This is a genomic window from Staphylococcus caeli, from assembly GCF_900097965.1.
Classification (GTDB): domain Bacteria; phylum Bacillota; class Bacilli; order Staphylococcales; family Staphylococcaceae; genus Staphylococcus; species Staphylococcus caeli.
Window position 1 is genome coordinate 1 of sequence record NZ_FMPG01000007.1, and the last position, 57,671, is coordinate 57,671.

Here is a 57,671-nt window from a genome sequence, read left to right on the forward strand (position 1 = left end):
GATAAATTAGAAGCAACCTATCGAATTGGCCATCAAATTTTAAATGCATTAAGAATGAACGATATAAAGAATTTTGAAGAAGCTTTAAGTAAAGCAGAAAATGAAGAACTCTTTGAAGGACTTAAACGTATTATAAAAACTTTCAAAGACTATTTACCTTTTATAGAAAACACTATGCAGCATCCAAAATTAACTAACGGTCCAATTGAAGGAATCATTAATAAAATCAAATTAATAAAGAGAAATGCCTACGGCTATCGCAATTTTATTAATTTTAGAAATAGAATACTTATAATTTCTAGATTATTTGTCTCTGAACATAAAAAACACATCAAGCAACATTCAAAAGTTGCTTGATGCATCAAATATATTCATTTTTTATAGACCAACCGTTATTGACAAAGAGCCTAAAAGAATTATATAAACTAAAATAACACTATTTTATGACAGTTATATACACTCAAAAAAAGCCAACGAAAACAATTGCTTTCGTTGGCTTTTGCATTAAACATTTTCACCTTTTATTTATGTTAAGGTTTTTCCGATTAATCCTTAATTTCTAAATCAACATCATTAATATCAATACCTAGTGCTTTAGCTACACCTTTACCATATTCGCTATCCGCTTTATAGCAATGACGAATATGACGATGTTGTACTTCTAATGTCGTTCCTTGCATTTCATTAGCTGTATTTTGGAAAATACGTTCTTGTTGCTCTTTAGATTGTAATCTAAATAAACGTCCCGGTTGTTCAAAGTAGTTGTCATCATCTTGGCGATAGTCATATTCATAAGCTTCACCTTCTACTTTTAACCCAGGTTTTTTAAATTCTGGTTGATCTTCAAACGCACCTTCACTATTTGGATAATAATGTGGTCCACCGCCTTGATTATTATCAAGAATTCTCATTTGACCGTCCCTACTAAACGGACAAATATTTTCAACACCTACACCTTTAGGTTGATTTACTGGAATTTGCCAATGGTTAACACCTAATCTATAACGTTGTGCATCTCCATATGAAAAGATACGACCTTGTAACATTTTATCTGGAGAGAAATCAATACCAGGTACAATGTTTGTTGGAGCAAACGCTGCTTGTTCTACATCTTGGAAGTAGTTGTCAGGGTTACGATTAAGTTCCCATTCACCAACTTCGATTAATGGATAATCCCCTTTATACCAAACTTTAGTTAAGTCAAATGGATTGTCTTTGTGATTTCTTGCTTGTTCTTCTGTCATAACTTGAATGTACATTTTCCATTTTGGATAGTCTTTATTTTCAATTGCTTCGAACAAATCACGTTGCGATGATTCTCTATCTTCCGCAATAACTTTTGCTGCTTCATCAGGCTGTAAATTTTCAATACCTTGTTGTGTTCTGTGATGGAATTTAACCCAAACACGTTCACCTTTATCATTATACATTGAATAAGTATGTGATCCAAAACCATGCATGTTTCTGAAACCTTTCGGTATACCACGATCTGACATCAAGATAGTAACTTGGTGCAATGCTTCTGGTAACGATGTCCAAAAGTCCCAATTATTTTGTGCACTACGCATGTTTGTTCTTGGGTCACGTTTAACTGCGTGATTTAAACTTGCGAATAATTTAGGATCTCTAAAGAAGAACACAGGGGTATTATTACCCACTAAATCCCAGTTTCCTTCATCAGTATAAAATTTTAATGCGAAACCACGAATATCACGTTCTGCATCTGCTGCACCACGTTCACCAGCTACTGTTGAAAAACGTGCAAACATTTCTGTTTGTTTACCAACTTCAGAAAATATACTTGCTGATGTATATTGTGTAATATCATTAGTTACTGTGAAAGTTCCAAACGCACCTGAACCTTTAGCATGCATACGGCGTTCTGGAATAACCTCTCTATCAAAATGAGCCATTTGCTCTAAAAAGTACCAATCTTGCATTAATAACGGACCTCTAGGACCTGCTGTCATACTATTTTCTCTATCTGAGACAGGAGCACCAAATAGGCTTGTTAATTTTTTGTTATTAGTCATTATATTTCCCCCTAACGTAGTCTAAATAATAATTATTATTATCTAACATTTATTTTAATGTATAATTATTGTAAAAGCAACTTATGCCCCATTAATTTTATAGACAATTTTCGAAATATTTAAACATTTTATGACAATTGCCTAATAAAAGCATTGATTGTCCTATATAAAAGCATTAGAATGGAGTGTATATAAATTTTTAATCAATTACAGGAGACTTTTTTATGGCACAAAATAATATGAATCGTGGTCTTAACTCTCGTCATATTTCAATGATTGCAATTGGTGGCGCAATTGGTACAGGCCTATTTGTTGCAACAGGAAATGTGATTTCACAAGCAGGACCTGGGGGTGCTATACTCGCCTATTTAATAATCGGATTAATGTTATATTTCTTAATGTCATCCATTGGCGAATTAGCTACATTCTATCCAGTTTCAGGTTCTTTTAGTTCTTATTCTACACGTTTTGTAGATAAATCTTTAGGTTTTACAATGGGATGGTTATATTGGGCAATTTGGTTACTTGTAACAAGTGTTGATATCATCATCGCTTCAAGCGTACTTTACTATTGGGATGCTTTTCAATTTTTCAGCCCAGTAACATGGAGTATTATCTTTTTAGTGATACTATTCTTGCTAAACATTTTTTCCGTCAAAGCGTTTGGTGAAACTGAATTTTGGTTATCGCTAATCAAAGTTATCACTATTATCGCTTTCATTGTTATAGGTATATTGACTATTGCTGGTATTCTCGGTGGAAAAACATATGGTTTAACAAACTATACAACAGGTGAAGCTCCTTTTGTAGGCGGTATTTCTGGATTCCTAGCTGTATTACTTGTAGCCGGTTTCTCAGTTGGTGGCACAGAAGTAGTTGCGGTTACAGCAGGCGAATCATCAAATCCTGATAAATCGATGCCAAAAGCAATTAAACAAGTTTTTTGGAGAATACTGCTATTCTACGTGCTATCTATAGCCGTTATTTCAGCTATTATTCCGTATACAGATCCAATGTTATTGAACAAGGACGAATCTGTTTCACAAAGTCCTTTTACAATCGTATTTGACCGTGTAGGTATTGCTTTCGCGGCTTCAGTTATCAATGCAGTTATATTAACTTCATTGTTATCTGCCGCAAATTCCGGTATTTATACAACAAGTCGCATGTTATTTTCAATGGCAGAAGATAAGCAAGCACCCAAATTCTTAGCAAAGTTGAACAAGGCAACTAGATTACCAATCGTTGCACTTATAGCAACTTTTGTAATCGTCTTAAGTATCATTGTATTAGCACAATTTAAATCAGATATCGTGTTTACATTACTTAACATTATCGGATCACTCATTATTGTGATTTGGGGAGCAAGTATATTAGCTCAAATAAGACTTCGCTCAGCAATCAAAAAGCAAAATAAAGATCCAAATCTTGTATTACCATACAAAGCACCATTTTATCCACTAGGTCCAATTATTGTTATTGTAGCCCTATTATTCTTATTTGTCGGTAATTCACTAGGATCGATTATGTCTGGTGATTTTGCAGCATTATTTAGAAACTTAGCGCCTATGTTTATCTTATTAATTATTTATTTAACACATAAATGGATAAAGAAAACTAAAATTGTTAAACTTGAAAAAATAGATTTAAAACGACATGATTATAATTAGTAATTAGCATTGAAGCAGTGTACTTTTAACAACTGCTTCAATGCTTTTTTCTTAACGTAAAACCAACATCAAAATTAAAAATGATTATTTTTTGCCTTATAGTTTTAGAATTGTATATAAGTTCAATCACTAATATTTTCAGGCCGACAGAAATATAGTATAATACATATAAATAATGAACTTACCTAGAGGTGGAAATTATGATTGGACAAACGAATTTATTCGATGACATATTAGAAACAGAAGAACGTTTCGTTATAGTTGTACAATCACTTGAAGATCGTAACCAACGCTTAATTAAACGTACTTTAAGGGAATATAGTAGTTTAGATCATGCTCAAATGGAGCGCTTATTTGATCATCTCAAGGATTTATTTTTAAAAGAAGCTTTTGAAGAGAATCAATCTGCCTTTTCAATCACAGTTTATACAAATCTAGATTATGCTGCCGACAATGTTTATGCACACGTAAAAAGACATCGTGGTAAAAACGAGTGGACACACACAGCTAAATAACTTGTATGCAAAAATGAGCCTGGGACATAATGATATGCTCCCTTCAAAGTAGACATTTAAAAAATGAAAACTTTGAAGGGAGCATATCAGTTTTCTCATGAGGCTGCTTTTTTAATTTATAGTAATAATCAATAATGTGGTTATCATAATGTCGCTGACCCCGAATGATATTCATTACAACCCAAAACAATAGCTTTCGAGCATTTTTATTTCCTCGTTTGTTAATTGTATCTCTATACTGTGTACTTCCTGATTGATATCGTTTGATATCAATTCCTACATAAGCATTTAATTGTTTATTTGATTTAAATTGAGTGATATCTCCTATTTCTCCAATGATCAAAGCTGTTGTAAGAGCACCAATTCCGGGGATAGCATAAATTGCTTCAAAACAATCAAGTTGTTTAGCTAATTGAATCATCTCTTCATCTAATTGCTTCATTTGTAATATAGAACGCTTCAGTTGTTGGATTAATATTCTCACCTTTTTTACTAGAAACGAATGTATATCTACATATGGATTACTTTCATTTTCGAGTGTTATTAATTTTTTCGCATATTTTTCTGCTTTTTCTATAGATAAACCTTTGTCAGTGGAATTAAAAACACTCTCAATAAGAGCTTCTAAATCTTGTTTTTCACAATTTCAGGATGTGGGAATTGTTCAGCTATATTAAGCGCAATGATTGAATAACGATTCTTAAATAGCTTTTCTAGTCCAGGAAAAGTTTGGTGTAATGCTTCAACAATTTCTACTTTTAATCGTGTTTGTTCGCTTTGCATTTCTAGATGAAACCGAGCACGTTCTCTTAATTCAAAATAAATATCGTCAGATATATTTGAAGATCGATGATTCTCAATATTTGTAGCTAACATTGCAAGTTTATGTGCATCTGATTTATCTGTTTTCCATGATTGTAATGAACTTGTTTTAAACTTAGCTTCTAATGGGTTAATTTCAACGAAATTAACCTTGTTTGTCTGACAAAATCTAACCATACTTCTTGAATAAATACCGGTCTACTCAAATATCAGGAACCTATTCGATAATGTATTCAAATATTTAAGTAAATAATTAAACCCATTTTGGTGATTTTGTATTATAAATTCATTTACAAAATCACCGTCACAATAATGTGCAATGACACTTTCCTTTTTACTAAAATCAACACCTAAATGATTGATATAAATAACCTCCTAAAATAATAAGTTGAGAAGTTTTGAAAACTTTACTTAACCTTTCTCATTTCACTTTCCTATACACGGTTTCAAGAACACAACATACTACAATCGAATTTCAAAAGGTGAGAGTAAAGCTGATCAGTTTTTTATACGGATTTATAATCCAAGGGATCGCACGATCTACTTTTCTCTATAACTATAAAAAATAGCTATGAAAAAATCTATCGTCATAGATTTCTTCATAGCTAATCTTACGTATGTTTTTAGTTTTGTTATAATATTTGTTTTAACATATATGGAATGCCATTATCACCGTTACTTAATGTAACTTCATCTGCAACAGCTTTCACTTTATCATTAGCATTCCCCATTGCGACTGCATAGCCAACTACACTTAACATTGAAATGTCATTGGAGCTGTCACCAAATGCAATAACTTCTGACAATTTAATATCAAGTTCTTCACATAATGCTGTAACCGCATTTCCTTTTGAAACACCTTTTGCCATAAATTCTAGGAAAAAGGGTTTACTTGTTGTCACATCAACCGTTTCATTGAACTGCCCATCTAATTCTGTTTGTAATTTGGATATGGTTGCGACATAATCAACACCCATAACTTTTGGTACATCATTTTGAATATATGCTTTAATATCGTCTACACGTTTCATCGGTAATCCAGTTAGTTCAGACTCAATATTCATATATTCATGATCGCCCTCAAATATAATTTGACCTTCATGATATGTTAATACAAATAATTGATGCTCTCTACAAAAATCTACGATTGCATCAAAATCTGCTTTACTAATGCCGCGGCTTTTTTCCACCATCTCTGTTGCAACATTGACTGTTTTTCCACCATTGTAGCTAATTACATAACTTTGAAAACCGTCTAAATTTAATAATTTAGCAGTTGGTAACATACCTTCTGTAGGCCGACCCGATGCTAGCACAACTCTATATCCTTTTTCTTGAACTTCTAATAAATAGGATTCTGTTTCTGGACTCATTTGATTTTCTTCATTCATCAATGTATCGTCCATATCCATTACAATCATTTTATACTTACTCATGCAGTCCTTCTCCCTTCAACATCTTCACTTTATATTACAACAAATTAAAGAGATTCGTACAACACTTTGGCCGAAACACCACTTTCATTAATTGTTACTAGTTCAGAACGACATTGCTCAAATTCTGTTTTTAGTTTGCGCACTAATTCTCCACTTCGTTCAGGAGCAATCATTGTAAGTACGGATGGACCTGCTCCACTAATCACCGTTGCGTAAGCTGCATAATCTTTTGCAATATGCTTAATTTTCTTAAATTCTGGAATTAAATGTTGTCGGTAAGGCTCATGAAACCCGTCTTGTTCCATCATTTTACCTGCTAGTTTATAATTATGTTGAATTAAAGCACTAATCATCGTATTACTTATCGCACTATTTTGAACAGCTTGTGTATGTGAAAATGTATCAGGTAACGCTTGTCTCGAATCACTCGTCTTTAATTTATAAGGCGGCACTGTAATAATAATATCTACTTTTGGTGTATCAATATATGAAATATCTGTTACTTTCGTCTCTGAATTATAATAACCTAATACTAAGCCACCATAAATGGTCGGAGCAACATTGTCAGGGTGGCCTTCAAATTCTGTCGCAAGTTGCAATAATTCATATTTTGATAATTCAATATCACCAAAATAATTGGCGATATACAATGCACCAACTAAAGCAGATGCAGAAGATCCTAAACCGCGTGCTAAGGGTATTTCACTTCGCATTTCTATTTTTAAGTTTGGCAAAACAATATTATGTTTTCTGGCTACTTTTTGTGCTATTTGAAAAATATAGTGACTTTCATCTGCTGGTAATCCATCAACATTGGGTCCGATATGGTGAAATAACCACTTATTTTCTTCACTTATAGTAACAGTTAAATATAAAAATTTGTTTAAAGCCATACCAATTGAATCAAAACCGACACCTAAATTTGCAGTAGATGCCGGTATTTTTAAGTATAAACCTTCTTTCATGCTATAGAGCCCCTTTAATATAATCCAAAATACTTTGTCTATCATTTGGTAATGGTTTAATTGGATTGTCTAGTAGTGAAATTGCTGTATCAGGGTCTTTAAGTCCATTTCCTGTTAATACGGAGACTACTTTTTTGCCCTGAGGTAATTTACCAGCACGATGTAACTTAATGAGCCCTGCTATAGAAGCATTACTTGCTGGCTCACTAAAGATACCTTCTTTTCGTGCCATCAATTGATAAGCTTCTAAAATTTCATCATCTGTCACACTATCGATATATCCATTTGATTCTTCAAGAGCACGTGTAGCTTTATCCCAACTTGCAGGATTCCCAATTCTAATTGCTGTCGCTACTGTTTCAGGTTGTTCTACAACTTTGTTTTGAACGATAGGCGATGCGCCTTCAGCTTGAAAACCATACATATTTGGCAACTGTGTATTATTTTTTTCATGAAATTCTTTAAAACCTTTCCAATATGCAGAGATATTACCAGCATTTCCTACTGGAATAGATAAAATATCTGGCGCAGTGCCTCCTAATTGCTCGATAACTTCGAAGGCTCCTGTTTTTTGTCCTTCAATACGATAAGGATTTACAGAGTTAACCAATGCAATTTCGCCATTTTTTGCCACTTCTTGAACAATTTCCAAAGCTTCATCAAAGTTCCCTTCAATGGATACAATTTCTGCACCATACATTACAGCTTGAGATAATTTACCTAAAGCTATTTTCCCTTCTGGAATAACAACTATAGCTTTCAAACCAGCACGTGCAGCATATGCAGCAGCAGACGCTGAAGTGTTACCTGTTGAAGCACAAATAACTATTTTCTTTCCTTCTTCTTTTGCTTTTGCCATCGCCATAACCATGCCTCTATCTTTAAATGAACCTGTAGGATTAGCACCTTCATATTTAACATGCAATTCAATACCGAGCATTTTAGACATTGCTTCACAGTATATTAGAGGTGTATGTCCCTCATTCAGTGATAAAAGTGGTGTTGCTTCATTTACCGGTAAATATGACTTAAATTCTTCAACTAAACCTTGCCAATTTTTCATAATAATTAAACCCCTTCAACTGGATAAATTTTCTTAACAATATATCCTGATTCTGTGATTGCTGGTTCAGGATCTTCATCAATACCAATAATAACAACGCCAGCAGTATGTGCATCACGTTCTGTAATATTTAATGATTTATGGAATGGTAAATGACCTTTTATTACAGTTTCAACTTTGTTAGCATCTTCTCCATCCGTTTGAACAACTAAGTAGTAACTTGCTTTATCTTTCAATGAAACTGTATCCGCATCTTCCATGATGGCTTTGGTTTTCTCTGTTTTTAATTCAAAATGCGGTGGCAATGTGTGTAAGTTAGATTCGAAATGTAAAGTTACGTTTAATAAGTCACTAACAACAGCACTTCCCGTTGCTAAGCTTCCCGCACCTTTACCGTAAAACATCGTTTCGCCAACTGCATCACCGATTACATAAATTGCGTTAAATTCATCTTCTACTGCAGCAAGTTGGTGTGATTTATTTATTAATGTAGGTGCAACCGACGCTTGGACTTGCCCATTTTCATAAGTACCTTTACCAATTAATTTAATCTTATAGCCTAATTTATCTGCAACCTGTATATCTGATGGTTCTACATCACTTATACCATGTCTATCTACATCATTTAAATTAATCACTTGGTTAAATGATAAATATGAAGTAATCACAACTTTTCTCGCAGCATCGATACCTTCTACATCATCTGTAGGGTCTGCTTCTGCAAAACCTAATGCTTTAGCTTCGTCTAATGCATCTTCAAAAGATGATGATTCTCTCGTCATTTTACTGAGGATAAAGTTTGATGTTCCATTTAGAATTCCCATAAATTTACTTATATTATTTGCATTTAAACCATTATTAATTGCGTTAACAATAGGAATCCCACCAGCAACACTTGCTTCGTATTTTAGCGCTACATCATTTTTTTGTGCTAAATCTTCTAATACGTTAAGATGCACTGCCAACAAGTCTTTATTTGCTGTTACAACATGTTTCTTTTGACTCAATGCACGTTTCAACCAATCTACTGTTGGTTCAATACCGCCCATTACTTCAATGATGATATCAATGCTCTCGTCATTTAAAATCTCATCGATATCTTCAGTCAAATGATAATTCGACACATTTATTGAGCGTTTTCTTGATTTGTCTCTGACTAAAATGTGTCGAATATTAATATCTTTATTCATTGTTTCTTTAATCTGTGCTCGATTTTCTTCTATAATTTTGACTACACCAGACCCTACAGTTCCTAAGCCAAGTAATGCGACATTTAATTCTTTCATGTTTTCATTCCTCCGATTGTTCTTCTTAAAAATACAATTGTACAGTTGAAAAATACTTGAATATGGTATAGTATAAGTTCATTCATTCTTTTTGTAAAGTTCGAAACTACTAATCTTATATCTATCCTATCACTCCAGTGATAAAAACTAAACAAAATTTTCTGATTTTTTAGAAAGGTTGGTATCTACTATGAAAGTTGCCAAATTTGGAGGAAGTTCTGTATCAAATGCAGAACAAATAAAAAAAGTTCTCAATATTGTAAATTCGGACGACAACAGAAAGATCATTATCGTATCTGCACCAGGAAAAAGGCATGCTGAAGATATCAAAACAACAGATTTACTTATAAGGTTATATGAAAAAGTAATTCAAAACTTAGACTATTTGTCTAAAAAACAAGAAATCGTTCAGAGATATGCCGACATTATTGATGCGTTACATATGCATGATGGTTTACTATCAAAGATTGATCAAACATTAGACTATTACATTTTTACTTTAAAGGACAAACCCAATCGTTTATTAGATGCATTATTATCATGTGGTGAAAATTTTAATGCCCAATTAATTGCTGAATATAATAACAGTCAAGGCGTGCCTACTCGATACATTTCTCCAGGAGAAGCAGGTATCCAAGTTACAGATTTACCTCAAAACGCACAAATCTTAGATCAATCCTATGAAGCATTATATAAATTAAGAAACTACAAAGAGAAGTTGATTATCCCAGGTTTCTTTGGTGTTTCCAGACAGAATCATATCGTTACATTTCCTCGTGGAGGATCAGATATTACTGGTGCCATCGTTGCACGCGGTGTAAGAGCTGATTTATATGAAAATTTTACTGATGTATCCGGCATTTTTAGGGCAAACCCAACTATTGTTAAAAATCCCGAAGTGATTGATGAAATTACTTATAGAGAAATGCGTGAATTATCGTACGCAGGATTTGGTGTCTTTCACGACGAAGCACTACAACCACTTCATAAGGATAGAATTCCTGTCGTCATTAAAAATACAAATAAACCAGATGATATCGGTACATTTATACGTCATGATAGAGAAATCAATTCTAATAATGTTATTAGCGGAATTAGTTGCGATAAGGGCTTTACAGTATTAAACATCAAAAAATATCTAATGAACCGACAAGTTGGTTTTACTAGAAAAATTCTTGCTATCTTAGAGGATTACAATATTTCTTTTGATCATATGCCTTCTGGAATTGATAACATCAGTATTATCATGCGGTCAAAAGAAATACAAAATAAAGAAGAAAGAGTTTTAAATGACATACGTGAAAAATGTGATGTAGATGAATTGAGCGTTGAGCACGATTTAGCAATTTTGATGATTGTAGGCGAAGGTATGCATCGCATCATTGGTACTGCTAATACAATCACGCATGCTTTAGCTGAGTCTAAGATAAATTTAAAAATGATGAACCAAGGTGCATCTGAAATATCTATCATGTTTGGTATAGATGTTGCAGATGCTGATAAAGCAGTTAAATCAACTTATGAGTATTGTTATAATGGTAAGTGCCTAAAGATTTAAATAGAATTCTATTCAACGTAATATATTTCCTTAAACAAAAAGAAAAATCCTTCAAATACATTGTTTCTGTTTATACAAACATTTCAATGATTTGAAGGATTTTAAATTGCTTTTTTCTCTGAAATAAGTGCTTGATTAATTCTTTCATCACCCACAACTAATCTCAAAATAACAAATTGATAGTAACTTAACGAATCAATAACACTTCTATAATTAGGTAATTGATGATAATCAATCGGATCTAAAAGTTCATACATTAATACAATTTCTGGTTTAATATAATCAACATCCCATTTTATCGAATGAAAATAAATATTCTTTTCTGGTAATCTGATATTATGATTCCATCTAAACATCCATTCTTCATTTTCGACATCATATACAATGATTGTCATAATCAATTTTTCATCATCAAAAATTTCGGCATGTGTTACCTTAGAAAAATCTAACTCTTCGTATTGGGATGAAGCACGCTCAGTATCATGTAAAATGATTCGATGTATGTTAGGAATGTGTTTTAATACTTCACCTAAGAATTTTCTTTCAACGCTTATATCGACTTTACCATTTAAATTGAATTCATCTTTTAAAAATAATTGTTTGGCAACTTCACCATTAAATTTAATTAAGTTAGGTACTTGTTCATTTAATGTCTTTACAATATTTTTCACATTATCAATACTTTTGTTATTCAAATAAGCACCCCCTAAATAAAGTAAGCGTTTCCAATAATTCATATTATATAATTTGTAGGTGCTTTTTTCAATGCATTAATTACAAAAATGTGAAACAAAACACAAAACACGTTAAAAACAACCAATTTCACTATAATTATGTTGTAAATCTAATGATATTATTTCTGGCCTATTCATTAAAAGTATCTGTTCAGCGCGTTCATTTAATGCACTCTGTATATGAGCAATCGTCATATTATCTTGATATAATTTTTCCTCATTCATATGTGTTGCAGTAACAAAATAATATCGAATTTGATATTTAGCAAACGTTTGTTTCACATCTTCACCAATAATATGGTGGTTTGCACTGTTAACTATACCGTTAGGAATAATAATATTAAAATCAGTATATTTTGATACATACCTAATAATATCTGTCGAATAACTAATAACGGATATTTTGATATTCTTTTTATATAAGTCGTCTATAACTCTATATGCAAATGGGTGATTATCAAATGCAATAATGTCATCCCATTGAATTGTATTAATAATTTCTTTAAAGTAAGATTTTATAGCACTCAAAATGTATTACCACCTTCTCGTATCTTTTATATAACATATAAATATTATATCCATATCTCGCACTAAGTTAAACCAATAAAAAGTTAGACACTCAATATATGTACATCTACATTTTTTCTAAGTGTAAAATCACATAATTTTAACAATCATTTTATAGTACATATAATCATATTTCTTAAAGAATTCCGAATTATATAATTTGTACAATGTTAAATAAAGTCGTAGAATAAGATATGTATAAAATTTTAATAAGACTAGGATGATAACCAATGTTTTTCCCACTTATATTAATAATCATAATAATTCTTTTAGTAGTTGTAATGATTATCAATCATCGCGTGATGCAACATAAATTGGAAACTGAAACATACGCTAAAGATCAATTAGTTACAAAAATCAGTACAATCACGCGTGAGAATACGTATTTAAAAAACCAGATGTTAGATAAACATTCGAGCAATGACACACATCATCATGGTTTAAGAAAGGCTAAACATGACCTAAATAGTATCTTAACTCAATATAAAAATGAGGGTCATATACAAAATTTCGAAATCATTGCTACAGGTAATCTTGCAGTGAAGCATCCACTTTTTGAATATGCTAGAACTTTTGATTATATAGCTATCACTGATAAAGGTATTTTTAATATCAATGTTAAAAATTGGAAACAAAAAACTTTTTATCACTTTACTGCTAACGATGCTGAAACCGAAAGTCATATTAATAGTGATTCACTCAATCAAACGATTGGGCGCTACATCGTCAATCAATTTCATAGCCAATTTCAATCTACACGTTCAACGACTTATACGTTTATTGAACGGATTAAGAATAATTCAGTAATATACGATTTTTATAATCATGATCCATTTGAACAATCATCAATTAATACTCAAGCATTAGAAGCAAAAATTCACGAAAAATTAAACCAACATATTAAGAATGTAGGGCTTGTTTACTTTACTGATGGTAGTGTAAATATTATTGATGGACCAGCGACAAGAAGTAAATACGTTGAAACTGTATCTTCAAAATCATCATTGCAACAAATTATTGGTGAAACGATTGCAGCGACAAATCAAACTTTAACTAAAGCACAATATGATCAGCTCATAGATCGTTTTAATTAAAAACTAAACATCATATGTAAAACAGTATAAAAAAGGAATCCGCTAACGTAACGGATTCCTTTTTTTATTCACAACTTAACTCCAAATATTAAGTTTATTATTTTTTGCATTTTGTTCTGCTTTCTTAAATACTTCTCTGTATTTTCCATTTGGAGAAAAATACTTCTCTCTAGCTAAACCATTTTTTACTAATTGTTCGTTAAACATCGTCTTATCATCAAGCCACACATAGGCTAATGTCCTACCATATCTATCTTCTTTTTCTTTATCATATTCTAAATATACATCTCTATTGGAAAGATGTTTTTTAGAGTAATCAGAAGCTTCTTTTCCATATGGTTGTACAGGTGTGTTTGGTTTCACCGTTTCAGGTGTATCTACACCTATAAGCCTTACTTTAAGTTGTTCATTCTGCTCATTTTTAGCAACCAATGTATCACCATCTACAACACGCTCGACATGTACTTTTTCTGCATCTTCTGGACCAGATGAAGTATCTGAAGTGCTATTTTGAAAAGGACCACTATGATTGATAAATTGAAAAGCTAATACGCCTAATACAACAACGATGACGACAATACTAGTCATTGTTTTCTTTGATTGCACAGTTGCACCTACTTCTTTATATTGTCCAAATCATCATATAGAAGATTAAAGTTACCGTCAAGACAACATTATACACATTACTTTGCAATATCTTAAAAGCCTTCTCTTTGAATCTATTTATTTAAAGAATTAAGTCATGATATAATATGAAATGAATAGGAGTGAACAATTTGAGTACTTTTAAAGAAAACATGGTTACAATTATTGCAGTTATCATTGCGATTATCATAGGTCTTACACTACAATATCAATTCGATTTACCACTCATAGTCTCTGCCGTGGTAGCAATTTTCTTAGGACTTTTCATTGGATTCATCGTTTTTATTATCCAAACAATAATCACTAAAAATAAACGTAAATAATATGTTTAATCAAAAAACTTCTCACCGTTATACTTGCGAGAAGTTTTTTATTTATGCTTTAGCTTCTTCGTATTCACAACACGAAGTACAAGTATATCTACAACCATCCTTTATGTTCAGCAATATTCCATGCTTCAAAGCGATTTTCAGCTTCAAGTTTATCAATAATATTGGATGTATAATTTCTAATCGTTCCATCAGATAAGAACAGATTTTTTGCAATTTCTTTACTTGTAAGCCCTTTTCCAATTTCTCTTAACACGAGTTGCTCTTTAGGTGTTAGCGGATTTTTCTCTGTAAATAATGAAGTCATCAATGATTTGCTGTATTCTTTCTCATTATTGAGAACTTTTTCTATAGTGCCTACCAATTCATCGATTGAACGCTCTTTTAATACGTATGCATCAACATCATTAGCTACAGCAGATTCAAAGTATCCAGGTCGCTTAAATGTTGTCACAATAATCACTTTGACATTGAATTGACCTTCCCTAACCTCACGTAATATTTCTAAACCAGTCATTCCAGGCATTTCAATATCTAATATAGCTACTTGAGGCTGCTCTGATTTAATCAAAGCCAATGCTTCTTTACCATCACCCGTACTTGCTACAACGTCCAAATTTTCATTTAAATTAAGTAGCTGTACCATAGCTTCTCTTAACATCGTTTGGTCTTCTGCTAAAGCAATTGTTATCATTGCGTTTCACCTCTTGGAATTTTTACTGTAAGACATAAGCCGTTGACTGATTTCACATCTAATGAGCCATGCATTAATGCCACTCGTGTTTTAATACTTTTTAAATCATCTGTCTGGAGATTGTCGATACCCACACCATTATCCTCAATGACGAGTATAATATCTTCTGGTGATTCTGTTAAATAACCTTCCACAGATGTCGCTTGCGCATGTTTTAATATATTGTTGATTGCTTCTCTTAAGAGCATTGCTAACAAGGACTGTTTAGAAGGATTTATGCCATTCGCAAGTTCAACATTATGAAATTTAAAATTTAAATTTGCATTGTTTAATAAGGCGTGCATAGATTTCACTTCGTCTTCGAAAGATTGTATTTTTAAATCATTCACAATTGCACGCACTTTATTTAATGCTTCTTTTGACATGGTATTAACTTCTAACATTTGCGCTTTTGCTTTTCCAGGATCATTCTCGAGCAATTTGATAGCAAGTTCAGACTTTAAACTCATACTTGCAAACACATGACCAAGCGTATCATGTAAATCTTGGCCAATTCGATTACGTTCTTGTTCTGCAATCAATACATTAATACGTTTATTTTTTTCTTCTAAAGCTTGTCTAATTTTTATATTTTCTCGCTGTTTAAAATTACCAATCGTAATTAATAGTATCGCTAGGTACATGATAGCTAAGTAACCTAAGCTCATTGGATCGACCAAATACGTTATCAATAAATTCACTAATAACACGGTAAGGAACATGACAAATGCTACAGATTTCATTGTTACTTTCAATATAAATGGCAATAAAAATGAACTGAAAAATAAATATAAACTTGTAGCTGGACCTATTGAATAAATAAAATACATAATGCCTAGATAATGGATAACTAGACATAAATAAATTATTTTCATTGAAAGATATTTTGAAAATAATGCTAAAGAAACATAGGAAATTGTGAATATTATAAATACAGCTACGTATCCCCAATAGCTCCCTTTGATATCAAATGTAAATAAAGGAATTACTATAAAAATTAAATATACTAAACTTGATACATCTATTACATTTAAGTTTAGTTTTTTTATCATATATCCACATCTCTTCTTTTTTGAATAATTAGTGCAGCAATTAAAAACAGTATACTATAAATCAGCAAGACAAACAGTGAGACGCAGTTCAATACGTCACCTTTCCCTATATCATATGCAATTTGTTTTAAATGATATGTTGGTGTGATATACGCAATTTTACGCATCCATTCTGGAAATTGACTCACAGGGAACCACAAGCCACCTAAAATAGCTAATCCTAAATACAAAATATTGCCAATACTACTCGCCTTTTGAATTTCATTAAGTTGAGATAATAGGACTCCGACTGTTAAAAATGTACTTGCCCCTATCCACAAAACAAATCCTGAAAGTATCCAATCATACGTTGACATTGTAACACCTTTCATTACATGCGCTACTATAAAAATAAGTACAATTGCTAAGATAAATTGAAACATCATTTTAAATATTTTCACCATATAATATTGATATGCTTGTAACGGTGTACGCATCAGATTCTTATACCACCCTGTTGTTTTATCATTAATCAAATCTATAGGGAATTGCATTAAGCAAAAACTTGTTAAACTAAATGCTGTCATACTATACATATATTCTTTATAAAATGGCTTTTTAGCTGCTTCAGGTAAATCAAGTATGGAAGTAAATAGTAAATAAAATGCAAGCGGTAATAATATAGAAAGTACCAAATACACTTTTTTTCGAAATAATAGTTTAATTTCTGTTTTTAAATAATAATTCATCAAACTACTTCATCCCTTCCGTATTGTTATTAGTAAAAATTGTTTCTAACAGACTTGCCTTAGTTATTTCAATTTCGTTTAAATCTATTTGCTGTGCTATAAATCTTTCTATCACTGCATGGACATTATCTGTTGATATACGCAATTTATTATTTTCACGTGTATATGCTAACGTTTCTACTGAATCAACTACCGACTGATACTTTGAAGGTAAGTATATAATTGAGGTTTGTTGACGATCTTTGATTGATTCAGGTTTATCATTTAATATCACTTTTCCTTTTTCTAATACAATCACATGATCAGCCATGCGTTCTACTTCTTCAATGTAATGCGAAGTATAAAATAGCGTAACACCTTCATTTTTAAGTTCTGTAACAATATTCCAAAAGTGTGTTCTCATCTGAACATCCATTGCGCTTGTTGGTTCATCTAAGAAGACACATTTCGGTTTGCCAATTAGAGATAATGCAAAATCTAGTATACGTTTTTGACCTCCTGATAATTTATTGGCATATTGATTTAATTGATTGTCATCGAATCGCGTAATCATACAAAATCTTTCTATTGAAATCGTATCTTTATATAAATTTGCAAATAGATAATACAGCTCTTTTACTTTTATCAAATCCGGAAAATTTGTTTTTTGAAACATAATTCCTAAATTTTGTGATTGCAACAATCCTTGTTCGTCATCAATATTGCCAGAAGATGGATGGCGATCTCCTATAATCATATCGATGAGCGTTGACTTCCCTGCTCCATTAGGTCCAATTAATGCGGTACATTTTCCTTCTAAAATACTAAACGTTGCATTATCAACAACTCGCTTACTGTTATACGTTTTAGTTAAATGATTGATTTTAATCATATAATCACTCCCTTAATAGCTTAATTTCATTATGACTGTACTGTATTCATTGATGTAGTGCTTTATGTCATAGATTACTTATGACAAATGTCATTATTTTAAGAGATATGTATTATTTAACTTTACATAATAAAACTATGGTTTTGTAGAATGCAAAAAAAATACCGTGAAGCAAAATGCCTCACAGTATACTTAAATCAATTGGTTATACTTCTTTTATAAATGTTAGGAATGCATGGAATTCTTGCTCATTTGCTGAAAACGTTCGTTCTTCAACTTCACGTACTGTTGAATTTAACAGCTTATAATTTGATACTTCATCATTCTTCAAATAGTCGTTAATACTTGCTTCTAATTCATTTAATGATTCAGCTTTTAATGTTTTTATTTTTACTTCTTGCATCATTCTATCCCCTTATAAAGATTATTTTATTAGCGTTATTATACTATGTGTTTATGTTGTAGACAAATAATTTTGCTATTTATTATTGTAATATTCATATTAAATCGAAAACATAGGTCTGAGTTGAATTTCAGATAATAATATTTTACTATTAATATTCACTCTAAAATAGTGAGGTGATTATCTTCTTAAAGTCAAAAGAATTGCGTGCGTTTATTATTTACTTTTTAGTTAGCATTACATTAATAGTCTTATATTTAATACCATTTTCGCACGCAATATTCGGATAAATCATTCCGACAACAATTAGATAGTAATCGTTTAGAGATTGGAACGTATCGATGTTCTAATCTCTTTCTTTATCCTTTTGGTTATTTGAATATTTGTTCTCTTTTACAAGGTATTTGAACTCATGCAATATTTTAAAAGTTTCTGCACCAAATTTTTCTCCAAAAGATATTTATAAATAAATGTTGCTACAAAAAACAACCCGAATCATTACATTAGAATGACTCGGATTGCTTATATACCTAGTGTTTAACCCCTTTGTTCAGCACCTAGTATTGTTTAATATATTGTTCTCTTTCCCATTCAGAAACTTGTGTTCTGTAGTAATCCCACTCAATGGATTTTGAGTTTATAAATTGATTATAAATGTGATTACCTAAGGCTTTCTTGATTGGTTCATTATCTTTCATTGCTTTGATTGCAGTATATAATGTTGAAGGAAGATCTTCGATACCTACCGCTTCACGTTCTTCACGATTCATTTCATAGATATTTTGGTTAACTGGCTCAGGAACTTCTAATTTGTTCTTAATACCATCTAATCCAGCTTGTAAAATAGCCGCTAAAGCTAAGTAAGGATTAGCTGCTGGGTCAACTGAACGTACTTCAACACGTGTAGATAATCCACGAGAAGATGGTACACGGATTAATGGAGAACGGTTTTTACCACTCCACGCGATATAACATGGTGCTTCATAACCAGGAACTAAACGTTTATAAGAGTTTACAAGTGGGTTACATACGCCTGTGAATCCACGTGCATTTTTCAAGACACCTGCGATAAAGTGATAAGCATCTTTAGTCATTTGCATATCGCCATCTGGATCAAAGAATGCATTTTCTTTACCTTTGAAAAGCGACATATTAAAGTGCATTCCGCTACCATTTACTCCGAATAGTGGTTTTGGCATAAACGTTGCATGTAAATTATGTTGACGTGCAATTGTTTTAACAACTAGCTTGAATGTTTGAATATTGTCACAAGCAGTAATTGCATCTGCATATTTGAAATCAATTTCATGTTGACCAGGTGCTACTTCGTGGTGACTTGCTTCAATGTCGAAGCCCATATCCTCTAATTCTAATACGATGTCACGACGACAATTTTCACCTAAATCTGTTGGTGCAAGGTCAAAGTAACCACCATCATCATTTAATTCTAGTGTAGGTTCGCCTTTTTCGTCTAATTTGAATAAGAAGAATTCTGGCTCAGGCCCTAAATTTAAATCAGAAAATCCAAGTTCTTGCATGTCATTTAAAACACGTTTTAAGTTTGCACGTGGGTCACCTTCGAATGGTGTACCATCTGTTTTATAAATATCACAAATCAAACGTGCAACTTTACCTTGTCCAGCTGTCCATGGGAATATTACCCATGTATCTAAATCAGGATATAGATACATATCAGATTCTTCAATACGTACGAAACCTTCGATAGATGATCCATCGAACATCATTTCGTTGTCTAATACTTTTTCTAGTTGGCTTACTGGTACTTCAACGTTTTTAATAACACCTAATATATCTGTAAATTGTAATCTTAAATATCTAACATTTTCTTCTTTAGCAAACTTATGAATATCTTCTTTTGTAAATGAACGTTTTGGCATAATATAGGTCCCCCGTATTTTTATTTAATAAATCGTGATAAATCGCCACGGTTTATTGGTATTGCTTCTCGTTGTGGTTTCTGAGTAGCTTCAACTATCATTTGTTTTCTAGTTTCTTGTTCATCATCAGTAAGGTGATCTTGTTCATTTCTAATAATTTGTTTAATACCTTTAATATTAAAGCCCTTCTCAATTAATTTCTTAATTTCAAGCAAGCGTTCCAAATCATTTAATGAAAATAATCGTTTATTACCTTCTGACCGTTGTGGTTTAATGAGTTCATGTGTTTCATAATAACGAATCTGTCTTGCAGTTAATTCGCTTAATTTAGTGACAACACTCATAGGGAAAACGGGCATACTTCGTCGTAATGTATCATTTGACTGCACTCCGATCACCTCTACTTTTGAACTTGATATAAATTTAGCATAAACTTTGATGAATTACAAAAATATGTCAGGTTTTCTAACATGGAACCTGAACACATTGATATCACTGGGATTAATTGACTTGCAAAGTTTCTAAGTTTTAATTTTCTGAAATTTCTTTCAAAAAAATCTAAAAACTTTCGCGACATACTCATATGCAGCGAAAGTTTTGAGAGATCTTTCATATTATTAATTAAAATAAAGATTATGCAAATTATATTTGTAAACGTTGTGCTGCTCTCGTCACAGCTAACTTAATATGTTCATAAGTTAAACCGCCTTGAACATAAGCTTCAAATGGTGGACGAATTGGCCCATCCGCAGTTAACTCTATCGAAGATCCTTGTACAAACGTACCAGCAGCCATAATAACATCGTCTTCATATCCAGGCATATATGCTGGTTCCGGACTAAAATGTGCATTAATTGGAGACGCTTGCTGAATACTTTGACAGAATTGTATCATTTGTTCTTTAGTGTCAAAAGCAACTGTTTGAATTAAGTCTGTTCTAGGTTCATCATAACGTGGAAATGTACGCATGTTCATTTTCTCTAACAGTAAACTCGTAAATAATGCACCTTTTAAACTTTGGCTCACTACATGAGGTGCTAAAAAGAACCCTTGATACATTTCTTGTAGCGAATTTAACGATGCTCCAGCTTCTTTACCGATACCTGGAGCTGTCAAACGGTAACCGCAACGGGCTATTAGATCAGCTTTGCCTGCAATATAACCACCTATTTTTGCTAAACCTCCGCCTGGATTCTTAATTAATGAACCTGCTATTAAATCCGCACCACATTCAATGGGTTCTCGACTTTCCACAAATTCACCATAACAATTATCGACAAATACAATAATATTTGGATGTTTTTCTTTAATTTGCTGAATTGCTTTTTCAATTAAATTTAAGTCGAGTGATGGACGTTGATCGTACCCTTTAGACCGTTGAATGGCGATGACCTTTGTTTGCGGATTGATTTGGCACATTACTTCTTCAATATCAATATCACCATCTTTTAAATCCACTTTATTATAACTCACACCATGCTCTTTAAGACTTTCAATGCCATTCCCATTAATACCAATGACTTCAAGCAAAGTGTCGTAAGGGTCTCCAGTAATATAGAGTAACTCATCACCATATTTCAATGTGCTTTGTAAAGCTAACGTGATTGCATGTGTACCAGAAATAATTTGTGGCCTTACGATTGCATCTTCTGCTTTAAATGTATGCGCATAGACTGACTCTAAATGATCTCTTCCAAAATCATCATACCCATATCCAGTAGTTCCCTGCAAATCACTTTCAGATACTTTTACTGCATGAAACGCATCCAATACCTTTTCCTGATTGATATATGCAATTTCTTCTATTTTCTTAAAAAATGGTGCTAATGTCGCTTCTGTTTCTGCAACACGTTGTTTCATCGTTTCCATATTTCATTACTTCCTTTAATCTTTTTTATAACCTTTAACTTCATACGTTGCAGCTGTTTCATCAAAATTCAAATCTGAAACGAGTGTATGTTGCTTTAGAAAGTATAGTCGATCCGCATCGGAACTAGGTACTGTTTCTTCATAATATGTCAGTACTTGTTTCACTTGATCGAATAATAAATCTTTCACTTTAATAATATCATTTTCATTTTTACTTGAGACAAACACATGTGGTTTATTCGTTGCTGGTAAACTGCCCTTTTGCAAATCTTTTTTATTAAAAATGATTGCTTGTGGTATATGCGCCATATCTAAATCGTTAATAATTTGATTTACAGTATCGTATTGCGCTCTGTATTCGGGATGACTACTATCTACGACATGTAATAATAAATCTGCATTTTTCGCTTCTTCCAATGTCGACTTAAATGCAGCAATTAATGTCGTCGGTAATTTTTGAATAAACCCTACTGTATCTGAAATAATTAGATTGAAGCCGTCATTGATTTGAATTTGTCTCGTTTTCGGGTCTAGCGTTGCAAATAACAAATTCTTTTCATATGTCGTTTCTTTTGCTAAAGTATTAAACCATGATGATTTTCCAGCATTCGTATAGCCAACTAATGCTACTTGAAAAACATGATTCTGCTCACGTTTATTTCGATATCTTTCTCTATGTTCGACCACTGTTTCTAATTGATGTTTGATTTCATTCATTCTCGTTCTAATATGACGACGATCCATCTCTAATTTCGTTTCACCTGGACCTCTTGTCCCTATGCCACCACCTAAACGTGATAAGCTCCGTCCATGACCTTGTAACCTTGGCATTAAATAGTCTAATTGCGCTAATTCTACTTGCAACTTACCTTCTTTACTACGTGCACGCAAAGCAAATATTTCTAATATTAACTGCGTTCGGTCAATAATTTTCACATTTAAATTACCATTTAGCGTTTTAGATTGTGCTGTTGTCAATTCATCATTTGCTACAACAACATCAATGTCATGAAACTCTATATAATCTTTAATTTCATCTAATTTACCCTTACCAACATAATACTTATTATCAAAGCGCGTCCTATTTTGAGTAAATTGTTCTTGCACATTTAACTGACACGTGGCAGACAATGATGCGAGCTCTTCCATTGTAGACTCAAAATTAAAGTCATCATCTGACTGAGCATTTACTCCGATGAGGACAGCTCTCTCTAATTGTTGCTCAGTTGTATGTGTTTCGTGTTGTGTCATAACATGCACCTCTTTTCAAAGTTTTCTTTGCCATTCTATCATAGTGCCAATATAAAGACTATATCCTTCATTTATGTTAAATTATTAACAAGAGGTGACTTATAATGAACATATATGATATTGAAGTACAGAAGCCGAATGGTGACGCATATAAATTAGAACAATATAAAAATAAAGTCATGTTAATCGTAAATACTGCGAGTGAGTGTGGGTTCACACCACAATTTGAGGGATTACAGGCATTATATGAATCCTATAAAGACCAAGATTTTGTAGTGTTAGGTTTCCCTTGTAATCAATTTGGAGGTCAAGAACCTGGAACAGGTGAGGAAGCAACGCAAAATTGTAAGATCAATTATGGTGTTTCGTTCCCAATGCATGAAAAAGTCAATGTCAAAGGTGACAATCAACACCCATTATTCAAGTTTTTAACAGAAGCACAAAGTGGTTTCTTAAATGAAAAAATCAAGTGGAACTTCACTAAGTTTTTAGTCGATAAACAAGGTAATGTTGTCCAACGTTTTTCACCACAAAAGAAACCAAATCAAATCGAAACTGCAATTGAATCGCTATTAAAATAAGCTTTAATTATATTATTTTATGCTAATTTGATGCGCAATGATTAAGTGGTCATTGTTACAGTTCAAAATTCAAATAAAACGCCAATTCCTCAAGTTTTTGAACTTAATGGGAAATGGCGTTTTTCTAGTATTGATATTCTTACAAATGACACATAACACTACGTTAATATACTAAATATAAATTATAAATGATAATAATGTCACTTATAACTTACGTATGTAGAAATTTGTGTTACTCTTCGTCATTAGAAACTGAATCATCGATTGTAAACGTACTGATTGCATGTTTATAAATTAAATGCTGTTTACCTTGTGATAATAAGCAAACGATGTACTTGTCATAATCTTCAATGATTCCTTTCATTTGAAAACCATTCACTAAAAATACAATGATTTTAGTTTGATCAGCCTTAAATTGTCCTAGGAATTTGTCTTGGATGTTTTCTGGTGTATTCATGTTATGTTCTCCTTTTCTGTATTTGGACTGAAACTTCATCTAACATCAATGAAAGTGACTTGTTCTCTCTATCTAACCACAACACGTCTAATTTGTTTTTAAACCAAGTCATTTGGCGCTTCGCATAATTTCTAGAATGTTGCTTTAATTTATTTGATGCTTCTTCTAAATTCATATTTTGCTCAACGACAGGTACCATTTCTTTATATCCAATAGCCTGCATACTTTGACTCGAAGCATATCCACGTTCAACGAGTTGCTGCACTTCACTTAGTAATCCGCGTTCCAACATTATATCTACGCGTTTATTAATTTTTTGATATAATGTGTCCCGCGACATTTCTATCCCTATTAATAATGTATCATAATTTTCTGTGAATTGTTGCATTTTCTTTCTTGAACTTAAAAGTTTTTTCGTTTTTAAATAATATTGTATCGCTCTTCGTACTCTTTTTCTATTATTGGGATGAATGTCTTCTGCAGAAACTTCATCAAATGTAGCTAAATACTGATGTAATTCTTCATTTGATAATTGATCTAGTCTAGCTAATTCTGCTTCTACTCTTTGTTCATGTGCTTCAGAAATCGTTTCATCTTCAAATGCATAATCGTGGATTAATGATTGAATATAGAGACCTGTTCCTCCTACAACAATTGGTACATGTCCTCTTTCAGTAATTTCTGTTATCAACTGTTGCGCTCTATTTTTAAAATCATATGCTGAAAAATTTTCATCGGGTTCTAAAATATCTATCATATGATGTGGAACGCCTGACATCTCTTCATGAGTAATTTTAGCTGTTCCTATATCCATATATTTATACACTTGCATGGAGTCCCCACTAATAATCTCACCATTATATTTTTTGGCCAGTTCAATACTAAATTCTGTTTTCCCTACTGCAGTAGGCCCTACTATTACAATAATAAATGGTTTATCGTTATGCACTTTTATCAACTCTCTTTATGTTTGTCTTCATGTTTTTGTTTATTTAAAATTTGTTTTTTTATCCACTCATACATATGATCCCAAGTTTCATGAAAACCTTGTTCAAATAATACTTCATGCCTTTTATTTTTATATAAATGTACAGTGATATGATGAATACCTGCTTTTTTATATAATTTACCGAGTTTTCTTATACCTTTGCCATATTCTCCTAAAGGATCGTCTTTACCAGAAATCAGTAAAATTGGTAAATATGGATTCATTTTTTTGATATTTTGTGCGCGACTCGTTTGTATCATATGTTTTACTGTTTGATAAATTAATTGGTTGGATACTAAAAACCCAGTATATGGATCTTTGATAAATTGTTCTACTTCATGAGCATCATTGGATAACCAATCACTCGATGTTTTTTGGTGATCAATATTTTTATTAAAAGAGCGATACATGATACGATTCAGCCAAGTCATACGACGATGTTTTCCGAAAAATAGCGTAATTACTTTTAATATGATAGTCATCGGAACACCTAAATATCTAGGATATTGCATAGTTCCCGATAAAATAACCCCTTGTGCAGCTGATGGGTATTTTTGGATGAAAATCCGAGCAACAATTGACCCCATCGAATGGCCAATAACAATATATGGAATATGACTATAATGTGCACACATCGTTTGCGCAATTTCGTATGTATCTTCCGCAACTTGTGACAAATCATCTATCTGACCACGTGTGTGCTCATCGATGTCTTTACCGTGACCTCTATGATTATGGCGTAAAACATCATAGCCTTGTTGATTAAGTGATTCAACAAGTCTGTCATATCTATCCATATGTTCTGCCATACCATGAAGTAAATGAACGACACCAATGGTTTCTTTTTTAGCTTTATTTAATTTAGCCTCTAACATTGTGCCATCTGCAACAGTGATTTTAAATTCATATTTACTCATGTCATAGCCTCCATACTCAACGTCTTTCATTCTATACATTATACAATATACCTTCAAATTTAACTGTTATCAAATCGTACGCAAAGTCATAGATAAAAGCATACACTTACAGCTTCAATGTTTGTAACTTTATGTGAACAATTTTATAGAAATTTACTTCTTATTAAAAATAGCTACCAACAAATTAATGTTGATAGCTAAGATTTGTGCTTATATTTTATAACCTGTCAAATAATATTAAATTATTCTTTGACAGCTGGTTGAGCATTACCAGTTTGTGCTTCATTAATCGCAACTTGTAATTCTTTTGTATATGCTTCTTTTTGGATATCTGTATAACCTAAAAGACTAGCCATAACGTCAATTACTTGATCTTTATAATTTAAGACATCATCAATCTTGAAGTAAAGTTTACCAGTACGACGAATAAAGAAATCTGTTGGGCGATAAACCATTTCATTTTGAATAGAATATACTAATTCAGTATAAATATCTAATGGTAAACCAGTTTCTTGGTATTGCGCAGTTTGAGCAATTTTGAATAATTCTTCAGCATTTGAACCATATTTTGAAGCAAAGTGACGTGCTGTCGCTTCATCGATTTGATAAGATTTTGCTTCTTCAACTTTTTGCTCGATAAATTTATCGAAGTTTTTACTACCGCCGACATCTCCGCCAGAAATAGTTAAGTGTTTGGTAGCACATTTATCAAATTTAAGGTTGTATTCTGATTTTAAGCGTTTTGATAATAAATCAACAATTTCTAACGCCATGTGACGATAACCTGTTAATTTACCACCAGCAATTGTTAATAGACCAGATTTACCTTCCCAAACTTCATCTTTACGTGAAATTTCAGATGGATCTTTACCTTCTTCTAAAATAAGTGGTCTAATACCTGCCCATGACGATTCAATATCTTCATCAGATACATTTACATCTGGGAACATATAGTTGATAGCATCAACTAAGTAATCTCTATCTTCTTGTGTTGCTAATGGTGTTGTTTTGTCATTGTCATAGAACGTATCAGTTGTACCAACATACGCTTTCCCTTCACGTGGAATAGCGAAAATCATACGTCCATCTTTTTCAGTATCAAAGTATACTGCTTGACCTAATGGGAATTTAGATTGGTCAATTACGATATGAACACCTTTAGTTAAACGTAATTGTTTATTATTACGTGCATAGTCGCCACTACGTACTTCATCTACCCATGGACCACTTGCATTGATTACTTTTTTAGCTTTAATTGGGTACGTTTCTTTTGAAATTTGGTCTTCAACATGAATACCATTTACTTTTTCATTTGAATCGTATGTGAAATGTACTGATTTTGTATGGTTGATAATTGTTGCGCCTTTTTCTTCGGCACGTTTCATAACTTCAATAGTTAAACGAGCATCGTCAGTACGGTATTCAACATAAGAACCGCCACCTTTAAGACCTGCTTTTTTAACAAGTGGTTCTTTTTCTAATGTTTCTTTCGCATTTAACATCGTTTTACGTTCTGCTTTTTTAACGCCTGCTAATCTATCATACATTGCTAAACCAATTGACGTCGTGAATTTACCCATTGATCCGCCTTTGTGCATTGGTAATAACATACGTTCTGGTGTAGTTACGTGTGGTCCATTTTCATACACAATCGCACGTTCACGACCAGTTTCAGCTACAACACCAACTTGTAATTGTTTCAAGTAACGAAGTCCACCATGTACTAATTTAGTAGAACGTGAACTCGTACCTTGTGCAAAGTCTTGCATTTCAACAAGAGCAACTTTCATGCCTCTTTCACTTGCATCTAAAGCTATCCCTGCACCAGTGATACCTCCACCGATAATTACAACATCAAATTCATTATTCTTTAAATCTTTTTTGACTTGTTCTCTTTTCAACGTTGATAAACTCATAATAAACTAGCGCCTCCTAAAATATTAAAAAACGAGAGATTCATCCCATACATATATTATTGTACGAACTGAATCTCTCGTTTCTCATCTCGATATTATTAACTTACCCGTATTGTATCATATATAACAACTTTTAGTCTAATTTTTTATTCTTCTTCTAATTTAAAAACTTGAGTTGCTTCTACAGCTTTCTTCCAGCCTTTATATAATCTCTCTCTATCTTTATCAATCATGTCTGGTTCAAATGATTTTTCAAGTTTCCAACGATTAGCAATTTCATCTTTGCTATCCCAGAATCCAACCGCAAGACCAGCTAGGTATGCTGCACCTAAAGCTGTTGTTTCATTAATTTCTGGACGTTCTACACCTACGTTTAACAAGTCTGATTGGAATTGCATGATGAAATTATTCTTAACTGCACCACCATCGACACGTAAATTATTTACTTTAATACCAGAATCTTTTTCCATCGCTTCTAGCACGTCACGTGTTTGATAGCATAGTGATTCTAATGTCGCACGGATGAAATGCTCTTTTTCTGTACCACGCGTTAAGCCGAAGATAGCACCACGTGCATCTGCATCCCAATATGGTGTACCTAAACCTACAAATGCTGGTACAACGTATACACCTTCCGTAGATTCAACACGTTCTGCATAATTTTCTGATTGCGGTGCTGAATTAATCATTCTTAATCCATCTCTTAACCATTGAATAGCAGAACCTGATACGAAGATAGAACCTTCTAATGCATAGTTAACTTTTCCATCAAGACCATATGCAATCGTAGTTAATAATCCACTCTTCGAAGTAACCGCTTCTTCACCAGTGTTCATTAACATGAAACCACCTGTACCATATGTGTTTTTCACGTCTCCACGGTTGAAACAAGCTTGACCAAATAAAGCTGCTTGTTGGTCACCAGCAATACCAGAAATTGGTACTTCTTTACCAAAGAAATGATAATCAATTGTGTTTGCATATACTTCACTGGATGGTTTTACTTCTGGAAGTAATGATTCAGGAATATCTAAAATGTCCAATAATTCTTTATCCCACTCTAAATCATGGATATTATAAATTAATGTACGACTCGCATTCGTATAATCTGTAATATGCGCTTTACCGCCAGATAATTTCCATACTAACCAAGAATCAATTGTACCGAAGCGTAAATCACCATTTTCTGCTTTTTCTCTCGCACCGTCAACATTGTCTAAAATCCATTTGACTTTTGTACCAGCAAAGTATGGATCTAATAATAAACCAGTTTTCTCACGGAACTTATCTTCTAAACCTTGTTCTTTTAATTGTTGACAAATACCTTGTGTTTGACGCGATTGCCATACAATTGCGTGATAGATTGGGCGCGATGTATTTTTATCCCATACAACAGTTGTTTCACGTTGGTTTGTGATACCAATACTTGCAATTTGATCCGCACCGACATTACTTTCATTTAACACTTCTGCCATAACAGCTAGAACAGAAGTCCAAATTTCGTTGGCATCATGTTCTACCCAACCTGATTTAGGAAAGAATTGTTTGAATTCACGTTGAGCGACACCTTTTATTTCGCCGTCTTTATCAAATAAGATTGCCCTTGAACTTGTCGTACCTTGGTCAATAGATAAAATATATTTTTCCATAATTATAATCTCCCTTTTATCACTTTGTCGTATATATCGTATGTAAGTAAATTATAAGACTCAAATCCTACTACACTCATTACCTATAATTTAGCTTAACAAACATGGTTAAATCATTTAAATTTATATATTACAAATCCTGCTTATAGTTTAACGTATAAACAGGATAGTTGTAACTTAATTAGTATACAGCTTCGATACCTTTTGCACTTTTCGCTTTATTTAATGCAACACCAAGTACCATCGTTACAATCAATAATACAATTGCGACTACTGATAAAGTGTCAAACGCACCTTTATAAAATAATCTATAAATAACAGCACCCATCATACCACCTGTAATAGGTCCTAAAACAGGGACGATTGCATAACTCCAATTTGATTTACCTTTACCTGCAATTGGTAAAATTGCATGCGCAATACGTGGACCTAAGTCACGTGCAGGGTTAATTGCATAACCTGTTGGTCCACCTAAACTTAAACCAATTGCAACAATTAAACCGCCGACGATTAATGGGTTTAAGCCGTCTGCAATTTTATTCATACCGATAAACATTAAACCTAAAGTTAAAGTTGCAGTACCAATAATTTCACTTAAAAAGTTAGCAAAATAATTTTTGATTGCAGGTGCAGTTGAGAACACACCTAATTTTGCGCCTTGATCTTCCGTTTGTTTCCAGTGTGCTAAGTACATTAGCCAAACTAAGGCACCACCAAAAGTACCACCAAGAATTTGGCAAATAATATAACCAGGTACCATGCTCCAATTTATAGCACCATCCATCGCAAATGCTAAAGTAACGGCAGGGTTTAAATGCGCACCAGAAATGTTTCCTACTGCATACACACCCATAGAAACTGCAAGTCCCCAACCTAATGCAATTACAATCCAGTCTGCACCGTTACCGGCACTTTTTTTCAAATTAACGTTGGCGCAAACGCCACCCCCGAATAAAATTAGTATTGCTGTTCCCAAAAATTCAGCAAAATACACATTCATAGAGACTCCTCCTAATAAAAGACAAAGAGATTCCTACAATATAGCCAGTTTCGAACCACCGGTTTAAGTACTGTAGAAATCTCCCATCTCTGTTCTATTTATTAACTTGTGTCCATCTTACAACGCTTCTGTAAGCGTTGTCAATAATTTTCGTAAAAAATTTGTCACAATTTAAATTGATACAACTCCATTTTCTAATATTCTAAATTGTTGTGTATCACTATTTATTTCACCTTTAACACCATAGGGAATTATAAATTTCGGTTCATTATGTCCAAAAGATGTATTATATAAAATGGGTTTGTCTTGCAATTGATGACGTTTCATCACTTTCAAAATAATTGCTTTATATGCTTCATAGTAGACATTATTGAAAGGCTTGCCAAATATTAATCCATTGCAATTTGTAATAATGTCATATTGAATTAAAATTTCTAATTGATTTTGCAATTCTCTTGGTGCAGGCATATCTTCAGATGTTTCTATAAAAAGTATAGCACCATCACTTTCATATTTATTTAGAAATAATGAAGTAGCTTGTAAACTGACTAATGTTTCAATATTCCCACCAACTAAATGACCTTGAACAACGCCATTACCCTGAAGTAATTCATATCCATGTTGTTCTACTACAGGTCTAGCAATATTTTTATTTTCAATATTCCAACTCAATCCATATGGTCGAATATACTCCGATGCTGATATATTACCGATTGGCTCACTACAAAATAGACTTTTTTCAATATTATTAATCGTATATGTATCCATTGCTATATTTTCTGCAAAATCAGTTAAAAGTGCCGGTCCATAAAAGCTAACGATGCCCATACAATAAAACATCATATGCACCGTAGTTGAATCAGAATAGCCAATAAAAATTTTAGGATGCTTGCGAATTGCTTCAAGATCGACATAAGGTAATATGCGTATCGCATCATCACCACCTATACAACTTATAATGCCGTTAATGTCATCATCTTTAATAGCTGCATTCAAATCTGCTGCACGAAGCTCAGGATGATTATGTACAAACTGACGTCCTTTTAATGCATGGGGCATCACTTTCACTTTTAAACCGAACACTGATTTTAGACGTTCTATCCCTTGATAAGTACGCCATAATATTGACGATTCGCCTGCAAGACCAGAAGATAAAGACACGATAGCTACTGTATCACCACGTTGAAGTTTTCGAGGTTAAATCATTGCTTTGTTCATAATTTGCTTCCTCCTTTATTAAAGGTAACTCACATCATTTCCAACACACAAGCAATTCTCAACTAATTTGAATTTCACTATATACAAAAGGAGTAGCCCTGAAGTTTAATACATTTTAACATTCAACACTACTCCGATTATTAATTATTTAATATATTGCCTTTAGAATTTACCACAACTGTCGATCACTTGTAGTAATGTATTTCGCACCATTTTCAACAGCAATATCTACTTCATTCACAGTATTAATAAGTCCACCAGCAATGACTGATGTATTCGTCTGCTCATTGATAATTTGAATTGCTTTTGTTGCAATACCTGGCAATACTTCAACGTAATCAGGTTCAACACGCTTTATCAGTTCGATACTTCTAGCTAAAGCGTGACTATCTAATATAAACACACGAAAGACAGTCGTTGTATTTAATGCTTTTGCCTTATTGATGACTTTCGTTTTAGTTGATACTATGCCTTTAGGATGATAATTCTGTATGATATATTCACAAGCAAATTCATCATGACTCATACCTTTAATTAAATCGATATGCATATATGTTTCAATTTGATTTTTCTTTAATAGATCCATAATACTTTTAATATGACCAATATGCGTATCTAATAACACACATTCTTTATAATCTGTTTGCGTCATTTTTTCTAAGTCTTTCATTGAGCGAATAGCTGGTAAAATATGTGGTTTCATCCACTAACCTCCTAGATAATCCGTTTAAACAGTCTTTCTAATTCGTAATTTGAAAAGTTAATCATAATTGGTCTACCATGTGGGCAGGTAAATGGATCTTCTGTTTCTCTTAATTGGTTAACTAAATCCGCCATTTCCTCATTCTTTAAAAAGTGATTTGCCTTAATTGATTTTTTACAACTCATCATAATCGCGGCATCTTCACGTATCTTTTTAACATTTACTTTCTTATGCTCTAAGACATATTCAATCATATCTTTGATAATTTCTTCCGCTTCAGATGATGGAAACCAAACAGGATAACTGTCTACGATATAATCGTTACCTCCAAATGGTTCTAAATGTACACCTACTTTATCTAATTCATCTTTGTGTTGATTGATAATCATTAACTCATCCGTTGAAAAGTGGAAGGTAAGCGGTATCAATAAATTTTGAAGTTCGTTTGATACTTCCCCAATTTTTTCTCTGAAATATTCATATTTGATGCGTTCTTGTGCAGCATGTTGGTCAATCATAAACATACCGTTTTCATTTTGTGCAATGATATAGGTCCCATGAACTTGGCCAACCACTTCCATGTACGGTACTCTGCGTGTTGGGTCTTCACTGACGCTACCCTTAATATCATCATCTGAATTCGCCTGTAGTTCAGGTTCGTTTGTAAATTCATCTTGAGACTTAGAGATATCATTCGCTGTCATATCTTGCAAGAGCTCACGTTGCGCATTTAAATATGCTTGGTCATTATTTGTATTGTCACGCACGGTTTCAGCATGCTCATCTACATACGATGGATATGACACACTGTTCGTTTCGTCTGACGCTTGGTGCATACTATGGTCTTTATTATCTGATTCTGTTTGTTTCGATTCAAATAAGTTACCTCGTTGCTTCTGCTCAAAATCTAATTTCTGTTGTTTAAATTGATCTAATACTTTGTTCTTTTTCGTAAGTTTATCCATATCATTTTGAGGTATAAGGATACGATCTTTAAAGGCCTCACGAATTTTTTCGACAATTAAGCTAAACAATTGATCTTCTTTCGATAATCTAACTTCTAATTTGGTTGGATGCACATTAACATCAACTAAAATTGGATCCATTTCAATATTGATGTAGCAAATAGGGAAACGTCCTATCATTAATAGCGTATGATACCCTTCTAAGATTGCTTTATTTAATAAAAAGTTCTTTATATATCTTCCATTTATAAACACTGAAATGTAATGATTATTACTTCTTGAATGTTCTGGCTTCGCAACATACCCTTCTAAATGATAGTCGCTTGTATCACCTGAAATATGGACTAAATCTTTAGCCACTTTCATGCCATAAATTTCTGCCATTACTTCGTTCGTACGACCAGACCCATTCGTTTTTAGAATTGTCTTGCCGTCAGAAACAAGTGATATACGGATATCAGGATGACTCATTGCCATACGATTCACAATGTCAGTAATTTTACCCAATTCTGTATATAAACTCTTAATATATTTCAACCTTGCTGGCGTATTATAAAAAAGCGATTCAACTAATATGTCTGTGCCTCTTTTTGCTTTCGCTGGTTTTTGATCAAGTATTTCACCATTCTCTACATATATCTGTTGTCCTTCTTCATTATCGGTACATGTTTTCAACGTAACTTTCGAAACAGAAGAGATACTAGCTAATGCCTCACCACGAAATCCAAGTGTCCGAATATGGAACAAATCATCGTCCGCATCTAACTTACTTGTTGCATGTCTATGGAATACAAGACCTAAATCATCTATGTGTATGCCTGTGCCATTATCTACGACACGAATAGATGCTACACCGGATTGTTCCACTTCAATATTGATTTCAGTCGCTTGGGCATCAATCGCATTCTCTAATAATTCTTTAACTACTGAGCCTGGACGTTCTACAACTTCTCCGGCTGCTATTTTATTGGCTAATGAGGTCTGTAATTCTTTAATTTTACCCATGTGACATCACCTCTATTTCAATTGATTTTGTAATTCACTCAGCTTTACAAGTGCTTCGATTGGGGTCATATTAGATAAATTTAACGTTTTGATTTCATTCTCAACTTCGCTTTGTGTCTCTGCTGAATCGAACAAATCAAATGTTGGTTGTTCAAACTGCTTCTGATTTTTACTATTTGTATGTTCCTGTGGATATGCAACAGTTTGGACGTCCTCATTGTTTATATTATATGACGCTTCATCATGCTGTTCAGCTATTTGTTGCTCATTTTCACTTGATGTCATCAAATTACGGTCAGTTTCTACTGCGTTTATCGTTACTTGTGGGCTTTGTTTATCTTTTTGTTCAAATGCATTCAATATCACTTGCGCTCTTTGAATAACTTCGTCTGGTAAATGGGCTAATTTCGCTACTTGAATACCATAACTATCATCAACCGCGCCATTTTTTACTTTGTGTAAGAAAATAAGTTCACCCTTATATTCATTTGCAGCAACATGAACATTTTTCAAACAAGGCAGTGACTGATCTAATGTAGTTAATTCATGATAGTGTGTTGAAAATAATGTCTTAGCGTGCGAAGTGTTTGCTACATATTCAATCATAGCTTGAGCTAATGCCAATCCATCATATGTGGATGTACCTCTACCAATTTCATCAAATATAATTAAACTGTCTTCTGTTGCATGAGCTAATGCTTTTTGCGCTTCGAGCATTTCCACCATAAATGTACTTTTTCCAGAAACTAAATCATCTGCTGCCCCAATACGTGTAAATATTTGGTCAAAAATAGGTAAAGTTGCGGATTCACACGGAACATAAGCACCCATTTGCGCCATAATACTTATAATTGCAACTTGTCTCATATATGTCGATTTACCTGACATATTTGGACCTGTAATTAAATAAATGAACGTGTCATTATCTAGCGCACAGTCATTCGGTACATAATCATTATGATCCATCACACGCTCAACAACCGGATGTCTAGAATTCGTCAATTCTAATGTCTTATCGTCGCTAAACATAGGTCTCGCATAATTATATTTTTGTGCAATTTCAGCAAAACTTTGTAAACAATCGATTTCAGAGATGACCTTAGCTTGTTGCTGTAAACGTGTCGTATAGGTCTTAATTTGTTCTCTAAGTTGGACAAATAATTGGTATTCTAATTCGATTGCTTTATCTTCTGCACCTAAAATTATATCTTCTTTTTCTTTCAACTCATCTGTAATAAAACGTTCTGCATTTGAAAGTGTTTGTTTTCTGTGATAACCAAATTCAGTAGGATCGAAGCCTTGCAAATTCGCACGCGTAATTTCAATAAAATAACCGAACACTTTGTTAAAACTTATTTTTAATGACTTTATACCTGTACGTTGACGTTCTTTTGTTTGTAGTTCTGCCAACCAACTTTTACCATTTTTAGAAGCTTCTAAATAACCATCTAGTGTCTCATTAAATCCAGATTTAAATAATCCACCTTCTTTGACTGAAATTGGCGGCTCTTCTTTTAAACTTTCTTCCAATAAAGTCAACAACTCATCTAACGGCTCTAACGCATCAAACTGCGCAGTCATTTGTTCATCAAAATTTGATAATAGGTTTTTAATATTAGGTATTTCTGAAATTGAATGTTTTAACTGAATTAAGTCTCGTGCATTCACATTACCATAACTCACACGTCCAACTAATCGTTCGATATCGTATACTTGATTTAAATAATTACGTAATGTGTCTCGCTCTATAAAATGATTTATAAATTGATCCACTGTGTCCAAACGTGATTCTATGTGTTGTTTTTGAATGAGTGGTCTATCAATCCATTGTTTTAACCGTCTTGCTCCCATAGGTGTTTTCGTTTCATCCATAAGCCAAAGCAGCGTACCTTTTTTCGTTTTTAAACGAATACTTTCAGTTAACTCTAGATTACGTTTAGCATAGAAATCCATTTTCATAAAATCTACTGCCTCATATTTGATGACAGATTCTATATGTGAAAGGTCACGTTTTTGCGTATGATAAATGTAGTCTAATAGTAATTGTGTTGCATTAAATAAATGTGGCTCACGAACAGTATTCACTTCATATGATGCCTCTGATATTTCGGGGGAAACTGTAATCGTTTCAGTAGTTAGACTGATTTGACGCTTTAATGTTTCCCCTATCTCTTCTTTTACAACAATTTCATTTGGGTTAATCGTTGTAATTTCGTTAATTAGCGTCGCCTCATCTTCAAATTGCGTCACTTTTAACTCACCAGTCGATACGTCACAATAACTGAGCGCATACATCGATGATCCTTGGATAAAACTTAATATATAATTATTTTGTTTTTCATCCACGCCACCTTTATCCATAACCGTACCTGGCGTCACAATGCGCACGACTTCTCGATGAACCATTCCTTTAGTTTGTTTTGGATCCTCCATTTGTTCACAAATAGCCACTTTATAACCGTTATTAATTAATGTTTCTATGTAGCCATCTGCAGAATGATAAGGCACCCCACACATAGGAATTGGATTCTCTTTCTTAGCGTCTCGCTTAGTTAGTGTGATTTCTAAAACTCTAGATGCCGTTTTAGCATCTTCAAAAAACATTTCATAAAAATCACCTAATCTAAAAAATAATAAACAATCTTGATATTGTGATTTTATTTTTAAATATTGCTGCATCATTGGCGTTTGATTTGTCATAAATTCATTTCACAATCCTTTTTAATTTTTCTTATGTTCTAGTAACACTGATGTTAAATTTTTATAAATAGTATAATATGCGCTTGTTTAACGTATTAAAACTTTGTGGCTTTTCTTTCATTTTATACATTAGTAGATTAATAGATTAACCTTGCATTTGAATATATTTTAAAATCTAGGACACAAGTCCAAGACATCACGTTCATTTTTTAATTAATTTAGTTTTTAACTCTTAAATTTTAACATATGTTTTTATATTTCGCCTATTCATTCCATTTGTAAATGTCCAATTAATATTTCTAAAATTTTGTATGTATACAATTCCATTTTTAACCAAAAAATGAGATTAAGTCATATAAAATTCAAAACAACTGTGATAAATTATTTTGTTAACTAACTTTAATTAACAACTTAAAATCACAATTTGCTTCAACCTATATGTCCCAATCTCATTTCCCAATTTTTATATATAACGTTTTAAAATGCCTTTTCGCTTCAACACCATTAAAATAATATAACTTATGATTGCACCAATCATACTTGATACGATAAACGCCGTCATTAATGGCTTAATCGCAAGGTCTGATAAACCTAATATCCAAGCCAATGGTACACACATGATACTACCGATAATACCAGTACCAATCACTTCACCCACTGCCGCCATAAATAAATGTTTTCTATAATAATAGAAACCACTTGCGAGTAGCACACCTATCATACTGCCAGGAAAGGCGAAGAAACTTCCAGTACCAAAAATCATACGCAATATTGATGAAATAAATGCTTGAGCCAATCCAAACCATGGACCAACAAATACTGCACACAAAACATTAATCAGATGTTGAATTGGTGCTGCTTTAATCGGTCCCAATGGAATCACAATAATACTACTCAATACAACATTTAATGCAATAAATATTGCTGTTAAAGTTAATTTTTTAGTTTTCATAGTATTCATCTCCTTTCCTCTAGTACTATATATCAGCTAATCTTTGTGATTATTTAATCTATCTGACATCGTGTGAATCATCATTTGTAATAAATCATTCGCTTCAGCTTGTGAAGCTCTAAACTCATCTACAATTGGCAGTACATTGATATCTTGTTCAATGTGTTCAATCTTATCTTCAGATGCTTGTAATGCCTGGGTTTTGCCATAATTTTGTAAATTTACGGATTGCTTTTGATTTTTCTTCAATTCTTTCATACGTTGTTCAAGATTTTTATTATTATGAATTTGCGACTCTACTTGATGGTATTCTTTAACAGTATCTAAAGCTTTTATTCGTTCACTTAACCGCTCTGCTTCAGCTAATATTTCATCGCTTTCATACATTATTGCGTCACCATCTCTTGTTCTGTCTCACGTAAAAATGTGCCGTTTAATGAATATTGTTTCGCTTCATCAACTTGAACATCTACAATTTTACCTATCATTGATTTTGGTGCTTTAAAATTCACTAATTTATTCTTAGCTGTATAACCTGCTAATACGGTATCATCTTTTTTACTTGCACCCTCACATAAGACTTGTACCACTTGACCTTCATATTGTTGCATCGCGCGTTCTGAATAGTGCGATACTTTTTTGTTCAACTGTTGCAAGCGTGCTTTCTTCACATCTAAAGGTACATTATCTTTCATTTTAGCAGCTGGTGTACCATCTCTTTGCGAATAAATATATGTGTAGGCATGTTCAAATTCAACTTCGTCATAAAGTGAAAGTGTTTCTTGGAACTGTTCATCCGTTTCATTTGGATAACCTACGATAATATCCGTTGTCAATGCAACATTTGGAATTTTAGTTTTAATACGTTCAACTAAATCTAAATAACTTTCTCTCGTATATTTACGGCCCATAATTTTCAAAACAGCATTATTACCAGATTGTACCGGTAAATGCACATGTGGCACGATATTACCACCTTTAGCGATGACATCAATCATGCTGTCTGTAAAATCCCAAGGGTGACTTGTCGTAAATCTGACACGTGGAATATCAATTCGAGAAATATCCTCTAATAATTCACCTAATCCATAATCTAAACCTTCAATATCTTTACCATATGAATTAACATTTTGACCTAATAAAGTAATTTCCTGATACCCTTGACGTGCTAAATCTCGAACTTCTTCAATGATATCTTCCGGACGTCTACTACGCTCTTTACCTCTTGTAAATGGAACGATACAGTATGTACAGAATTTATCACAGCCGTACATAATATTTACCCACGCTTTAATATTGCCTTCCCTAACTTTAGGAAGATTCTCAATAACATCGCCTTCTTTAGACCATACTTCAACAACCATTGCTTTTGACAAGTATGCTTCTTCTAAAATTTCAGGTAAACGATGTATATTATGCGTACCAAATATCATATCTACGTTTTGATAAGATTTTAATATTTTATTAACAACGGACTCTTCTTGTGACATACATCCACAAACACCTATGACTGTTTCTGGTTTTTCTTTTTTCAAATGCTTTAAATTTCCAATTTCACTAAACACTTTATTTTCAGCATTTTCACGAATTGCACAAGTATTAATTAGAATCACATCTGCTTGATTCATTTCTTCTGTTGGCGTATAGCCTAATGCACCTAAAATACCTGCCATGACTTCTGTATCATGTGCATTCATTTGGCAACCATATGTCTTGATGAGGAACGTCTTGCCTTGCCCCATATTTCTATATTTCTCGTCAATTTGAAAATCACGATTGTAGTTAATTTCTTCTTTCCCACGTTTACGTGCTTCTTTTAGACTTGGTGGCTGATAAACATGTTCAAAATATTTACTGTAGTCTTTCGTTTTTTTATCTCGTTCGGCTAGAACATCTATAGAAGTACGCTTTCTTTGTTCTTCATTCACTTTACAAAATCCTTTCTATATCATAACAACTTAGAACCTGCTTATTTATATCGCGTATCATCTGCTGATAACCTTAACGTTCAAAGTTCTATAACTTTATCCATAATCATTATTACATTATATTAAATTTGCGTACAAAGTGCAAAAAGACTTATACAAAAAGCGGCGCTCTGACATCAAACATATACTGTTTGACTTCAAAGCGCCCTTTTATATTTATATATCTTCACTTATTATTGTTTCACGATTTGTCACAAGTATTACTGTGCGTCGTATTTTCCAGTCAATGTTTCAATCGTGATACCTTCCGGTGCATGATAAAATTTAACTTGGCTTATTATACTTGGAATTTCAAGTTCTACCATACGATCATTTAATTTCTGAATTAAGATCAAACATTCATTCATTTCACCTTGAACTGTAGTTTCAAGTGCACCCACTCTATATGTCATGCCTGATTCGTCGATAAATTTAATAGCTTCGTCTACGTATGGAATGACATCTTCTCCGTTAGGCGTTTTAGGTATAATTTGAATACTCATCAATGTATCATTCATATTGCTTCAACTCCTTAATTTAATCTTATAGACATTTTACCAAAATAATAAGCGTGATTTATGTCAAATCGCTTAAAGTTTTTTGACGTAAGATATTAATAAGCGCTTGTTCCGCTTCATCCATCACTAATTTTATAGGGCATTGTTTATCATGATTAAAACTATCTTCAAGCAAGTTTTGACTGCCTTCAATTATTGTAATTACTTCGTAAACTGAATAATTTTGCCATCCTTTTTTTAATTGATAACCACCTTTAGCACCACTGTTAGCACTAATAATACCTGCTTTAGCTAGACGTGTCAGTATCTTTGATAAGTAGGTTGTTGAAATATTGAGTGCTGAAGCAAGTGATTGCACAGGAATTTTTTTAGATTCACCCTCATTTTTAATCATATATAATAATACATGTAACGCATAATCTGTTGCTTTTGAATACTTCATATATCCTCAACTTTCTATTATAGATATTATGAATCTATAATAGACTAACGTTGTCAGTTTTTCAAACATTGTTTAGCGTTCTGGATGGCATTAACCATCGCATCAGTAAAGTCATCCATGAACTGACTGCGATTCGATTCATTTTCACGACTTTTTTTATTATATTTGTGATTTTCAAAACACATTTTTCTTAATTCAGCAGTTAATTCTAACTGTACGCCTGCCCCTGTTTGGCAACAATTAATAATATTGTCATCATGTGCACCTGAAATACGTTCTGGGGCTTGATCAACTTTAATATCTAGTTGTTCAAATTGATGGGTCATTTCTTGTATGAGTTGTTGATCTTTGCCACCAATATATACAATTGGAGTTTCTCCTACGCAACCATGTAATGCAACTGCTTTGCTTTTTGGTTTGATCATTTCCATTAAAACTGGTTCATCATAATGGCGTGACGTTACATGGAGTTCCTCATTTCCTTTAGATCTCATCCCTTTAAAAGTAAAATAATCAAAATTTCCTTTTTGTGCAGTCCAATCAGCAAGTTCGGTTGTACCCGGTTCAATACCACCACCATGAATTGCTGTGATTATGACGTCACCTTCCAAATCACGTGTTTCAATCTCCCAATCATCATTTTCATTTGTATTTGCTTCTAACTCGGTCATTGATTTATATTTATCTGCCATACCAAAGCTCCTCTCAAAGGTTATACGTAACACATTCCCTTTGAGAAATTGTATTAACTTAAGATTATGTAAAAGTGAACTTAACATATTATTTCATTATTTCTCGCTCATTTCTTCTTGTAATGCTGTATTAATTGCTGTTGTAAAATCAAACATAAACTGCGACCAATTTTCTCGATTTTCTCTATCATGTAAGTTGTATTTATTATTTTTGAAGCATTTTCTTCTGAGCGCAACCGTTAATTCTAATTGGACACCTTGCAATCTTGTACCTTCATTTACAAAATTATCTGCATGCATACCCGAAATATGAGCTGGTGCTGGTTTTACAGTAACTCCGATTGCTTCAAGATACTGTTGTATCCTTTTGGCAAGCGCCATATCTCTCCCACCTATATAGACCTCTGCTTGGTTACCCATACATCCATGAAAAGAAATAATATATGCATGCTGTTTGACCATTGATTTAAGTATTGGTTCATCAAAATGTCTGGAGGTTACATGCAATTCATTATTTTTATTCTTTCTTGTTCCTTTAAAAGTGTAAAAACTTAAACCGTCATATTCGCTGGTTAATTGCGCAATTTCTGAAGTACCACGTTCGATTGCACCACCGTGAACTGCTGTAACAAGTGCAGTTGTTTGGTTATCTTGTGAAATTATTTCCCAATCTTTGTTAGCGGATGTTTGTGCTATGAGCTCTGTCATAGAGCAATAGTGATCGACCAAGATGATATCCTCCAATTTTTGATAATAAAATTATGTATTCATTTCTATAATAAAAAGCTGCCACATTATCGATTACAATGATACGGCGACGTTGCCTTATCAGTCAATAATGTAACAGCTTTGAAACGCAATAGTTTTTATCCGAATTACACAAATTGCTTCGTTAAAGCTTCAAATTGCGTTTCATCAATATGAATATCTTGTTTTGCTAGAGGTGTACCATTCATCTCATCGATTTGTGATTCAAACGATGGTGTTTCTGTATCTTGATACACAATACCTTTGAGTAGTGAATTGTATTCTAACACTTTTTGTGTTGCTTTTTGTTTATCTGCAACATCATAATCTTCAATATCATCAATACTCGTTAAATTTTCTTTAAACCAATCATACGTATTCACTTTATTGTATGTGACACAGGGTGAGAACACATTAACAAATGAGAAGCCATCATGGTTAATTGCGTCTTCTATCATTTTCGTTAAGCCTTTTATATCACTTGAGAAGCCTTGTGCTACAAACGTCGCACCTGACGATAATGCTAATTCTAAAGGAGCCACATTTTGTTCGATATTACCTTTAGGTGTTGATTTAGTCACAAATCCTTGTGCCGAAGATGGAGATGTTTGACCTTTAGTTAGTCCGTAAATTTGGTTGTCCATAACAATGTAAGTCATATTCATATTTCGACGTAATGCATGTATCGTATGCCCCATACCTATAGCATAACCATCACCGTCACCACCAGAAGCAATAACCGTTAAATCTTTATTCGCCATTTTCACGCCTTGTGCTAAAGGTAATGAACGACCATGTATACCATGGACACCATAAGAGTTAACATAACCTGACAAGCGACCTGAGCATCCGATTCCTGTTATGATTGCCACTTCTTCTGGTTCTAAACCAACGTTTGCTGCTGCTTTTTGGATAGCTGCTTGAACAGAGAAGTCACCACAACCTGGACACCAGTTAGGTTTAACATTATTTCTAAAATCTTTAAATGTTGCCATTTACACCAACTCCTTTAATTCTTTTGCGATTTCAATACCTTTAGTTTCAATCTCGTGTGGTAAAAATGGTGTGCCATCATATTTCGTTTGTTTCACTAGTTTATCGCCTAAATTGACATTCATTTTTATAATACTTGCAAGTTGTCCTTGATAATTGTGCTCCACAACTACGACTTTGGATGCATTATCTATAGCTTGTTGAATCGTTTCACTTGGGAACGGATGTAGTTGTCTAATTTGTAAATGATTCACTTTCACACCTTGCGCTTCTAATCTTGATTTACCTTCTTGTATTGCACCTTTAGTTGAAATAAAGCCAAGATATAAAATATCAGCTGTTTCATGAGTTAAATCTGCTTCCACAGGATTCTGAATTAATAGATGTTCTATTTTACGCATACGTTTATCCATTTGTTGCTGTCTATTATTTGCAACCTCACTTGGTTTACCTTCTTCGTTATGTTCGACACCTGTGACATGATGTATGCCACCTTTTACACCTGGAATAGGTCTTGGTGAAATACCGCTATCTGTTAATGCATAACGTTTAAAGTAAGCTTTATCGTCTTCCTCGCGTGAAATATCTGATTGAATCATTTCGCCGCGATTAATGTCAATTTTACGGAAATCTAACTGGTCAACGGTTTGTTTACCTAGTGATAATTGTAAATCACTTAAAATAATGACCGGACATTGATACATTTCTGCCAAGTTAAAAGCTTCCATCGTTAAATAGAAAGCATCTTCTGCATCTGTTGGTGCAACAACAATTTTTGGAATATCACCATGTGTTCCATAAATCATTTGCATTAAATCAGATTGCTCTTGCTTTGTTGGTAAACCTGTCGAAGGTCCACCACGTTGAGTATTGATAACTACAAAAGGTGTTTCTGTCATTCCCGACAAACCAATTGCTTCCATCATTAGTGATAGACCTGGACCCGCACTCGCAGTAAATGCACGTACACCAGCGTAATTGGAACCAATCGCCATATTTGCAGCAGCTATCTCATCTTCAGTTTGTACAACAGTACCGCCGACCTTAGGCAGATTTTCAATCATATATTCCATGATTTCAGATGCTGGTGTTATTGGGTAAGCAGCCATAAAACGTGAACCTGCAGATAATGCACCTAAACCAATCGCATCATTACCAATCATGTATAGATGTGGTGTACTTTCTGTATCTTCTAAAACAAAATCACTATCAACAGAATCAAGTTGTGCTTTCATTAAACGATAACCTTCATTTAATGCTTCTATATTTAAGCTAACAACTTTTTCACCCTTTTTAGTAAACATATTAGTAATTAATGTCTCAAAATCAGATTTATCCAAATCCATCACGGCACATGTTGCACCAATTGCCACCATGTTTTTCATAAGTGCAGTGCCTAGTTCTTTAGCAGTTGCAGTAAATGGTAAGTCTATCAACTGTGCACGACATTTTTCAGGTTTTTCTGGTTTCGCTTTGCTATCCGCGATAATAATACTATCTTCACGCATTTCATGATGATTGAGTTCAATTGTTTCTTGATCAAATGCGATTAAAATATCTAAATCGTCGCTAATTGCATGTACAGGTGTAGTAGACACTCTTATTTTATTGTTTGTATGTCCGCCCATAATTCTACTTGAAAAATGACGATATCCGTATAAGTAATACCCTTTACGATTCATAGCAGTAGCGAAGATTTCACCCGTAGATTCTATACCTTCACCTTGTTGTCCGCCCACTTTCCATGATACTTGTGATTTCATATCATCTTTCCTCCTAGTGGTTATAATAATTCATTATTTATCATATCAAAATAAACCACTCTATTACTATGTAAAGAGTGGTAGTTTTTTAAATTCATACTAATGGACGATACTTTTAAAATGGGTGATCATCATTAATTAATACACGTTCAATATGCGTCGTTTTACCTTCTTTGTTAATATCAATAATAACACCAGACAATACGCTACGTCCTTCATCTGGGACTACATGTCGTTGTGGCAAACTCGTAATAAATCGTGTAATCACTTCATTTCTATTTATCCCTAAAATTCCATCATAAAAACCAGTCATGCCAACATCTGTGATATATCCAGTACCACCCGGCAATATGCGTTCATCTGATGTTTGAATATGTGTGTGTGTACCTACAACTGCACTTACTCTTCCATCTAAATACCAACCCATTGCATTTTTTTCTGAAGTCGTTTCTGCGTGGAAATCTACAAAAATATAATCTGTCTCTTTTTGCGCTTCTTCAATTAGTGCATCTGCTTTTTTAAATGGATCATCAATGTCTTGCATAAAAGCACGACCTTGTAAATTAATAATCGCTAATTTCGTTTCATTTATTTGGATAAATCGCATACCAACACCTGGTGCACCTTCTGGAAAATTCGCCGGACGCACCATACGATTTGCAGAATCTATAAAATCATAAATTTGGCGTTGTCCATATGTGTGGTTGCCCATTGTCATAAAGTCTACGCCTTCTCTTAATAAATCTTTATATATTTTTTCAGTTAATCCTTTACCATGTGCAGCATTTTCAGCATTAACAATAGTAACTGTTGGGCGATATGTTTGTTTCAGTCTTGATAAATATGTAGTTATTGCCTCTCGACCTACTTTACCTACAATATCACCGATAAAAAGTAATCTCATTGATATGTTCATCCTCTCATAGTCTTAGTTTAATGCAATTCAATAAGGTTGAAAAGACTCTAGACTAAAATTTTAGCAAATCAACAAAGTTTTAAATGAATTATTAGTGGTATAAGTAATATTAGAAATGTAATAATCCAAAAATATAGGAGTTGGAAAGTATACATGTCAATCAATATTGATCCACAACATTTTGCTGACTTAGTTCTTACAGCAAATCCATCAAAAAGTGAAGATCCAGAAGATATCGCTAAAGAAAGTTTAGAATTGTATATCAATGCTTATCGCTTAGCTGAAAGATATGCAAATATCTCAACAAATTGTTATGATACGGCTGAAATTATTAAAGAAGTTAATCAGGCCGATTTAGAACTCACTTAAATTATTATTTTAACAGTTAATAAGCAAGTATAATTATATTATATAAGACTTACTAGAGGTTGGGGCATTTTCATGTTCCAACCTCTATTTTTGTAAAATTTGTATTTAACTGAATGCATTCCTTCAAATGTAAAACTTTATCTTTGTATACAACTCACCTTATACATTTTTCTGAGTCGGACAACGAAAATTTTTAGAAACAAATCGATTTTTGATGTACTTATTTTTTTATCAGGCCCCAGTAATAATTCCAATACCTTACCCAATAATAAAACTCATATCCGAGAACTTTTAAGTTTTCTACTTTTCATATATAAAAAAACAAACTAAGCGATATTTAGCTTAGTTTGTTGAAAATTCAATATTAAATGTTTAATAATTCATTTTTATTTTGCATATTCAATTGCTCTAGTCTCACGAACAACTGTCACTTTTATATGGCCAGGATATTGAAGTTCATCTTCAATTTGGCGTTTAATATCTCTTGCTAAGCGATGTGATTTTAAGTCGTCGATAGTTTCTGGAGATACAATTACTCGTATTTCTCTACCAGCTTGAATGGCAAATGCTTTTTCAACACCTTCATAACCTTCGGATAACGTTTCTAATCTTTCCAATCTTCTAATATAATTTTCTAAAGTCTCTTTACGCGCACCAGGTCTTGCAGCGGATAATGCATCTGCTGCTGCTACGAGTATGGAAATAATTGAAGTTGGTTCAACGTCACCATGATGAGAATGAATGGCATTTATTACAGTATCATTTTCAGCGTATTTTTTAGCTAGTTCAACACCAATTTCAACATGGCTACCTTCAACTTCATGGTCAATGGCTTTACCAACGTCATGAAGTAAGCCAGCACGTTTAGCTAAGGTTATATCTTCCCCTAATTCTGCTGCTAACATACCACTTAAGTGCGCAACTTCAATGGAATGTTTTAATACATTTTGCCCATAACTAGTACGATATTTTAAACGACCTAAGATTTTCACTAAATCTGGATGCATGTTATGCACATTTATTTCAAATGTAGCTTGTTCACCAGCATCACGAATAATGTCGTCTACTTCTTTACGAGCTTTATCTACCATATCTTCTATACGTCCAGGATGGATTCTACCATCCGAAACAAGATTTACTAATGCAGTTCTTGCAATTTCACGTCTAATCGGGTCAAAACCAGAAAGTATAACTGCTTCTGGCGTATCATCTATAATTAAGTCGATACCAGTTAACGTTTCTAACGTTCTGATATTTCTTCCTTCTCTACCAATGATTCGACCTTTCATTTCGTCATTCGGTAAATTAACAACGGATACTGTTGATTCAGAAGTATGTTCTGCCGCTAACCTTTGAACAGTAGTTGCTAATAACTCTTTTGCATTTTTATCGACTGCTTCTTTTGCTTCTTTCTCTTTTTCCTTAACAAGTATTGCAATATCTTGTGACAATTCATCTTCAACTCTTTGAAGTTGCTCTTGAGCAGCTTCTTCTTGAGTAAGACCAGAGATGCGTTCTAATTCTTGTTCATGCTTATTTATTAACGTTTGAACACTACTCTCTTTTGCATCTACTTGTTGTTGTCGTTCTTCAAGTTTAGACTCTTTTTGCTCTAAAATCTCATCTTTTTTGTCTAACAGATCAGATTTTCGCTCTAAGTTTTCTTCTTTTTGTAGAAGTCTCGCTTCCTGTCTTTGAAGTTCACCACGTCTTTCACGAAGTTCATTTTCACTTTGTTCTTTGATGATTTGGTTTTCTTCTTTTGCTTCTAGGAGCTTTTCCTTCTTAATATTCTCTGCTTCTTTATTACCTTGTTCGATAATATCTTTAGCAGTTTGTCTTGCTTGTATTTGCTTTTGATGCAACAAATTTCGGGCAATTAGATACCCTACAACAACTCCGAGAATAATACCTAGCAAAATGAGTAGGAGGCTTAATAAATTCACACAAACACCCCCTTTTATCTAGGATTTTGCTCTGTATATCAAATTCAATATGATTATATGAAGTTATATAAGAATCATACAATGTAATTGTACGGTTTTAAACTAAGTGGTGTCAAGGTTTCCATATACATTAATTCAATATTTGAAACAACTCTTTCACACTAAATACACTTTAGCTATTGTTAATGCTTAATTATCAACATTTTTAGAATGAAAAAACTTTTCATATAATATTTTAGAATTCTTATGTAAAAACAAAAATAAGTGCACATTTTTTATAATGCACACTTATTTTATAATTTATCTCTATAAAGTTACTTCCGATTATTCTTCGTCAAATAATGTTGTTGGTTGCTCAGCTTCATTTTCTTCAATATCACCATCAAAAATACCTAGTTTCTCACGTAATTTCTGATCGATTTCATTTTTGATGGCTGGATTTTCTTTCAGGTAAGATTTAACGTTTTCTTTACCTTGTCCCATACGCTCGCCGTTATAAGAGTACCAAGCACCGGACTTATCAACAATTTCATGTTCAGCACCAAGGTCTATTAATTCTCCTTCTTTAGAGATACCTTTACCGTACATAATATCAACTTCTGCAATTCTAAATGGCGGCGCTACTTTGTTTTTTACGACTTTGATTTTCGTTCTGTTACCTACAATTTCTTGACCTTGTTTCAATTGCTCAGCACGACGTACTTCTAAACGGACTGAACTATAGAATTTTAAGGCACGTCCACCTGGCGTCACTTCTGGGTTACCAAACATAACCCCTACTTTTTCACGAATTTGGTTAATGAATATTGCTGTCGTATTTGATTTTGAAATTGCACCAGATAATTTTCTAAGTGCTTGTGACATCAAACGTGCTTGTAAACCGACATGCGTATCTCCCATTTCACCTTCAATTTCAGCTTTAGGTGTTAAAGCAGCAACTGAGTCAACTACCACGATATCTACAGCACCACTTCTAACAAATGCTTCTGCAATTTCTAAACCTTGCTCACCATGGTCTGGTTGTGATAAATAAAGATTCTGTATATCTACACCTAATGCTTCTGCATAAACAGGATCAAGTGCGTGCTCAGCATCAATAAATGCTGCTACGCCACCATTTTTTTGAACTTCCGCGATTGCGTGAAGTGCGACGGTTGTTTTCCCTGAACTTTCAGGACCATAAATTTCAATAATTCTACCTTTAGGGTAACCACCTACACCTAATGCATTATCTAAAGTTACTGAACCACTTGATACACTTGATACACGACGACCTTTATTATCGCCTAATTTCATAACTGCACCTTTACCAAATGATTTCTCCATATTTTTAATTACCGTATCTAAAGCTTTCTGACGATCGTTATCCAATGCTGGACCTCCTAAATGAGTTTTATCTCTGAAAAATATCTTATACATACTATACCGTGATTCGAATATTTCCGCAAGCATTTTGCGAATATTTGTTCGCTAAACTTAAAAATAGAACAAACAAAAATAGAACACATGTACTAAAATTATAAATTTTTGAAGGATGTTCGTATCTATTTTAGCCAATTCAGTAATCTCATTAGTACATAATTTGGTGTTCTGTATTTAATTAAATTTCTTCTTTGGGGCATTTTGAATGACTGGATGGTTAATTGCTTATGCTTTAAAATACCTAAATAAACTGAATCATTTTCATGTAAAATTGATATTCCAATATCTGTTTTAAACAAATCTTTAATAATATTAGCCGTAATAGAAAGTTGTGCTTCAATCGTATCATGCGTTGATACAAATTGCTCATTATGAGACAACATACCTTTAAGCGCATTATCTGTATCAAAGTCTTTCATTCTAGAAAACACTATGCCTTCTGTTACTCCGTCATATAATGCTATCGATTGGTTTACGTTTTCCATGACTGCTTGTTCTAAAGATGTATCATCTGAGCCATAGTAAAATTGGCCAATACGTTGTAAAATTTGTGCTTTAATGGGTCCTATCAGTGCTTTACAAGCTTGTTCTGTCTCTGCGTTCGCTGTTAATCTCACATTTACCTCATGGGTACCCGCCAATGGGGCAATCGTTGGGTTTGATTGGTTATCAATTAAATCTAATAATTCTGTTTCGACTTTTGATTCTCCAATGCCTGCAAAACGTAGTGACTCGGAGAATATGGTACGTTCTCCATTTAAAAAGTATGGCAGTAGTGCTTCCTTAGCCATAGGTTTCATTTCTTTAGGTGGCCCTGGCAACAATGCAATGTGCTTGCCATCTTGTTCAACTAACATACCTGGTGCCATACCATGCTTATTTTCCAGTACATGTGATTGTGAAATCACAAGTGCTTGTTGACGGTTATTTGGTGTCATTTCTGTGCCTTGCTCTTTAAAATATTGTTCAATATAGTCTAACGCATGCTGATCAATGACTAATTCCCTGCCTAATAATTTAGCTACTGTATGTTTCGTCAAATCATCTTTTGTTGGACCTAAACCACCAGTTAGTATCACTGAATCGTATTTAGAGATTGCATGTTTAAGGACGTTCTCTAAGCGTTCTGGATTATCACCAATAACTGTATGTTCTACAACATTGTGTCCCGCTTCATTAAATAGTTTGGATAAATATTGGCCATTGGTATTTGCGATTTGACCTAATAATAATTCTGAACCTACTGCAATAATAGAGATATTCACAAAACATCCTCCTAGTATCGAATGCATCCTTTTTCACAAATTAAATAGGTATGCATTTATTAACAATATATGTCTATTTCCCCTTATTATAAAATGAGAAACTACAAAAGACGAAAAATTAACTTTCAACTTTTCAAACTGCAATATCACTTATTTAAATTAAATAAAAAAAGAAGCATGAGTTCTGCTACACTTGTTTCTATTTCTTTAATTATTTGCCTCATTGATTTAATACCAAATAATCTTCGTATGAGTAATATCTTTACTAAAATAACAATGTCTATAAATGGTCTACCATTAGACAGAATATGTCTTCGACAAGTTCATATACAAAGTTTAAATCTAATATCACATCGACTTTACGTAATAAATGATTATTAAGGACTAATTCAAAGATGACTGAATTGAAAATATAAAGTCTCATTGCTTTAATTTATTAAGTTAGTGAAACTTATGCATGAGCTTCAGCTCAGGTAAACATTTCAACCCTAGTCATCCTTGCCTGGGTGGGACTACGAAATCTTTATTAGAGAAATGGATTTCTGTCCCTCTCCATTTATCAATTGATTTATTTAGCATAATAAACACCATCAATATTTAATTTACATAAATTATAATATTGATGGTGTAATATTGTCAGTAATTTATGCCGACTCCTGCGGGAATAGCACTAGCCGAAGACTACAGGTTAAGGCAGTGCCCGCGGAAAGCGTGCATAAAAAGACTGTCAACAAAGTCAGAGACTTTGTCGACAGTCTGATAAGCATGAACACATGCTCCTTAAGATATTATTATTTTGCTTTAAAAACGTCGCGCCCTTTATAGAAATATTCTATTCCAGATAAGATAGTAAATAATACGCCAATATATAATAATACTTGGCCTAATTGGAAACCAATCCAAGTCGCTAATGGGTCACCAAGTAAAATCCAGACAATTGCTACCATTGTAACTGCAGTTTTAATTTTACCTAATTGACCTGCAGCACTTACAAAGCCTTGTTCTATTTGTAAAAGACGTAAACCTGTCACTGCAAATTCACGTGCGATAATAATAATTGCAACTATGGAATTCGTTAAATCAACTTGAACCAATGCAATTAAAGCACTAGAAACGAGTAATTTATCTGCTAATGGGTCTAAGAATTTACCCATATTCGTTACAAGATTCCATTTTCGTGCTAAATAGCCATCCACAAAGTCACTTAATGATGCAACAATAAAAACAATTCCACTAATAAGTAATTCTATTCTAATTTCATTCCCACCTAGAAATGAAATATTACCAAAACCAAAATCTACAAGTGCAAATAGAAGAAATATTGGAATTAGTATAACTCTGAATACAGTTATCCAATTCGGTAAATTCATAAAAAGTCCTCTTTTCTATTTATATCTAATATATTAATAATTAATATTCTAAAAAATCAATACTGAAAAAAACCATAATAATGCTGAAATAACGACTGCTAAGCTTACAACAACTGCTAGCTGTAAAGGCTCTTTATTCTTAGTACGATACGTAGGTTTATCTTCTTGTGAGAAAGCGTTAATTATTTCTTGCATGGATTTGTCATTATTTGGAATTTCATCTCTATGAGCGTCAATCAATTGCACGGAATCAATGTTGACAGCTTGTGCATATTTTCTGATAAAACCTTCAGCATAATTTACATTATTTAATGATTCAAAATCATTATTTTCTATTATTGTTAATGTTTGACGTTTAATTTGTGTTCGCGACTCTAATTCAGTGAGCGTCATTCCTATACGTTCTCGTCGTCCTTTTAACGTTTGACCAACTAAATTCAAGGGTTAGTCCTCCTCACTTATCATTCATCATTTATTCAAAAAATCCAAAACCGCCACCAAATGTATCATTACCAAAATCTAGATTATTCTTACTTTTAACGGTTTGTTTCTTCATTTCTTCATATTGAATCTCTTGATTTTTATTTTCTCGTAGTTCAATAATATAATCAAAATCACTCATTTCATAGTCACTCGTTTCTACAAAAAGGTCTGGATGTTCCACAACTTTAATTGCAGGCAAGCTCATCACTTCTTTAACTAATTCTTGGTGCTTTTGATTAGATTCTCTTGCAGTCACAGCCCCATCAATAATGTAAACATGGTCTGAATCATATTCTCCTTTAATTAAAGAACTTCGAACTGTTTGTTTGATTAAGGTAGAACTAATAAACAACCATCGCTTATGTGCACAAACACTACCGGCTACTATAGACTCTGTCTTGCCTACTCTAGGCATACCTCTAATTCCTATAAGTTTATGCCCTTTTTCCTTAAATAATTCCGCCATAAAATCAACGAGTAAACCTAAATCATCTCTTTCAAAACGGAAAGTCTTCTTATCATCAGCATCTTGCTCTATGTATCGGCCATGTCTAACGGCTAAACGATCACGTAATTCTGGCTGTCTCAGTTTCGTAATTGAAATATCATCTATTTCTGTAACGATATTTTCAAAACGATGTACTTTATCAAGACTATCTGATTTGATTAAAAGTCCTCTTCGACCTTCATCTATACCATTAATCGTAACAATACTGATGCCCATCATACCTAGCAAACTTGATATGTCACCTAAAAGACCTGCACGGTTCATTGTTATCTCATATTCTAAATACCATTCTTTTTTTGTAGCCACTGCCATGAAATAAACACCCCTTTGTTTAAAGAACGCATGCTATAGACCTAAATCATATGCCTAAAAGCATTTAAATAACGCTTTGCTTAATTATTATGTGTTGGATTTGTCACATAAAATGTTAAAATATTGTACACATATTATATCATTGAATGTTTCGGAGTTGGTTTATTTTCTTAATATTATTTAAAATTTTATAAATACCAAGCACCATTTACTTTTTGAATAGTACCCGTGATGCTTTTTGCTAAGGGATGACACAAATAACTACAAGTATGTGCAATTTCAACCGGATCAATCATTCTTTGCTGTGGTAAAGATGACTTTATTTCAAACAGTTCATCATCACTCCACACATTCGCCATGTTACCTTTTACAAAACCCGGTGTAATCGCATTAACGGTAACTGATGTCATTGCTAACTCTTGACTTAGTGCTTTAACAAAGGCGATTTGTGCTCCCTTCATCGCAGAGTAAACCGACTCCATGCTCGCACCTGTTTCCCCCCAGATTGATGAAATGACGACTATGCGCCCAGCATTGCTTTGTCTTAATTGGTCCGTAAAATATCGACAAATTCTAATTAATTGTCTCACATGTATTTGATAACACGTATCTATCATGGAATCAGACATATCTTGCAATTGACCATATAATGCAGTACCTGACGCATAAACTAGACAATCGAGATGCTTAATGAATTGTAACTGTGCTTCTAAATGTACATCTTGTGTTAAATCAATCTGTATGAATTGAACTGGTTGTTCACGATAACGTTGTTGCAAAGCATCTATATCGGCACTATGATAATGTACAATCACTTCATAACCATCAGTTAGCAAACGATCTACTATTGCTGAGCCGATTGTACCTGAACCACCCACTACTAATGCTTTCATGCTATTTCATCTCCAAGCGACTATCGACAACTTGTGCTAAATTCAAACATGCTCTTGATGTTTCATTGACACTTTCTAATGTAATACTTTCTACAATATCTAACAGGTCAAATAAACTTACACCTTCAAAATAAAGTTTCGTATATTGATTGGCAATGTATTCTGGAGAATTCAAACCTGATATAAATTCACCAATAAATTGTTTTTTCAATAAATCAAATGCTTCAACATCAGTTAAATTGCCTTGATATTTTTCGATTTCAGATAAAAGTACTTCTTTTAATTTATCAGGATATTGTGTCGCACTTGTAATTACAGAGAAACTGTATGTCGGCTCTAACACAAATTGGTATCCAAATGTCTCGTCAATCAGGTCTTCATTTAGTAATGATTGATAAAAATCTGTTTCTTCTCCAAATAACATTTCATAAAAAAGTGTCATTTCTAAGTCGCGTTTTACGAAAGTTGCATTTGGCTCATCAGTTAACGGTTTATTTTTAAATCCTAGCATAAGTCTTGGTGATTGAAGCTTCATTGTTTCAGAAACTTTCGCTTCATTAACTGTTTCTTTTTCAACAAGTGGATCTCTAACAATTTGCGGTTGTGCTTCTTTATCACGTTGTGCCTCATGTGTAGCAATTACATCGTAAATATGGGCCACATCGACGTCTCCAACTACAAAAAGAACCATATTTGACGGATGATAAAATGTTTCATAGCATAAATATAAATCGTCTTTCGTAATTTCATAAATACTTTCCACACTACCAGCAATGTCTACACGTATCGGATGTGTATCATACATGGCTTTCAATGTGTTAAACATTAATTTATAACCCGGTTGTTCTTGATACATTTTAATTTCTTCAGCAATAATACCTTTTTCTTTATCTACTGTTTCTTGTGTAAAGTAAGGTGACTCTACCATAGTTAACAGACGTATAATATTGCGTTCTACATGATCTGTCGCACTAAAAAGATAACTTGTACGATCAAAGCTAGTAAAAGCATTGACCTGTGCATTATCTTCGGCAAATGCTGTAAACAAATCTTCTCCAGTATCGTCATTCTCAAACAATTTATGCTCTAAAAAATGAGCAACACCATCAGGTACTGTAACAAACGTATCGCTACCATACGGCTTGAATTTATTATCTAACGAGCCAAACTTTGTAGTATACGTTACAAACGTTTTTTGGAAGCCTTTTTTGGGAATAATGAATAATTTGAGACCATTATTTAATTCTGTTTCGAAAACACGTTCATCTATTTGCTCATAATATGTTTCTCGCATTAATCATTACCTCCTTTTGTCAAAATATAAATTGTATCTAATATAACTTTCTGTGCCAATTGTTGAACATCTTCTTTAGTCACATGCTGTATACCAGATAAATATGCTTCTTCACTCATGGGTGTGTCCAATAAAATATTATTATTTAAAATTTCAATAATACTCTTAGGTCTGTCATGTGATTCTTGTCTTTGTGATAATATTACTTTTTTAGCTAACGCTAATTTCTCTTCCTCAAACTGTCCTTTTTGAAATTTTTCAAATTCGGCAATTATAGTATCTCTGGCAATTTTATATTTATCTGCTGAGACGCCACTAAGTACAAACATATAACCATTTTTAGCATCAATCTGAGAATGGATAGAATATGCTAAACTTTGTTTTTCTCGTACTTCATTAAATAACACCGAAGATGGATCTCCGCCAAACATGACATTAAATACTACCATCGCAAAGTATTCTGCATCACCATATTGTGCCGGTAGTCTAAAGCCCATATTTAATTTAGCTTGATCTACAACATCTTCTTCAATAATTTCAAGTGGCATTTGCGTTTTTGGTAAAGGTTTAGCAGTTTGTGTTAATGCAAACTGAAACGGGTTGATATTAAAATAACTTTGCAACTGCTGTTTTACTTGTGCTTCATCCACATTTCCTACTACATATACAGCACAATAGTCATTTTGTAACATAGATTGATATGTATGATATAAAGTTTCTGGTGTAATGCTAGGTATGTATTCAACTTGACCCGTAGCTAAGTGTCGATAAGGTTGTTCACCAAACATATTTTTAAGTAAATTTAAAAATGAAATTTGCGATTTATTATCGACCATCGCTTCTAACTTTTTAGTTAGCAAAGATTTTTCTTGGGCAACAAATATTTCATCAAAACGGCCATCTGTAATAAGCGGATTCCAAATTATTTCTTTTAGTAAGTTCAACCCTTTTTCAAATAACGGAGTTTGATCTTTTAAATATCGCTCATTCACAAGTTCTAATGAAATTGTTATTACATGCTTATCTTTGAATTTAGTTACAAAGCTATTGACATATGCCCCATACAAATGAGAAAGATGTCTATTAAAAGCTTTATCTGTTGGCCACTGTTTCGTAGCACGTACCAACAATTTACTTAATATTGAACGAGCAGTTGTTGTTTCACTATCCAATGGTGCCATGAATTTCAATGTAATTG

At 33.1% G+C, this 57,671-nt stretch carries 54 protein-coding genes and 2 pseudogenes (1 of these 56 running past the window's edge); 8 read left to right on the forward strand and 48 right to left on the reverse strand.

Annotation, left to right across the window (positions count from 1 at the left end):
* Positions 1 to 357: transposase (locus BJS11_RS08355; RefSeq protein WP_148114209.1), on the forward strand; the 357-nt coding region annotated here is incomplete at its 5' end.
* Positions 358 to 545: 188 nt separating this feature from the next.
* Here the strand turns inward: BJS11_RS08355 and BJS11_RS08360 are convergent.
* Positions 546 to 2,033, reverse strand: a complete 1,488-nt coding sequence (locus BJS11_RS08360) for a catalase (protein WP_069996704.1) — start codon at positions 2,031 to 2,033, stop codon at positions 546 to 548.
* Between the two features lie 224 nt (positions 2,034 to 2,257).
* Between BJS11_RS08360 and BJS11_RS08365 the strand changes: the two genes are divergently transcribed.
* Both BJS11_RS08365 and BJS11_RS08370 read left to right on the forward strand, forming a co-directional pair.
* Positions 2,258 to 3,703 carry an amino acid permease gene (locus BJS11_RS08365; RefSeq protein WP_069996703.1) on the forward strand — a complete coding sequence of 482 codons (1,446 nt, stop codon included), beginning with the start codon at positions 2,258 to 2,260 and terminating at the stop codon, positions 3,701 to 3,703.
* A 200-nt stretch (positions 3,704 to 3,903) separates the two neighbouring features.
* Positions 3,904 to 4,218, forward strand: a complete 315-nt coding sequence (locus tag BJS11_RS08370) for a hypothetical protein (protein WP_069996702.1) — start codon at positions 3,904 to 3,906, stop codon at positions 4,216 to 4,218.
* Positions 4,219 to 4,261: 43 nt separating this feature from the next.
* Here the strand turns inward: BJS11_RS08370 and BJS11_RS13925 are convergent.
* The 5 genes and pseudogenes from BJS11_RS13925 to BJS11_RS08400 all read right to left on the reverse strand — a co-directional run bounded on the left by BJS11_RS13925 (position 4,262) and on the right by BJS11_RS08400 (position 9,790).
* Positions 4,262 to 5,403, reverse strand: a pseudogene (locus BJS11_RS13925) (IS110 family RNA-guided transposase).
* 269 nt (positions 5,404 to 5,672) lie between these two features.
* Positions 5,673 to 6,476, reverse strand: a complete 804-nt coding sequence (locus BJS11_RS08385) for a Cof-type HAD-IIB family hydrolase (protein WP_069996699.1) — start codon at positions 6,474 to 6,476, stop codon at positions 5,673 to 5,675.
* Positions 6,477 to 6,520: 44 nt separating this feature from the next.
* Entirely contained in the window at positions 6,521 to 7,441 is a 921-nt protein-coding gene (thrB, locus tag BJS11_RS08390; RefSeq protein WP_069996698.1) for a homoserine kinase, read from the reverse strand.
* Position 7,442: 1 nt separating this feature from the next.
* Positions 7,443 to 8,504, reverse strand: coding sequence for a threonine synthase (gene thrC / locus BJS11_RS08395; RefSeq protein WP_070014077.1), 1,062 nt, complete (start codon positions 8,502 to 8,504; stop codon positions 7,443 to 7,445).
* A gap of 5 nt (positions 8,505 to 8,509) precedes the next feature.
* Positions 8,510 to 9,790: a homoserine dehydrogenase gene (locus BJS11_RS08400; RefSeq protein WP_069996697.1), complete on the reverse strand. Its 1,281-nt coding sequence runs from the start codon at positions 9,788 to 9,790 to the stop codon at positions 8,510 to 8,512.
* Positions 9,791 to 9,980: 190 nt separating this feature from the next.
* Here BJS11_RS08400 and BJS11_RS08405 point away from each other — a divergent pair, with 190 nt between their 5' ends.
* The gene (locus BJS11_RS08405) at positions 9,981 to 11,348 is read left to right on the forward strand and encodes an aspartate kinase (protein WP_069996696.1); all 1,368 of its coding nucleotides are present in this window, start codon (positions 9,981 to 9,983) and stop codon (positions 11,346 to 11,348) included.
* A gap of 101 nt (positions 11,349 to 11,449) precedes the next feature.
* Here the strand turns inward: BJS11_RS08405 and BJS11_RS08410 are convergent, their stop codons facing one another.
* A complete protein-coding gene (locus tag BJS11_RS08410; RefSeq protein WP_069996695.1) occupies positions 11,450 to 12,043 on the reverse strand; it encodes a hypothetical protein in 594 nt (197 codons plus the stop codon).
* 111 nt (positions 12,044 to 12,154) lie between these two features.
* Entirely contained in the window at positions 12,155 to 12,610 is a 456-nt protein-coding gene (locus BJS11_RS08415; RefSeq protein WP_069996694.1) for a sugar phosphate isomerase family, read from the reverse strand.
* A 269-nt stretch (positions 12,611 to 12,879) separates the two neighbouring features.
* Here BJS11_RS08415 and BJS11_RS08420 point away from each other — a divergent pair, with 269 nt between their 5' ends.
* On the forward strand, positions 12,880 to 13,743 hold the full coding sequence (locus tag BJS11_RS08420) for a hypothetical protein (protein WP_069995825.1): 864 nt from the start codon (positions 12,880 to 12,882) through the stop codon (positions 13,741 to 13,743).
* 75 nt (positions 13,744 to 13,818) lie between these two features.
* Here the strand turns inward: BJS11_RS08420 and nucI are convergent, their stop codons facing one another.
* Complete coding sequence (gene nucI, locus BJS11_RS08425) at positions 13,819 to 14,349, reverse strand: thermonuclease NucI (protein ID WP_069995824.1); 531 nt, start codon at positions 14,347 to 14,349, stop codon at positions 13,819 to 13,821.
* A gap of 170 nt (positions 14,350 to 14,519) precedes the next feature.
* Here nucI and BJS11_RS08430 point away from each other — a divergent pair, with 170 nt between their 5' ends.
* Positions 14,520 to 14,711 carry a hypothetical protein gene (locus BJS11_RS08430; protein ID WP_069995823.1) on the forward strand — a complete coding sequence of 64 codons (192 nt, stop codon included), beginning with the start codon at positions 14,520 to 14,522 and terminating at the stop codon, positions 14,709 to 14,711.
* Between the two features lie 97 nt (positions 14,712 to 14,808).
* On the opposite strand, the gene BJS11_RS08435 is transcribed toward BJS11_RS08430, so the two are convergent.
* The 9 genes from BJS11_RS08435 to hflX all read right to left on the reverse strand — a co-directional run bounded on the left by BJS11_RS08435 (position 14,809) and on the right by hflX (position 23,522).
* Positions 14,809 to 15,411, reverse strand: a complete 603-nt coding sequence (locus BJS11_RS08435) for a response regulator transcription factor (protein WP_069995822.1) — start codon at positions 15,409 to 15,411, stop codon at positions 14,809 to 14,811.
* Positions 15,408 to 16,502, reverse strand: a complete 1,095-nt coding sequence (locus BJS11_RS08440; protein ID WP_069995821.1) for a sensor histidine kinase — start codon at positions 16,500 to 16,502, stop codon at positions 15,408 to 15,410. Before BJS11_RS08440 ends, BJS11_RS08435 begins: the two co-directional genes overlap by 4 nt.
* Positions 16,499 to 17,233: an ABC transporter permease gene (locus BJS11_RS08445; protein ID WP_081333111.1), complete on the reverse strand. Its 735-nt coding sequence runs from the start codon at positions 17,231 to 17,233 to the stop codon at positions 16,499 to 16,501. The genes BJS11_RS08440 and BJS11_RS08445 overlap by 4 nt, the downstream gene beginning before the upstream one ends.
* Before the next feature lies 1 nt (position 17,234).
* The gene (locus BJS11_RS08450) at positions 17,235 to 18,101 is read right to left on the reverse strand and encodes an ABC transporter ATP-binding protein (RefSeq protein WP_069995820.1); all 867 of its coding nucleotides are present in this window, start codon (positions 18,099 to 18,101) and stop codon (positions 17,235 to 17,237) included.
* Positions 18,102 to 18,306: 205 nt separating this feature from the next.
* On the reverse strand, positions 18,307 to 18,504 hold the full coding sequence (locus tag BJS11_RS08455) for a hypothetical protein (RefSeq protein WP_069995819.1): 198 nt from the start codon (positions 18,502 to 18,504) through the stop codon (positions 18,307 to 18,309).
* Between the two features lie 557 nt (positions 18,505 to 19,061).
* Positions 19,062 to 20,402 (reverse strand): type I glutamate--ammonia ligase, encoded by a 1,341-nt coding sequence (gene glnA / locus BJS11_RS08460; RefSeq protein ID WP_069995818.1) that lies wholly within the window; start codon positions 20,400 to 20,402, stop codon positions 19,062 to 19,064.
* Between the two features lie 20 nt (positions 20,403 to 20,422).
* Entirely contained in the window at positions 20,423 to 20,791 is a 369-nt protein-coding gene (locus BJS11_RS08465; RefSeq protein WP_069995817.1) for a MerR family transcriptional regulator, read from the reverse strand.
* 253 nt (positions 20,792 to 21,044) lie between these two features.
* A complete protein-coding gene (locus BJS11_RS08470) occupies positions 21,045 to 22,271 on the reverse strand; it encodes a methionine gamma-lyase family protein (RefSeq protein ID WP_070014079.1) in 1,227 nt (408 codons plus the stop codon).
* A 15-nt stretch (positions 22,272 to 22,286) separates the two neighbouring features.
* Positions 22,287 to 23,522 (reverse strand): GTPase HflX, encoded by a 1,236-nt coding sequence (gene hflX, locus BJS11_RS08475; protein ID WP_069995815.1) that lies wholly within the window; start codon positions 23,520 to 23,522, stop codon positions 22,287 to 22,289.
* 101 nt (positions 23,523 to 23,623) lie between these two features.
* Between hflX and BJS11_RS08480 the strand changes: the two genes are divergently transcribed.
* The gene (locus tag BJS11_RS08480) at positions 23,624 to 24,103 is read left to right on the forward strand and encodes a glutathione peroxidase (protein ID WP_142351584.1); all 480 of its coding nucleotides are present in this window, start codon (positions 23,624 to 23,626) and stop codon (positions 24,101 to 24,103) included.
* Positions 24,104 to 24,335: 232 nt separating this feature from the next.
* Here the strand turns inward: BJS11_RS08480 and hfq are convergent, their stop codons facing one another.
* The 20 genes and pseudogenes from hfq to BJS11_RS08580 form a co-directional block, all read right to left on the reverse strand.
* Positions 24,336 to 24,560, reverse strand: a complete 225-nt coding sequence (gene hfq / locus BJS11_RS08485; protein ID WP_069995813.1) for an RNA chaperone Hfq — start codon at positions 24,558 to 24,560, stop codon at positions 24,336 to 24,338.
* Between the two features lies 1 nt (position 24,561).
* Complete coding sequence (gene miaA / locus BJS11_RS08490; protein ID WP_069995812.1) at positions 24,562 to 25,509, reverse strand: tRNA (adenosine(37)-N6)-dimethylallyltransferase MiaA; 948 nt, start codon at positions 25,507 to 25,509, stop codon at positions 24,562 to 24,564.
* A 5-nt stretch (positions 25,510 to 25,514) separates the two neighbouring features.
* A complete protein-coding gene (locus tag BJS11_RS08495; RefSeq protein ID WP_069995811.1) occupies positions 25,515 to 26,465 on the reverse strand; it encodes an alpha/beta hydrolase in 951 nt (316 codons plus the stop codon).
* A 242-nt stretch (positions 26,466 to 26,707) separates the two neighbouring features.
* Complete coding sequence (locus BJS11_RS08500) at positions 26,708 to 28,381, reverse strand: glycerol-3-phosphate dehydrogenase/oxidase (RefSeq protein WP_069995810.1); 1,674 nt, start codon at positions 28,379 to 28,381, stop codon at positions 26,708 to 26,710.
* A 146-nt stretch (positions 28,382 to 28,527) separates the two neighbouring features.
* Complete coding sequence (gene glpK, locus BJS11_RS08505) at positions 28,528 to 30,030, reverse strand: glycerol kinase GlpK (RefSeq protein ID WP_069995809.1); 1,503 nt, start codon at positions 30,028 to 30,030, stop codon at positions 28,528 to 28,530.
* Positions 30,031 to 30,211: 181 nt separating this feature from the next.
* Positions 30,212 to 31,030 (reverse strand): MIP/aquaporin family protein, encoded by an 819-nt coding sequence (locus BJS11_RS08510; protein WP_069995808.1) that lies wholly within the window; start codon positions 31,028 to 31,030, stop codon positions 30,212 to 30,214.
* Between the two features lie 171 nt (positions 31,031 to 31,201).
* A complete protein-coding gene (locus BJS11_RS08515) occupies positions 31,202 to 32,191 on the reverse strand; it encodes a S66 family peptidase (RefSeq protein WP_374699935.1) in 990 nt (329 codons plus the stop codon).
* A gap of 226 nt (positions 32,192 to 32,417) precedes the next feature.
* The gene (locus BJS11_RS08520) at positions 32,418 to 32,951 is read right to left on the reverse strand and encodes a glycerol-3-phosphate responsive antiterminator (protein WP_069995807.1); all 534 of its coding nucleotides are present in this window, start codon (positions 32,949 to 32,951) and stop codon (positions 32,418 to 32,420) included.
* 11 nt (positions 32,952 to 32,962) lie between these two features.
* Positions 32,963 to 34,921 carry a DNA mismatch repair endonuclease MutL gene (mutL, locus tag BJS11_RS08525; protein WP_069995806.1) on the reverse strand — a complete coding sequence of 653 codons (1,959 nt, stop codon included), beginning with the start codon at positions 34,919 to 34,921 and terminating at the stop codon, positions 32,963 to 32,965.
* Positions 34,922 to 35,229: 308 nt separating this feature from the next.
* Positions 35,230 to 37,621: pseudogene (gene mutS, locus BJS11_RS08530) on the reverse strand (DNA mismatch repair protein MutS); the annotation flags it as partial.
* Positions 37,622 to 38,084: 463 nt separating this feature from the next.
* Positions 38,085 to 38,573, reverse strand: coding sequence for an energy coupling factor transporter S component ThiW (gene thiW, locus BJS11_RS08535; RefSeq protein WP_069995804.1), 489 nt, complete (start codon positions 38,571 to 38,573; stop codon positions 38,085 to 38,087).
* Between the two features lie 36 nt (positions 38,574 to 38,609).
* Positions 38,610 to 38,960: a YlbF/YmcA family competence regulator gene (locus tag BJS11_RS08540; RefSeq protein WP_069995803.1), complete on the reverse strand. Its 351-nt coding sequence runs from the start codon at positions 38,958 to 38,960 to the stop codon at positions 38,610 to 38,612.
* Entirely contained in the window at positions 38,960 to 40,501 is a 1,542-nt protein-coding gene (miaB, locus tag BJS11_RS08545; protein ID WP_069995802.1) for a tRNA (N6-isopentenyl adenosine(37)-C2)-methylthiotransferase MiaB, read from the reverse strand. Before miaB ends, BJS11_RS08540 begins: the two co-directional genes overlap by 1 nt.
* 260 nt (positions 40,502 to 40,761) lie before the next feature.
* Positions 40,762 to 41,058 (reverse strand): thiamine-binding protein, encoded by a 297-nt coding sequence (locus BJS11_RS08550; protein WP_069995801.1) that lies wholly within the window; start codon positions 41,056 to 41,058, stop codon positions 40,762 to 40,764.
* A 58-nt stretch (positions 41,059 to 41,116) separates the two neighbouring features.
* A complete protein-coding gene (locus BJS11_RS08555; RefSeq protein ID WP_069995800.1) occupies positions 41,117 to 41,500 on the reverse strand; it encodes an RrF2 family transcriptional regulator in 384 nt (127 codons plus the stop codon).
* A 53-nt stretch (positions 41,501 to 41,553) separates the two neighbouring features.
* On the reverse strand, positions 41,554 to 42,192 hold the full coding sequence (locus BJS11_RS08560) for a poly-gamma-glutamate hydrolase family protein (RefSeq protein WP_069995799.1): 639 nt from the start codon (positions 42,190 to 42,192) through the stop codon (positions 41,554 to 41,556).
* A 96-nt stretch (positions 42,193 to 42,288) separates the two neighbouring features.
* Positions 42,289 to 42,921, reverse strand: coding sequence for a poly-gamma-glutamate hydrolase family protein (locus tag BJS11_RS08565; RefSeq protein WP_069995798.1), 633 nt, complete (start codon positions 42,919 to 42,921; stop codon positions 42,289 to 42,291).
* A 146-nt stretch (positions 42,922 to 43,067) separates the two neighbouring features.
* On the reverse strand, positions 43,068 to 43,934 hold the full coding sequence (locus BJS11_RS08570; RefSeq protein WP_069995797.1) for a 2-oxoacid:ferredoxin oxidoreductase subunit beta: 867 nt from the start codon (positions 43,932 to 43,934) through the stop codon (positions 43,068 to 43,070).
* A complete protein-coding gene (locus BJS11_RS08575; protein WP_069995796.1) occupies positions 43,935 to 45,695 on the reverse strand; it encodes a 2-oxoacid:acceptor oxidoreductase subunit alpha in 1,761 nt (586 codons plus the stop codon).
* A 115-nt stretch (positions 45,696 to 45,810) separates the two neighbouring features.
* Complete coding sequence (locus BJS11_RS08580) at positions 45,811 to 46,599, reverse strand: TIGR00282 family metallophosphoesterase (protein WP_069995795.1); 789 nt, start codon at positions 46,597 to 46,599, stop codon at positions 45,811 to 45,813.
* 165 nt (positions 46,600 to 46,764) lie between these two features.
* On the opposite strand from BJS11_RS08580, the gene BJS11_RS08585 reads away from it, so the two are divergent.
* The gene (locus BJS11_RS08585) at positions 46,765 to 46,980 is read left to right on the forward strand and encodes a hypothetical protein (RefSeq protein ID WP_069995794.1); all 216 of its coding nucleotides are present in this window, start codon (positions 46,765 to 46,767) and stop codon (positions 46,978 to 46,980) included.
* 386 nt (positions 46,981 to 47,366) lie between these two features.
* Here BJS11_RS08585 and rny read toward each other — a convergent pair whose 3' ends face one another.
* From rny to yfmF, 10 genes are all read right to left on the reverse strand, one after another.
* Positions 47,367 to 48,926: a ribonuclease Y gene (gene rny, locus BJS11_RS08590; RefSeq protein WP_069995793.1), complete on the reverse strand. Its 1,560-nt coding sequence runs from the start codon at positions 48,924 to 48,926 to the stop codon at positions 47,367 to 47,369.
* Between the two features lie 324 nt (positions 48,927 to 49,250).
* A complete protein-coding gene (gene recA / locus BJS11_RS08595) occupies positions 49,251 to 50,297 on the reverse strand; it encodes a recombinase RecA (protein WP_069995792.1) in 1,047 nt (348 codons plus the stop codon).
* Positions 50,298 to 50,470: 173 nt separating this feature from the next.
* Entirely contained in the window at positions 50,471 to 51,613 is a 1,143-nt protein-coding gene (locus tag BJS11_RS08600) for a CinA family nicotinamide mononucleotide deamidase-related protein (protein WP_069995791.1), read from the reverse strand.
* A gap of 146 nt (positions 51,614 to 51,759) precedes the next feature.
* Positions 51,760 to 51,921 (reverse strand): transposase, encoded by a 162-nt coding sequence (locus BJS11_RS14160; RefSeq protein WP_081333112.1) that lies wholly within the window; start codon positions 51,919 to 51,921, stop codon positions 51,760 to 51,762.
* Positions 51,922 to 52,404: 483 nt separating this feature from the next.
* Entirely contained in the window at positions 52,405 to 52,983 is a 579-nt protein-coding gene (pgsA, locus tag BJS11_RS08605) for a CDP-diacylglycerol--glycerol-3-phosphate 3-phosphatidyltransferase (protein ID WP_069995790.1), read from the reverse strand.
* 48 nt (positions 52,984 to 53,031) lie between these two features.
* Positions 53,032 to 53,424 (reverse strand): helix-turn-helix domain-containing protein, encoded by a 393-nt coding sequence (locus tag BJS11_RS08610; RefSeq protein ID WP_081333110.1) that lies wholly within the window; start codon positions 53,422 to 53,424, stop codon positions 53,032 to 53,034.
* A gap of 31 nt (positions 53,425 to 53,455) precedes the next feature.
* The gene (locus BJS11_RS08615; RefSeq protein ID WP_069995789.1) at positions 53,456 to 54,286 is read right to left on the reverse strand and encodes a DUF3388 domain-containing protein; all 831 of its coding nucleotides are present in this window, start codon (positions 54,284 to 54,286) and stop codon (positions 53,456 to 53,458) included.
* Positions 54,287 to 54,474: 188 nt separating this feature from the next.
* A complete protein-coding gene (gene ymfI, locus BJS11_RS08620) occupies positions 54,475 to 55,179 on the reverse strand; it encodes an elongation factor P 5-aminopentanone reductase (protein ID WP_069995788.1) in 705 nt (234 codons plus the stop codon).
* A 1-nt stretch (position 55,180) separates the two neighbouring features.
* Positions 55,181 to 56,473: an EF-P 5-aminopentanol modification-associated protein YfmH gene (gene yfmH / locus BJS11_RS08625; RefSeq protein WP_069995787.1), complete on the reverse strand. Its 1,293-nt coding sequence runs from the start codon at positions 56,471 to 56,473 to the stop codon at positions 55,181 to 55,183.
* On the reverse strand, positions 56,473 to 57,671 hold the 3' portion of the coding sequence (gene yfmF / locus BJS11_RS08630; RefSeq protein ID WP_069995786.1) for an EF-P 5-aminopentanol modification-associated protein YfmF. The gene runs 91 nt beyond the window's last position; only the last 1,199 of its 1,290 coding nucleotides appear in the window; the start codon falls outside the window, past its right edge — the gene reads right to left on this strand; the stop codon is at positions 56,473 to 56,475. Before yfmF ends, yfmH begins: the two co-directional genes overlap by 1 nt.

Coding starts and splice junctions, on each gene's coding strand:
- BJS11_RS08360 (WP_069996704.1), bottom strand. CDS start 2,033: ATGACTAATAACAAAAAATTAACAAGCCTATTTGGTGCTCCTGTCTCA.
- BJS11_RS08365 (WP_069996703.1), top strand. CDS start 2,258: ATGGCACAAAATAATATGAATCGTGGTCTTAACTCTCGTCATATTTCA.
- BJS11_RS08370 (WP_069996702.1), top strand. CDS start 3,904: ATGATTGGACAAACGAATTTATTCGATGACATATTAGAAACAGAAGAA.
- BJS11_RS08385 (WP_069996699.1), bottom strand. CDS start 6,476: ATGAGTAAGTATAAAATGATTGTAATGGATATGGACGATACATTGATG.
- thrB (WP_069996698.1), bottom strand. CDS start 7,441: ATGAAAGAAGGTTTATACTTAAAAATACCGGCATCTACTGCAAATTTA.
- thrC (WP_070014077.1), bottom strand. CDS start 8,504: ATGAAAAATTGGCAAGGTTTAGTTGAAGAATTTAAGTCATATTTACCG.
- BJS11_RS08400 (WP_069996697.1), bottom strand. CDS start 9,790: ATGAAAGAATTAAATGTCGCATTACTTGGCTTAGGAACTGTAGGGTCT.
- BJS11_RS08405 (WP_069996696.1), top strand. CDS start 9,981: ATGAAAGTTGCCAAATTTGGAGGAAGTTCTGTATCAAATGCAGAACAA.
- BJS11_RS08420 (WP_069995825.1), top strand. CDS start 12,880: ATGTTTTTCCCACTTATATTAATAATCATAATAATTCTTTTAGTAGTT.
- BJS11_RS08435 (WP_069995822.1), bottom strand. CDS start 15,411: ATGATAACAATTGCTTTAGCAGAAGACCAAACGATGTTAAGAGAAGCT.
- BJS11_RS08440 (WP_069995821.1), bottom strand. CDS start 16,502: ATGATAAAAAAACTAAACTTAAATGTAATAGATGTATCAAGTTTAGTA.
- BJS11_RS08450 (WP_069995820.1), bottom strand. CDS start 18,101: ATGATTAAAATCAATCATTTAACTAAAACGTATAACAGTAAGCGAGTT.
- BJS11_RS08455 (WP_069995819.1), bottom strand. CDS start 18,504: ATGCAAGAAGTAAAAATAAAAACATTAAAAGCTGAATCATTAAATGAA.
- glnA (WP_069995818.1), bottom strand. CDS start 20,402: ATGCCAAAACGTTCATTTACAAAAGAAGATATTCATAAGTTTGCTAAA.
- BJS11_RS08470 (WP_070014079.1), bottom strand. CDS start 22,271: ATGGAAACGATGAAACAACGTGTTGCAGAAACAGAAGCGACATTAGCA.
- hflX (WP_069995815.1), bottom strand. CDS start 23,522: ATGACACAACACGAAACACATACAACTGAGCAACAATTAGAGAGAGCT.
- hfq (WP_069995813.1), bottom strand. CDS start 24,560: ATGAATACACCAGAAAACATCCAAGACAAATTCCTAGGACAATTTAAG.
- BJS11_RS08495 (WP_069995811.1), bottom strand. CDS start 26,465: ATGAGTAAATATGAATTTAAAATCACTGTTGCAGATGGCACAATGTTA.
- BJS11_RS08500 (WP_069995810.1), bottom strand. CDS start 28,381: ATGAGTTTATCAACGTTGAAAAGAGAACAAGTCAAAAAAGATTTAAAG.
- glpK (WP_069995809.1), bottom strand. CDS start 30,030: ATGGAAAAATATATTTTATCTATTGACCAAGGTACGACAAGTTCAAGG.
- BJS11_RS08510 (WP_069995808.1), bottom strand. CDS start 31,030: ATGAATGTGTATTTTGCTGAATTTTTGGGAACAGCAATACTAATTTTA.
- BJS11_RS08520 (WP_069995807.1), bottom strand. CDS start 32,951: ATGAAACCACATATTTTACCAGCTATTCGCTCAATGAAAGACTTAGAA.
- mutL (WP_069995806.1), bottom strand. CDS start 34,921: ATGGGTAAAATTAAAGAATTACAGACCTCATTAGCCAATAAAATAGCA.
- thiW (WP_069995804.1), bottom strand. CDS start 38,573: ATGAAAACTAAAAAATTAACTTTAACAGCAATATTTATTGCATTAAAT.
- BJS11_RS08540 (WP_069995803.1), bottom strand. CDS start 38,960: ATGTATGAAAGCGATGAAATATTAGCTGAAGCAGAGCGGTTAAGTGAA.
- BJS11_RS08550 (WP_069995801.1), bottom strand. CDS start 41,058: ATGAATGATACATTGATGAGTATTCAAATTATACCTAAAACGCCTAAC.
- BJS11_RS08555 (WP_069995800.1), bottom strand. CDS start 41,500: ATGAAGTATTCAAAAGCAACAGATTATGCGTTACATGTATTATTATAT.
- BJS11_RS08560 (WP_069995799.1), bottom strand. CDS start 42,192: ATGGCAGATAAATATAAATCAATGACCGAGTTAGAAGCAAATACAAAT.
- BJS11_RS08570 (WP_069995797.1), bottom strand. CDS start 43,934: ATGGCAACATTTAAAGATTTTAGAAATAATGTTAAACCTAACTGGTGT.
- BJS11_RS08575 (WP_069995796.1), bottom strand. CDS start 45,695: ATGAAATCACAAGTATCATGGAAAGTGGGCGGACAACAAGGTGAAGGT.
- BJS11_RS08580 (WP_069995795.1), bottom strand. CDS start 46,599: ATGAGATTACTTTTTATCGGTGATATTGTAGGTAAAGTAGGTCGAGAG.
- BJS11_RS08585 (WP_069995794.1), top strand. CDS start 46,765: ATGTCAATCAATATTGATCCACAACATTTTGCTGACTTAGTTCTTACA.
- pgsA (WP_069995790.1), bottom strand. CDS start 52,983: ATGAATTTACCGAATTGGATAACTGTATTCAGAGTTATACTAATTCCA.
- BJS11_RS08615 (WP_069995789.1), bottom strand. CDS start 54,286: ATGGCAGTGGCTACAAAAAAAGAATGGTATTTAGAATATGAGATAACA.
- ymfI (WP_069995788.1), bottom strand. CDS start 55,179: ATGAAAGCATTAGTAGTGGGTGGTTCAGGTACAATCGGCTCAGCAATA.
- yfmH (WP_069995787.1), bottom strand. CDS start 56,473: ATGCGAGAAACATATTATGAGCAAATAGATGAACGTGTTTTCGAAACA.